Source organism: Streptomyces albospinus (genome assembly GCF_014648695.1).
GTDB classification, from domain to species: domain Bacteria; phylum Actinomycetota; class Actinomycetes; order Streptomycetales; family Streptomycetaceae; genus Streptomyces; species Streptomyces albospinus.
The window spans coordinates 1-56,389 of record NZ_BMRP01000031.1; the positions used below are offsets into that span (position 1 = coordinate 1).

The 56,389-nt window shown below is 73.2% G+C and carries 47 protein-coding genes and 4 pseudogenes (1 of these 51 cut by a window edge); 32 read left to right on the forward strand and 19 right to left on the reverse strand.

Going from position 1 to position 56,389, the window contains the following annotated elements; all coding sequences use genetic code 11:
• Positions 1–180, forward strand: a pseudogene (locus IEZ17_RS43115) (hypothetical protein); the annotation flags it as partial.
• Between the two features lie 200 nt (positions 181–380).
• Positions 381–641 (forward strand): hypothetical protein, encoded by a 261-nt coding sequence (locus IEZ17_RS30360; RefSeq protein WP_189305737.1) that lies wholly within the window; start codon positions 381–383, stop codon positions 639–641.
• A 47-nt stretch (positions 642–688) separates the two neighbouring features.
• On the opposite strand, the gene IEZ17_RS30365 is transcribed toward IEZ17_RS30360, so the two are convergent.
• A complete protein-coding gene (locus tag IEZ17_RS30365; protein ID WP_189305739.1) occupies positions 689–1,261 on the reverse strand; it encodes a hypothetical protein in 573 nt (190 codons plus the stop codon).
• Between the two features lie 164 nt (positions 1,262–1,425).
• Here IEZ17_RS30365 and tsaB point away from each other — a divergent pair, with 164 nt between their 5' ends.
• The 4 genes from tsaB to IEZ17_RS30385 all read left to right on the forward strand — a co-directional run bounded on the left by tsaB (position 1,426) and on the right by IEZ17_RS30385 (position 4,263).
• A complete protein-coding gene (gene tsaB / locus IEZ17_RS30370) occupies positions 1,426–2,085 on the forward strand; it encodes a tRNA (adenosine(37)-N6)-threonylcarbamoyltransferase complex dimerization subunit type 1 TsaB (RefSeq protein WP_189305741.1) in 660 nt (219 codons plus the stop codon).
• Complete coding sequence (locus IEZ17_RS30375; protein WP_373299999.1) at positions 2,082–2,690, forward strand: GNAT family N-acetyltransferase; 609 nt, start codon at positions 2,082–2,084, stop codon at positions 2,688–2,690. Before tsaB ends, IEZ17_RS30375 begins: the two co-directional genes overlap by 4 nt.
• A 5-nt stretch (positions 2,691–2,695) precedes the next feature.
• The gene (gene tsaD / locus IEZ17_RS30380; RefSeq protein ID WP_189305743.1) at positions 2,696–3,826 is read left to right on the forward strand and encodes a tRNA (adenosine(37)-N6)-threonylcarbamoyltransferase complex transferase subunit TsaD; all 1,131 of its coding nucleotides are present in this window, start codon (positions 2,696–2,698) and stop codon (positions 3,824–3,826) included.
• Between the two features lie 71 nt (positions 3,827–3,897).
• Positions 3,898–4,263: a hypothetical protein gene (locus IEZ17_RS30385; protein WP_189305745.1), complete on the forward strand. Its 366-nt coding sequence runs from the start codon at positions 3,898–3,900 to the stop codon at positions 4,261–4,263.
• 10 nt (positions 4,264–4,273) lie between these two features.
• Here the strand turns inward: IEZ17_RS30385 and IEZ17_RS30390 are convergent, their stop codons facing one another.
• On the reverse strand, positions 4,274–5,461 hold the full coding sequence (locus IEZ17_RS30390) for a class I SAM-dependent methyltransferase (protein WP_189305747.1): 1,188 nt from the start codon (positions 5,459–5,461) through the stop codon (positions 4,274–4,276).
• 45 nt (positions 5,462–5,506) lie between these two features.
• Positions 5,507–6,940 (reverse strand): FtsW/RodA/SpoVE family cell cycle protein, encoded by a 1,434-nt coding sequence (locus IEZ17_RS30395; protein WP_189305846.1) that lies wholly within the window; start codon positions 6,938–6,940, stop codon positions 5,507–5,509.
• A 409-nt stretch (positions 6,941–7,349) separates the two neighbouring features.
• Here IEZ17_RS30395 and groES point away from each other — a divergent pair, with 409 nt between their 5' ends.
• Positions 7,350–7,658, forward strand: coding sequence for a co-chaperone GroES (gene groES, locus IEZ17_RS30400; protein ID WP_189305749.1), 309 nt, complete (start codon positions 7,350–7,352; stop codon positions 7,656–7,658).
• Between the two features lie 136 nt (positions 7,659–7,794).
• Positions 7,795–9,420 carry a chaperonin GroEL gene (gene groL / locus IEZ17_RS30405; RefSeq protein WP_189305751.1) on the forward strand — a complete coding sequence of 542 codons (1,626 nt, stop codon included), beginning with the start codon at positions 7,795–7,797 and terminating at the stop codon, positions 9,418–9,420.
• Between the two features lie 120 nt (positions 9,421–9,540).
• On the opposite strand, the gene IEZ17_RS30410 is transcribed toward groL, so the two are convergent.
• Positions 9,541–10,587, reverse strand: coding sequence for a hydroxyacid dehydrogenase (locus IEZ17_RS30410; protein WP_189305754.1), 1,047 nt, complete (start codon positions 10,585–10,587; stop codon positions 9,541–9,543).
• A gap of 210 nt (positions 10,588–10,797) precedes the next feature.
• Between IEZ17_RS30410 and IEZ17_RS30415 the strand changes: the two genes are divergently transcribed.
• Positions 10,798–11,571, forward strand: a complete 774-nt coding sequence (locus IEZ17_RS30415) for an SDR family NAD(P)-dependent oxidoreductase (RefSeq protein WP_189305756.1) — start codon at positions 10,798–10,800, stop codon at positions 11,569–11,571.
• Positions 11,572–11,674: 103 nt separating this feature from the next.
• Here IEZ17_RS30415 and IEZ17_RS30420 read toward each other — a convergent pair whose 3' ends face one another.
• Positions 11,675–12,346, reverse strand: a complete 672-nt coding sequence (locus IEZ17_RS30420; protein WP_189305758.1) for an MOSC domain-containing protein — start codon at positions 12,344–12,346, stop codon at positions 11,675–11,677.
• A gap of 78 nt (positions 12,347–12,424) precedes the next feature.
• Here IEZ17_RS30420 and IEZ17_RS30425 point away from each other — a divergent pair, with 78 nt between their 5' ends.
• The gene (locus tag IEZ17_RS30425) at positions 12,425–13,336 is read left to right on the forward strand and encodes a LysR family transcriptional regulator (RefSeq protein ID WP_189305760.1); all 912 of its coding nucleotides are present in this window, start codon (positions 12,425–12,427) and stop codon (positions 13,334–13,336) included.
• 136 nt (positions 13,337–13,472) lie between these two features.
• On the opposite strand, the gene IEZ17_RS30430 is transcribed toward IEZ17_RS30425, so the two are convergent.
• Positions 13,473–13,805: a WhiB family transcriptional regulator gene (locus IEZ17_RS30430; protein ID WP_043264858.1), complete on the reverse strand. Its 333-nt coding sequence runs from the start codon at positions 13,803–13,805 to the stop codon at positions 13,473–13,475.
• 389 nt (positions 13,806–14,194) lie between these two features.
• Here IEZ17_RS30430 and IEZ17_RS30435 point away from each other — a divergent pair, with 389 nt between their 5' ends.
• From IEZ17_RS30435 to IEZ17_RS30450, 4 genes are all read left to right on the forward strand, one after another.
• Positions 14,195–14,806 carry a response regulator transcription factor gene (locus IEZ17_RS30435; RefSeq protein WP_003948568.1) on the forward strand — a complete coding sequence of 204 codons (612 nt, stop codon included), beginning with the start codon at positions 14,195–14,197 and terminating at the stop codon, positions 14,804–14,806.
• A 280-nt stretch (positions 14,807–15,086) separates the two neighbouring features.
• Positions 15,087–15,662 (forward strand): sigma-70 family RNA polymerase sigma factor, encoded by a 576-nt coding sequence (locus IEZ17_RS30440; RefSeq protein ID WP_043264857.1) that lies wholly within the window; start codon positions 15,087–15,089, stop codon positions 15,660–15,662.
• A gap of 164 nt (positions 15,663–15,826) precedes the next feature.
• On the forward strand, positions 15,827–17,329 hold the full coding sequence (gene guaB / locus IEZ17_RS30445; protein ID WP_189305764.1) for an IMP dehydrogenase: 1,503 nt from the start codon (positions 15,827–15,829) through the stop codon (positions 17,327–17,329).
• A 133-nt stretch (positions 17,330–17,462) separates the two neighbouring features.
• A complete protein-coding gene (locus tag IEZ17_RS30450) occupies positions 17,463–18,578 on the forward strand; it encodes a GuaB3 family IMP dehydrogenase-related protein (RefSeq protein ID WP_189305766.1) in 1,116 nt (371 codons plus the stop codon).
• Positions 18,579–18,846: 268 nt separating this feature from the next.
• Here IEZ17_RS30450 and IEZ17_RS30455 read toward each other — a convergent pair whose 3' ends face one another.
• Positions 18,847–20,094 carry a nucleotide sugar dehydrogenase gene (locus IEZ17_RS30455; RefSeq protein ID WP_189305768.1) on the reverse strand — a complete coding sequence of 416 codons (1,248 nt, stop codon included), beginning with the start codon at positions 20,092–20,094 and terminating at the stop codon, positions 18,847–18,849.
• Positions 20,095–20,331: 237 nt separating this feature from the next.
• Between IEZ17_RS30455 and IEZ17_RS30460 the strand changes: the two genes are divergently transcribed.
• Complete coding sequence (locus IEZ17_RS30460; RefSeq protein WP_189305770.1) at positions 20,332–22,038, forward strand: glycerol-3-phosphate dehydrogenase/oxidase; 1,707 nt, start codon at positions 20,332–20,334, stop codon at positions 22,036–22,038.
• A 15-nt stretch (positions 22,039–22,053) separates the two neighbouring features.
• Here the strand turns inward: IEZ17_RS30460 and IEZ17_RS30465 are convergent, their stop codons facing one another.
• Positions 22,054–23,226, reverse strand: a complete 1,173-nt coding sequence (locus tag IEZ17_RS30465) for a serine hydrolase domain-containing protein (RefSeq protein WP_189305772.1) — start codon at positions 23,224–23,226, stop codon at positions 22,054–22,056.
• A 248-nt stretch (positions 23,227–23,474) separates the two neighbouring features.
• Between IEZ17_RS30465 and IEZ17_RS30470 the strand changes: the two genes are divergently transcribed.
• Positions 23,475–25,670, forward strand: coding sequence for a serine/threonine-protein kinase (locus IEZ17_RS30470; protein WP_189305774.1), 2,196 nt, complete (start codon positions 23,475–23,477; stop codon positions 25,668–25,670).
• 200 nt (positions 25,671–25,870) lie between these two features.
• The gene (locus tag IEZ17_RS30475) at positions 25,871–28,141 is read left to right on the forward strand and encodes a serine/threonine kinase C-terminal domain-containing protein (RefSeq protein WP_229852808.1); all 2,271 of its coding nucleotides are present in this window, start codon (positions 25,871–25,873) and stop codon (positions 28,139–28,141) included.
• A 45-nt stretch (positions 28,142–28,186) separates the two neighbouring features.
• Here the strand turns inward: IEZ17_RS30475 and IEZ17_RS44275 are convergent.
• Positions 28,187–28,777 (reverse strand): annotated as a pseudogene (locus IEZ17_RS44275) (AMP-binding protein); the annotation flags it as partial.
• A 476-nt stretch (positions 28,778–29,253) separates the two neighbouring features.
• Here IEZ17_RS44275 and IEZ17_RS30485 point away from each other — a divergent pair.
• From IEZ17_RS30485 to IEZ17_RS30495, 3 genes are all read left to right on the forward strand, one after another.
• Positions 29,254–30,408 (forward strand): acyl-CoA dehydrogenase family protein, encoded by a 1,155-nt coding sequence (locus IEZ17_RS30485; protein WP_189305776.1) that lies wholly within the window; start codon positions 29,254–29,256, stop codon positions 30,406–30,408.
• Positions 30,409–30,416: 8 nt separating this feature from the next.
• The gene (locus IEZ17_RS30490) at positions 30,417–31,547 is read left to right on the forward strand and encodes an acyl-CoA dehydrogenase family protein (protein ID WP_373300001.1); all 1,131 of its coding nucleotides are present in this window, start codon (positions 30,417–30,419) and stop codon (positions 31,545–31,547) included.
• A 434-nt stretch (positions 31,548–31,981) separates the two neighbouring features.
• Positions 31,982–32,455, forward strand: a complete 474-nt coding sequence (locus tag IEZ17_RS30495; protein WP_189305778.1) for an ATP-binding protein — start codon at positions 31,982–31,984, stop codon at positions 32,453–32,455.
• A 377-nt stretch (positions 32,456–32,832) separates the two neighbouring features.
• Here the strand turns inward: IEZ17_RS30495 and IEZ17_RS30500 are convergent, their stop codons facing one another.
• Complete coding sequence (locus tag IEZ17_RS30500; protein WP_189305780.1) at positions 32,833–33,759, reverse strand: cyclase family protein; 927 nt, start codon at positions 33,757–33,759, stop codon at positions 32,833–32,835.
• Positions 33,760–33,909: 150 nt separating this feature from the next.
• Here IEZ17_RS30500 and IEZ17_RS30505 point away from each other — a divergent pair, with 150 nt between their 5' ends.
• The 4 genes and pseudogenes from IEZ17_RS30505 to IEZ17_RS30520 all read left to right on the forward strand — a co-directional run.
• Positions 33,910–34,824 carry an SDR family NAD(P)-dependent oxidoreductase gene (locus tag IEZ17_RS30505; protein ID WP_189305783.1) on the forward strand — a complete coding sequence of 305 codons (915 nt, stop codon included), beginning with the start codon at positions 33,910–33,912 and terminating at the stop codon, positions 34,822–34,824.
• A 217-nt stretch (positions 34,825–35,041) separates the two neighbouring features.
• Positions 35,042–36,244: an acyl-CoA dehydrogenase family protein gene (locus tag IEZ17_RS30510; protein ID WP_189305785.1), complete on the forward strand. Its 1,203-nt coding sequence runs from the start codon at positions 35,042–35,044 to the stop codon at positions 36,242–36,244.
• Positions 36,241–37,323 carry a Zn-dependent alcohol dehydrogenase gene (locus IEZ17_RS30515; RefSeq protein WP_189305787.1) on the forward strand — a complete coding sequence of 361 codons (1,083 nt, stop codon included), beginning with the start codon at positions 36,241–36,243 and terminating at the stop codon, positions 37,321–37,323. Before IEZ17_RS30510 ends, IEZ17_RS30515 begins: the two co-directional genes overlap by 4 nt.
• Before the next feature lie 252 nt (positions 37,324–37,575).
• Positions 37,576–37,833 (forward strand): annotated as a pseudogene (locus IEZ17_RS30520) (MFS transporter); the annotation flags it as partial.
• 11 nt (positions 37,834–37,844) lie between these two features.
• Here IEZ17_RS30520 and IEZ17_RS30525 read toward each other — a convergent pair.
• Entirely contained in the window at positions 37,845–38,564 is a 720-nt protein-coding gene (locus tag IEZ17_RS30525) for a YoaK family protein (protein ID WP_189305788.1), read from the reverse strand.
• 110 nt (positions 38,565–38,674) lie between these two features.
• The gene (locus tag IEZ17_RS30530) at positions 38,675–39,298 is read right to left on the reverse strand and encodes a flavin reductase family protein (RefSeq protein WP_189305790.1); all 624 of its coding nucleotides are present in this window, start codon (positions 39,296–39,298) and stop codon (positions 38,675–38,677) included.
• Between the two features lie 210 nt (positions 39,299–39,508).
• On the opposite strand from IEZ17_RS30530, the gene IEZ17_RS30535 reads away from it, so the two are divergent.
• Positions 39,509–40,090: an RNA polymerase sigma factor gene (locus tag IEZ17_RS30535; RefSeq protein WP_229852810.1), complete on the forward strand. Its 582-nt coding sequence runs from the start codon at positions 39,509–39,511 to the stop codon at positions 40,088–40,090.
• 8 nt (positions 40,091–40,098) lie between these two features.
• Positions 40,099–40,695: a hypothetical protein gene (locus IEZ17_RS30540; RefSeq protein ID WP_229852811.1), complete on the forward strand. Its 597-nt coding sequence runs from the start codon at positions 40,099–40,101 to the stop codon at positions 40,693–40,695.
• Between the two features lie 35 nt (positions 40,696–40,730).
• Here IEZ17_RS30540 and IEZ17_RS30545 read toward each other — a convergent pair whose 3' ends face one another.
• Entirely contained in the window at positions 40,731–41,612 is an 882-nt protein-coding gene (locus IEZ17_RS30545; protein ID WP_189305794.1) for an enoyl-CoA hydratase/isomerase family protein, read from the reverse strand.
• A 73-nt stretch (positions 41,613–41,685) separates the two neighbouring features.
• The gene (locus IEZ17_RS30550) at positions 41,686–43,953 is read right to left on the reverse strand and encodes an acetate--CoA ligase family protein (RefSeq protein WP_189305796.1); all 2,268 of its coding nucleotides are present in this window, start codon (positions 43,951–43,953) and stop codon (positions 41,686–41,688) included.
• Between the two features lie 415 nt (positions 43,954–44,368).
• Here IEZ17_RS30550 and IEZ17_RS30555 point away from each other — a divergent pair, with 415 nt between their 5' ends.
• Both IEZ17_RS30555 and IEZ17_RS30560 read left to right on the forward strand, forming a co-directional pair.
• A complete protein-coding gene (locus IEZ17_RS30555) occupies positions 44,369–44,875 on the forward strand; it encodes a Zn-ribbon domain-containing OB-fold protein (RefSeq protein WP_189305798.1) in 507 nt (168 codons plus the stop codon).
• A gap of 158 nt (positions 44,876–45,033) precedes the next feature.
• Positions 45,034–45,522, forward strand: a complete 489-nt coding sequence (locus tag IEZ17_RS30560) for a GNAT family N-acetyltransferase (RefSeq protein WP_189305854.1) — start codon at positions 45,034–45,036, stop codon at positions 45,520–45,522.
• Positions 45,523–45,559: 37 nt separating this feature from the next.
• Here IEZ17_RS30560 and IEZ17_RS30565 read toward each other — a convergent pair whose 3' ends face one another.
• Positions 45,560–46,297 carry a pyridoxine/pyridoxamine 5'-phosphate oxidase gene (locus IEZ17_RS30565; protein WP_189305800.1) on the reverse strand — a complete coding sequence of 246 codons (738 nt, stop codon included), beginning with the start codon at positions 46,295–46,297 and terminating at the stop codon, positions 45,560–45,562.
• A 1-nt stretch (position 46,298) separates the two neighbouring features.
• Positions 46,299–47,546: an FAD-dependent monooxygenase gene (locus IEZ17_RS30570; protein WP_229852812.1), complete on the reverse strand. Its 1,248-nt coding sequence runs from the start codon at positions 47,544–47,546 to the stop codon at positions 46,299–46,301.
• A 283-nt stretch (positions 47,547–47,829) separates the two neighbouring features.
• Between IEZ17_RS30570 and IEZ17_RS30575 the strand changes: the two are divergent.
• Positions 47,830–48,093 (forward strand): annotated as a pseudogene (locus IEZ17_RS30575) (helix-turn-helix domain-containing protein); the annotation flags it as partial.
• Positions 48,094–48,245: 152 nt separating this feature from the next.
• Here the strand turns inward: IEZ17_RS30575 and IEZ17_RS30580 are convergent.
• A complete protein-coding gene (locus IEZ17_RS30580) occupies positions 48,246–49,430 on the reverse strand; it encodes a thiolase C-terminal domain-containing protein (RefSeq protein WP_189305804.1) in 1,185 nt (394 codons plus the stop codon).
• A gap of 376 nt (positions 49,431–49,806) precedes the next feature.
• Between IEZ17_RS30580 and IEZ17_RS30585 the strand changes: the two genes are divergently transcribed.
• Both IEZ17_RS30585 and IEZ17_RS30590 read left to right on the forward strand, forming a co-directional pair.
• Complete coding sequence (locus tag IEZ17_RS30585) at positions 49,807–51,096, forward strand: acyl-CoA dehydrogenase family protein (RefSeq protein ID WP_189305806.1); 1,290 nt, start codon at positions 49,807–49,809, stop codon at positions 51,094–51,096.
• On the forward strand, positions 51,096–51,566 hold the full coding sequence (locus tag IEZ17_RS30590) for a nitroreductase family deazaflavin-dependent oxidoreductase (protein ID WP_189305808.1): 471 nt from the start codon (positions 51,096–51,098) through the stop codon (positions 51,564–51,566). Before IEZ17_RS30585 ends, IEZ17_RS30590 begins: the two co-directional genes overlap by 1 nt.
• A gap of 205 nt (positions 51,567–51,771) precedes the next feature.
• Here IEZ17_RS30590 and IEZ17_RS30595 read toward each other — a convergent pair whose 3' ends face one another.
• Positions 51,772–52,419 carry a TetR family transcriptional regulator gene (locus IEZ17_RS30595; RefSeq protein WP_189305810.1) on the reverse strand — a complete coding sequence of 216 codons (648 nt, stop codon included), beginning with the start codon at positions 52,417–52,419 and terminating at the stop codon, positions 51,772–51,774.
• 994 nt (positions 52,420–53,413) lie between these two features.
• On the opposite strand from IEZ17_RS30595, the gene afsK reads away from it, so the two are divergent.
• Positions 53,414–55,948: a protein serine/threonine kinase AfsK gene (gene afsK, locus IEZ17_RS30600; RefSeq protein ID WP_189305858.1), complete on the forward strand. Its 2,535-nt coding sequence runs from the start codon at positions 53,414–53,416 to the stop codon at positions 55,946–55,948.
• Between the two features lie 34 nt (positions 55,949–55,982).
• On the opposite strand, the gene IEZ17_RS30605 is transcribed toward afsK, so the two are convergent.
• Positions 55,983–56,389, reverse strand: the 3' portion of a protein-coding gene (locus tag IEZ17_RS30605) for a hypothetical protein (RefSeq protein WP_229852813.1). The gene runs 301 nt beyond the window's last position; the window shows 407 of its 708 coding nt (coding positions 302–708); the start codon falls outside the window, past its right edge; it ends in the stop codon at positions 55,983–55,985.

Below are 56,389 nucleotides of genomic sequence, written 5' to 3' on the forward strand. Positions count from 1 at the left end.
GGCGCGATGGGGGTCCCCCCGGACGGAGTCCGGGGGAGCCTCGATGAGGGGTGGCGGTCGGGCGACGGGCGGGCCGACGGCCATCCCGAGGACGACGTGGACGACGTGCGCGAGGTGACGGTCACCGGCCTGGGCGCGCGCTGGGCGGACGCCGGGCTGCCGGAGCTGGAGCTCTGCTGACCGGGGCCCGTTGACGGGAGCCGTCGCGAGGGCCGCCGGGCCCCGGACCGGGTCCCGCGACCGGTAGTTTCCGACAAGCCGTCGGCATGATGTTGCGCGCGCGGTGCCGGACATGGTCACATGGGTGGGAGAGCCCTGGTTAGGTGTGCCTAAGTACAGCCTAACCTCAGTCGCTTGCCCCAAAAGCCCGGGAGGCGTCCATGTCCCCCCACCAGCCCGTAGCCCAGGCGGCCGGGCGCGCCGAGCAGGACGCGCGGAAGACGCCGCCGACGATGACCGAACTGCTCGCGGCGTGCGCCGCGGCCAGCGCCGTCTCCACACCGCCCGGCGCCGCGGAGGAGACCCGCGCCGCCGAACGGGACGAGGCGGTCGAGGCGCGCGAAAAAGGCGAGACCGGCGGAACGGACAGCGGTACCGGACCCTCGGGCGGCGCGTCCACCCCGGGGCGCGATGCGGCGTAGCCCGTAGGGGCGAAGCTCCGGGAGCCGGGCTCCCGGGGACGGACGTCTCAGGACACCACGACGATCTTCGCGCCGCGCAGCGCGAAGTCCCACAGCGCCTTGCCGTCGTCCCGCGACTCCCGGATGCCGCCGGTCTTCTTCGCGCCGTCCGGCGCCGGCGTGGAGCCGTCGACCGCCGCACTGAAGCCGACGACCACCCCGTTGACGGTGGCGAACCGCACCACGTGCTCGATCGCCACCCCGTCCGAGCCGGTCACGCTCACCGACCGCGAGGTCACCGCGTACGCGCCCGGGGCCGGGCTCACCGTGCTCGGCGTCACCGGGAAGGTCCGCTGCGCCTTGCCGTCCGCACCGACCAGCCAGACCCGCTTGGCGCCGAGCCCGTAGACGACCCGCTTGCCGGTGCCGGACGCCGCCGGGACCGGGGCCGGGGCGGGGCCCGGCTCCTTCTTGCCGGCCTGGTCGTGGGCCGGCGGCTTGCGGTCGGTGGCGGGGCCGTCGCCGCGCACCGCGGTCAGCGGGGCGGACGCGGAGGCGGACGCCTGGTAGCCGAGCACGCCGATGGCGACCAGGGCGGCTGCGGTGAGCGCGGTGACGATCGTGCTGCTCTTAGCGGGCACCGCGGTGCCACCTTTCCGTACGCTCCCGGCCGCGGGCGGGGAGGCTGCTGGCTGTGCTTGCTGCGCTTGCTGCGCTGGCTGTGCTTGCTGCGCCGGCTGTGCTGGCTGGGGGTCGACGGTAGCACCGCACCGGGCACCGCCGGCCGCGCCGTAGTCTTGAGGACGTGCTGTTGCTAGCTCTTGACACCGCCACCCCCGCCGTCACGGTCGCGCTCCACGACGGCTCCCGCGTCCTCGCCGCCGCCGCCGAGGTGGATGCCCGCCGGCACGGCGAGCTGCTGCTGCCCGCCGTCGACCGGGTGCTGGCCGAGGCCGGCCTGAAGCTCGACGCGGTCAGCGACATCGTCGTCGGCGTGGGCCCCGGCCCGTACACCGGACTGCGGGTGGGGCTGGTGACCGCCGCGACCTTCGGGGCGGCGCTGGACGTGCCCGTCCACGGCCTGTGCTCGCTGGACGGCATCGCCTACGCCTCCGGCCTGACCGAGCCCTTCGTCGTGGCCACCGACGCCCGCCGCAAGGAGGTCTACTGGGCCAGATACGCGGATGCGCACACCCGGCTGACCGAGCCCGCCGTGGACCGCCCCGCCGAGATCGCCGACGAGGTGGCCGGCGTCCCGGCCGTGGGCGCCGGCGCGCTGCTCTACGACACCGTGTTCACCGGCGTACGCCGCGACGGGCCGGAGCACCAGTCCGCCGCCGCGCTCGCCGGGCTGGCCGCGCGGAAGCTGGCCGCGGGCGAGGAGCTGCTGCCGCCGCGACCGCTGTACCTGCGCCGCCCGGACGCCCAGGTGCCGGCCAACTACAAGGTGGTCACACCCCGTTGAGCGCCCGTCCGTCGCCCGACAACCGCCCCTCACCGGCACCGCTGCGCGGCGGCACCCCGTCACCCGTCGTGCTGCGCGAGATGCGCTGGTGGGACCTGGAGCCGGTGCTGGAGCTGGAGCGCGTCCTCTTCCCCGAGGACGCGTGGTCGCCCGGCATGTTCTGGTCCGAGCTGGCGCACGCGCGCGGGCCGCTGGCCACCCGCCGCTACCTGGTCGCCGAGCTGGCGGTGCCGCCGCGCAGCGGTGCCGGTGAGGGGTGGTCGGGCGACGGGCGGGGCGGCCGGATCGTCGGCTACGGCGGGCTGGCCGCCATCGACGGCACCGGCGACATCCAGACCATCGCCACCGCCCGCGACCAGTGGGGCACCGGCCTCGGCGCCCGGCTGCTGTCCGAACTCCTCGGCGCCGCCACCGACTTCGAGTGCCACGAGGTGCTGCTGGAGGTGCGGGTCGACAACGCTCGCGCGAGGCGCCTCTACGAGCGCTTCGGCTTCGAGCCGATCGGCTTCCGCCGTGGCTACTACCAGCCCGGCAACGTCGACGCCCTGGTGATGCGTCGCACCACCCAGACCTCCTCCGAAGCACCCTCCGTACAAGGAACTTGAGAACCATGGCTGACCCAGCTGACGCACGCGGCGGACCGCTCGTCCTCGGCATCGAGACCTCCTGCGACGAGACCGGTGTCGGCATCGTCCGCGGCCACACCCTCCTCGCGGACGCGGTCGCCTCCAGCGTCGACGAGCACGCCCGCTTCGGCGGTGTGGTGCCGGAGGTGGCCTCCCGGGCACACCTGGAGGCGATGGTCCCCACCATCCAGCGCGCACTGAAGGACGCCGGGATCGCGGCGAGCGACCTGGACGGCATCGCGGTCACCGCGGGCCCCGGCCTGGCGGGCGCGCTGCTGGTCGGCGTCTCGGCCGCCAAGGCGTACGCCTACGCCCTCGGCAAGCCGCTGTACGGCGTCAACCACCTCGCCTCGCACATCTGCGTCGACCAGCTGGAGCACGGCCCGCTGCCGGAGCCGACCATGGCGCTGCTGGTCTCCGGCGGCCACTCCTCCCTCCTGCTGGCCCCGGACATCACCTCCGACGTACGGCCGCTGGGCTCGACGATCGACGACGCGGCGGGCGAGGCGTTCGACAAGGTGGCGCGGGTGCTGAACCTCGGTTTCCCCGGCGGCCCGGTCATCGACCGCTGGGCCCGCGAGGGCGACCCGGAGGCGATCCGCTTCCCGCGCGGGCTGACCGGCCCCCGCGACCCGCGCTACGACTTCTCCTTCTCCGGCCTGAAGACCGCGGTGGCCCGCTGGATCGAGGCCAAGCGGGCGGCCGGCGAGGAGGTGCCGGTGGCGGACGTCTCGGCGTCCTTCCAGGAGGCGGTCGTCGATGTGCTGACCCGTAAGGCCGTCCGCGCCTGCAAGGACAACGGCGTGGACCACCTGATGATCGGTGGCGGGGTCGCGGCCAACTCCCGGCTGCGGGCGATGGCCCAGCGCCGCTGCGAGGACGCGGGCATCCGGCTGCGGGTTCCGCGGCCCAAGCTGTGCACCGACAACGGCGCGATGGTCGCGGCCCTCGGCGCGGAGATGGTGGCGCGCAACCGCCCGGCGTCCGCCTGGGACCTGTCCGCGGACTCCTCGCTTCCGGTCACCGAGACCCATGTCCCGGACCCGCACGCGCACGGCCGCGGACATGATCATGATCACTTTCACGAGCTGAGCAAGGGCAACCTCTACTCCTGACGGCGGCACCGCCCGGCGCAGGTCTTACCCTGGGCAGCAGCACAGGTGCGGGCGCGGGGAGGCGGCAGGCTGTGGACTGGTTCTGGTGGGTCTTCATCTTCTTCATGGCGGGCGGCTTCGCGAAGGTGGCCGACACCGCGCGCACGGCCCTGCGCACGCGCCACGAGCGCAAGATGGAGCGACTGGAGACCGCCCGCCAGGAGCGGCACGAGCTGGCCGCCGCGCAGAAGCCGCCGGAGCCGGTGTGCGGCTGCACTCACCACCTCGCCAAGCATGACAAGAAGGGCAAGTGCCACGAGCTGGTGCAGGTGCCCGTCGCCTGGGACGCGCACCACGAGCCGGTCCAGTACGAGGCCGGCCAGTGCACCTGCCAGCAGTACGTGGGCCCGCAGCCGCTCTCCCAGGTCTATGCCGAGGACCTGACCGACCTGGCCTGAACGGCCTGCGTCAGGCGGCGTCCGCCGCGGGGTGCCCCAGCAGCATCGTGGGCGCCCCCGCGACCCGGGTCAGGAAGACCGTGCAGGAGTGCGGCCCGCCCAGCTTCAGCTTCCTGCGCAGCTCCTCGGGCTCCACGGCGGACCCGCGCTTCTTGATCACCGCGACGCCGACCCCGCGCTCCCGCAGCAGCGCCTTCAGCTTCTTCACGTTGAACGGCAGCACATCGGTGATCGCGTACGCGGTCGCGTACCGCGTCGGCACCAGCTGATCCGCCGTCACATACGCGATCGTCGGGTCGATCAGCCGCCCGCCGACCTCCTGGGCGACGTCGGCGACCAGATGCGCCCGGATCACCGCGCCGTCCGGCTCGTAGAGCCAGCCGCCGACCGGGCCCGGCTCAGGGTCCGGCAGTCCGGCGCCCAGCAGCGACGCCCCCGAGGGCAGCAGTGTGGCCCGCCGGCCGCCGCCGGTGCCCGCCCCGAACCACAGGACGGCCTCCTTCACGTCGCCGGCGTCGGAGATCCACTCCGTCTCCGCGTCCTCGGGCAGCGCCTCGTGCGGCACACCGGGCGCGATCTTCAGCGCCGCGTACGGCGCCGTACGGGCCGCCTCGACGGCCCACGACAGCGGCGGGGAGTACGCCTCCGGGTCGAAGATCCGGCCACCGCGTGGCCTGCTCCGCCGGGCCGGGTCGACGAACACCGCGTCGTACCCGGCCGTGTCCACCTCCGTCACCTCCGCGCAGCGCACCTCGATCAGCTCCGCGAGCCCCAGTGCCTCGGCGTTCGCCCGGGCCGCCGCGCAGGCCAGCGGGTCGCGGTCGACGGCCAGTACCCGGATTCCGGCCCGGGCCAGCGCCAGCGCGTCGCCGCCGATGCCGCAGCACAGGTCGGCCAGCGTACGGACGCCGAGTCCGGCGAGCCGGGCGGCGCGGTGCGCGGCGACGGAGGTGCGGGTGGACTGCTCGACGCCGTTGGGCGTGAAGTACATCCGCTGGGCGTCCGCACCGAACTTCGCCGCCGCCCGGCGCCGCAGCTGCGCCTGCCCGATGGCGGCGGAGACCAGCGGCGCGGGATGGTCGCGGCGCAGCCGGGTCGCGGCGGTCAGCTCGTCCGCGGCGTCGAGGTGCCGCAGTTCGTCCAGCAGCGCCCGCCCCTCGGGGGTGAGCAGCGCGGCGAAGGTGTCGAGGTCGGTCATCTGCACCATTGTGGTCCAGCCCGTGGGCCGGGCCCGCTTCCGGCCCTAGGCCTCGGGCTCGCCGCCGGTGATCCGGCGCACCCGCTGGGTCGCGTCCGCGGCCGGGCGCTCGGGCGCCGGGCGGACCGGCTCGCGCCGCCGCTGGGCGCTGTCGCTGACCCGCAGCAGCACCGCCACCATCACCCAGTTCGCGACCAGCGACGAGCCGCCCTTGGCGAGGAACGGCAGCGCCTTGCCGGTGAGCGGGATCAGGCCGGTGACGCCGCCGGTGACGACGAAGACCTGGAGCAGCAGGGCCCCGGAGAGCCCGACCGCCAGCAGCTTGCCGAACGGGTCGCGGGCGGTCAGGCCCACCCGCAGCCCGCGCTGGGCGAGCAGTGCGTACAGCAGCAGGACGGCCATCACTCCGGCCAGCCCCAGCTCCTCGCCGACGGTGGTGAGGATGAAGTCGCTGTTGCCGGCGAAGCCGATCAGCTCGGGGTGGCCCTGGCCCAGGCCCGTGCCGCCGATGCCGCCGCTGCCGAAGCTGAACAGCGCCTGCGCGGCCTGGTCGGAGATCAGGCCCGGCGGGCGCTTGTCCGCCGGCAGGAAGATGTCCATCGGGTGCAGCCAGGCCATCACACGGCCCTTGACGTGCGGCTCGGTGGAGCCGACGACGCCGGCGCCGACCACGGCCATGAGCAGGCCGCAGAGCACCCAGCTGGTGCGCTCGGTGGCCATGTAGAGCATGATCACGAAGACGCCGAAGAAGATCAGCGAGGTGCCCAGGTCGCGCTCGAAGACCAGCACCAGCAGGCTGATCACCCAGATCGTGAAGATCGGCCCGAGCTGCCGGCCGGGCGGCAGCTGCATGCCCATGACCCGGCGCCCGGACAGCGCCAGCGCGTCGCGGTTGACCGTGAGATACCCCGCGAAGAACACCACGATCATGATCTTCACGAACTCGCCGGGCTGGAGCGACAGCGGCCCCAGCAGGATCCAGCGCTTGGCGCCGTACATGTCCGCGCCGAAGAAGGCCGGCGCCATCAGCAGCACCAGCGCGACCACCATCGTCAGATAGATGTAGCGCTGGAGGATCCGGTGGTCGCGCAGCACCATCAGGATCACGATGCAGACCGCGACCCCGATGACCGTCCACACCAGCTGCCCGGTGGCCGCCTGCCCGATCTTCAGCCGCGGCTTCTCCGCGTACGTGATGTCCAGCCGGTGCAGCAGCACCAGGCCGATGCCGGTGAGCAGCGTCGACAGCGGCAGGATCAGCGGATCGGCGCGCGGCGCGAAGCGCCGGACGACCAGGTGCGGGACCAGCGCGATGAAGAACATGCTCACCGCGAAGCCGGCCAGCCCGGCGGGCAGCGTGTCCTTCATCGACAGCTCGGTGTAGCCGTAGCCGAAGACGGTGATCAGGACGACGAAGCCGAGCAGCCAGGCCTCGGTTCTCCGGCGGTTCGGGGCCTGGGCGAGCGCGGCGAACGTCATGGTGCGCTCGGCGTCGCTTTCCGGGCCCCCGGAATCCTGGGGGGCGCTGGTCAGTCCACGCACACTTTCCTCCGCCATCGATGGTCAGGGCCGCGGTGCGGCCGGGTCTTGGCCCGGTTGTCAGCGGTCCGGGGAGCTAGACGGGGCATCGCCGGGCCTGGTTGCAGCGGAACAGCAAGGTGTGTCCGAGTCCACCCGGCGGCCGTCGACAGGGACACGGTACGCGTCCCCGGCGCGCTGGCACTCCGCTTGACCGAGTGCTAACGGCGTCATAGTCTCAGCGTTGGCACTCTCCACTGGGGAGTGCCAACACAGCGACGGGCAGGTCCGGCACCCGCGACGACGGATCCACCTGGTCGCCACCTCAGACAGTTAACCCCGTGAGATCTCCGAAGGGGGAGGTCGGATCGTGACGACCACCAGCTCCAAGGTTGCCATCAAGCCGCTTGAGGACCGCATCGTGGTCCAGCCGCTCGACGCCGAGCAGACCACGGCCTCGGGCCTGGTCATCCCGGACACCGCGAAGGAGAAGCCCCAGGAGGGCGCCGTCCTCGCCGTCGGTCCGGGCCGCTTCGAGAACGGCGAGCGCCTGCCGCTCGACGTCAAGGTCGGCGACGTCGTGCTCTACAGCAAGTACGGCGGCACCGAGGTGAAGTACGAAGGCGACGAGTACCTCGTTCTCTCGGCTCGCGACGTGCTCGCGATCATCGAGAAGTAAGTCACCCCAGTTTTGCCCTGATCTGCGCCCCTGGTGCCCGTGTTCTCACCGACCCGGGGCAGGGGCGCAGTTCATTTGAGCGAGAGCGGTCACGGCGGCGAGGCCGACGATCGCTACGAGAGGACTTGAAGCATCCATGGCGAAGATCCTGAAGTTCGACGAGGACGCCCGTCGCGCCCTTGAGCGCGGTGTCAACAAGCTGGCCGACACGGTCAAGGTGACCATCGGCCCCAAGGGCCGCAACGTCGTCATCGACAAGAAGTTCGGCGCCCCGACCATCACCAACGACGGTGTCACCATCGCCCGCGAGGTCGAGGTCGAGGACCCGTACGAGAACCTGGGCGCCCAGCTCGTCAAGGAGGTGGCGACCAAGACCAACGACATCGCGGGTGACGGCACCACCACCGCCACCGTGCTGGCCCAGGCGCTGGTCCGCGAGGGTCTGCGCAACGTCGCCGCCGGCGCCTCCCCGGCCGCCCTGAAGAAGGGCATCGACGCCGCGGTCAAGGCCGTCTCCGACGACCTGCTTGCCACCGCCCGCCCGATCGAGGACAAGACCGACATCGCCGCCGTCGCCGCGCTGTCCGCGCAGGACCAGCAGGTCGGCGAGCTGATCGCCGAGGCGATGGACAAGGTCGGCAAGGACGGTGTCATCACCGTCGAGGAGTCCAACACCTTCGGCCTGGAGCTCGACTTCACCGAGGGCATGGCCTTCGACAAGGGCTACCTCTCGCCGTACATGGTCACCGACCAGGAGCGTATGGAGGCCGTCCTCGACGACCCGTACATCCTGATCCACCAGGGCAAGATCTCCTCGATCCAGGACCTGCTGCCGCTGCTGGAGAAGGTCATCCAGGGCGGTGCCTCCAAGCCGCTGCTGATCATCGCCGAGGACGTCGAGGGCGAGGCCCTGTCGACCCTGGTCGTCAACAAGATCCGCGGCACCTTCAACGCGGTGGCCGTCAAGGCCCCCGGCTTCGGCGACCGCCGCAAGGCGATGCTCGGCGACATGGCCACCCTCACCGGTGCCACCGTCATCGCCGAGGAGGTCGGCCTCAAGCTCGACCAGGCCGGTCTGGACGTGCTGGGCACCGCCCGCCGCGTGACCGTCACCAAGGACGACACCACCATCGTCGATGGCGGCGGCAACTCCGGGGACGTCGCGGGCCGCGTCGCCCAGATCAAGGCGGAGATCGAGACCACCGACTCCGACTGGGACCGCGAGAAGCTCCAGGAGCGCCTCGCCAAGCTCGCCGGCGGCGTCTGCGTCATCCGCGTCGGTGCCGCGACCGAGGTCGAGCTCAAGGAGAAGAAGCACCGCCTGGAGGACGCCATCTCCGCGACCCGCGCCGCGGTCGAGGAGGGCATCGTCTCCGGTGGTGGCTCCGCGCTCGTCCACGCCGTCAAGGTGCTGGACGGCAACCTCGGCAAGGACGGCGACGAGGCCACCGGTGTCGCCGTGGTCCGCCGCGCCGCGGTCGAGCCGCTGCGCTGGATCGCCGAGAACGCCGGCCTTGAGGGCTACGTCATCACCTCGAAGGTCGCCGAGCTGGACAAGGGCAACGGCTTCAACGCCGCGACCGGCGAGTTCGGCGACCTGGTCAAGGCCGGCGTCATCGACCCGGTCAAGGTCACCCGCTCCGCCCTGGAGAACGCCGCCTCCATCGCCTCCCTGCTGCTGACGACCGAGACCCTGGTCGTCGAGAAGAAGGAAGAGGAGGAGGCCGGCGACCACGGTCACGGTCACGGCCACGCGCACTGACCCCTGACCGCTTACGCGTCAGCTCCCACCGAGGCCCGGTCCCGCCACCGCGGGGCCGGGCCTCGGCCGTGGGGCCGTGGGGTCGAGCCGCCGGCCGCGGCGCAGCGGGCCGCCGGGCCGTCAGGCCGAGTGCGCCAGCCCCTCCGGCCGTACGGGGTCGGCGAACGGGAGTCCCCTCGCGTACCGCTCCAGCTCGTCCAGCGCGTGATCGGCCATCCGGTGCAGCTCGCCGCCCAGCGAACCGGCGACGTGCGGGGTCAGCAGCACGTTCGGCAGCTCGTACAACGGCGAGTCCGGGGGCGGGAGTTCGGGCTCGGTGACGTCCAGTACGGCGGCGAGCCGCCCGCTGCGCAGCTCGGGGAGCAGGGCCGCCTCGTCGACCAGCGAGCCGCGCGCGGTGTTGATGAGCGTGGCGCCGTCGGGCATCAGGGCGAGTTCGCGGGCGCCGATCAGATGCCGGGTGGCGGGCAGCGCGGGGGCGTGCACGCTGACGACGTCGCTCCCGGCGCACACCTCGTCCAGCGGTGCCGCCACCACACCGAGCCGGTCCGCCTCCGCGCCGTCCACGAACGGGTCGTACAGCAGCACCCGCAGTGCGAAGGGGCGCAGCAGCTCGATCACCCGGCGGCCGATGTGGGAGGCGCCGATGATTCCCACGGTGCGGCGGTAGTTGCCGGCGCCGGCCAGCTCCCGCGGCCAGTCGTGCGCGGTGCGCAGGGCGCGGTAGCGGTGGGCCGCGTGCAGCACGCGCTTGTTGGCGAACAGCACGGCGGCGAGGGTGTATTCGGCGACCGGCAGCGCGTTGACCGCGGCGGCGGAGGCGACCGCGATGCCCCGGGCCCAGCAGGCGTCGGTGATGTGGTGCTTGACCGATCCGGCCGCGTGCACGACGGCCCGCAGCCGTGGGGCCGCGGCCAGTACGTCCTCGGTGAGCGGCGGCGCGCCCCAGCAGGTGAGCAGCACCTCCGCCTCGGCGAGGGCCGCGGCGACGCCGGGCGCGGGGTCGGCCAACCGGTGCGCCACGAGGCGGGAGTCCGTACGGGCGAGGGCGTCGAGCCGTGTGTGGTGCCGGTCGTCGAGCAGCCGCTCGGCGACACCCGGGCCCATGGACAGCAGCAGGGCCGGGCGGCGGGCGGCGGTGCGGGAGGTGTCCGTGGCGGGGCGCATGGGGTGACCGGTGCTCCTTGGTCGGGCGGTGGCCGGACCGGTGGGGCCGGCGCTGCCGCAGGGGTTCCGTCCGGTGGGTGGGGACTACCCCGGGGCGGCCCCGCCGACCCCCGCCGGCCGCCCGCCGGCGGTGAACTCCGGCCGCGACGGCGGGTGAACCCCCCACCGGGGAATGGCCACCGGCCGCCCCGACCCGGATACCGTTCCGGTATGACGACTGCACTGATCACAGGAGCGACGGCCGGCATCGGCGCCGCATTCGCCCGCCGGCTCGCGAGCGACGGCCACAGCGTGGTGCTGGTGGCCCGCGACGAGAAGCGGCTTCGGGAGCAGGCCACCGAACTGCACGACCTGCACGGCATCGAGGCGGAGGTGCTGAGCGCCGATCTGTCGACCGAGGACGGTATCGCCGCCGTCGAGGCGCGGCTCGGCGACACCAGGCACCCGGTGGATCTCCTGGTCAACAACGCCGGCTTCGGCAACAAGGGCGAATACCTCGAAGTCCCGATGGCCGACGAGCTGACGATGCTGAAGGTGCACTGCGAGGCGGTGCTGCGGCTGACCACGGCCGGGGTGCGCGGTATGCGCGACCGCCGGCGCGGCGCCGTCGTCAATGTGGCGTCCGTGGCGGCCTTCGTCCCGCGCGGCACGTACGGCGCGAGCAAGGCGTGGGTCGTGCAGTTCACCCAGGGCGCCGCCCGCGACCTGGCGGGCAGCGGGGTGCGGCTGATGGCGCTGTGCCCCGGCTTCGTGCGGACCGAGTTCCACCAGCGGGCCGGGATGGGGACGGACAACATCCCGGGCTGGATGTGGCTGGACGCGGACAAGCTGGTGGACGCGGCCATGAAGGACCTGGCGCGCGGCAAGTCCCTGTCCATCCCGGACCCGCGCTACAAGGCCCTGATGGGCGCGGTGAAGCTCGCCCCGCGCGGCGTCCTGGGCGGTCTGACCTCCCGCACCGGCCGGAAGTACGGTCCGCGCTAGGACCCGGCCCCGCCTCTGCCCCGACCCGTCGAACGGGCCCCGGGGCCGCGTCCGCCGCGTCCCGTCGTTCGCCCGGCCCCCGCGCCCCTCCGTCGGCGCTCCCTCAACTGCCCGTCCGCCCCCGGTACTTCACCGCCGCCTCCCGGACCTCCCCGGGCAGCGCCGCGCCCGCCTCCAGCAGGAGCGGCAGCAGCTCGCGCCGGGTGGTCAGGGCGCGGAACATCATCACGAGGGTCACCTCGTGGTCCGGGCGGTGCACCACCTCCACGGTGTCCCCGGCGCGGATCTCGCCCGCTTCCAGCACCCGCAGATACGCGCCGGGCACCGCGGCCTCCGTGAACCGCTTGATCCAGCCGCGCTCGCCGAGCCGCCCCTGGAACGTCCGGCAGGGGATCCGCGGCGAGGTCACCTCCAGCAGCAACTCCGGCCCCACCCGCCAGCGTTCGCCGATCCGGGCGCCGCTGACGTCGAGGCCGGAGGTGGTGAGGTTCTCGCCGAAGGCGCCGTTGGCCAGCTCGCGGCCCAGCGCGCGCTGCCAGTCGTCGAGGTCCTCGCGGGCGTAGGCGTAGACGGCCTGGTCGTCGCCGCCGTGATGGCGCAGGTCGACCACCGCGTCACCCGCCAGGCCGCTTCCGCCGCTGCCCTTGGGGCCGGGGGCGGCGACCGCCACCGGACCGTCCACGGGGCGTTTGTCGATGCCCGTACCGCCCTCGGCGGAGGTGTACGCGGACGGGGTGGCCCGCCCCAGGTTCACGGTCAGCAGCTTCGCCTCCATGCCCGCACGGTAAGCCACCAGGGCAAAGGATGCACCCAATTTTTCCCGGTCTATCCAAGATTCGCTTATGCTTGAGGCGTGATCGAAGCCCGCCATCTCCGAGTGCTGCGCGCCGTCGCCAGGACCGGCTCGTTCTCCGCCGCCGCGCGGGAGCTGGGCTGCACGCAGCCGGCCGTCAGCCAGCAGATGAAGGCCCTGGAGCAGTCCGCGGGCACGCCCCTGCTGGTGCGCGCGGGCCGCGAGATGCGGCTGACGCAGGCGGGCCAGGCGCTCGTACGGCACGCCGTCGGCATCCTGGCCGGGCTCACCGCCGCCGAGGAGGAGGTCGCGGCGATCGCGGGTCTGCGCGCGGGCCGGGTGCGGCTGGTGTCGTTCCCGTCGGGCAGCTCGACGCTGGTGCCGACCGCCCTCGCCAAGATGCGCGCCGCCCACCCGGGCATCCGGGTCTCGCTGGACGAGGCCGAGCCGCCGCGCTCGATCGAGCTGCTGCGCGGCGGCGACTGCGAGATCGCGCTGGCCTTCCGCTATCCCGAGGTGCGCGGTGCGGACCCGGCGGCCGGGGCGGAGTGGGAGGACCTGGTGGTCCGGCCGATCCTGTCGGACCGGCTGGTCGGGCTGGTGCCGGACGGCCACCGGCTGGCGAAGGCCGGCAGTGCGTGCTTCGCCGACCTGGCCGGCGAGCCCTGGATCGCGGGCTGCCCGCGCTGCCGCACGCATCTCGTCGAGGTCTGTGAGAGCGCCGGCTTCACCCCGCGCATCGATTTCGCGACCGACGACTATCCGGCGGTGATCGGGCTGGTCGGGGCGGGCCTGGGGGTGGCCGCGCTGCCCGAGCTGACACTGGCGTCGGTACGGCCCAAGGGGGCCACGGCGGTGCGGCTGGAGCCGGCCGTGCACCGCGAGATCGTCGCGCTCACGCTGCCGGATCTCGCGCAGGTGCCCGCGGTCGGCGCGATGCTCGACCAGCTGGCGGACGCCGCGGGGCGCTGACCGCGCGGGCCCGGGAAGGGCGGCGCGTCACAGGGGGCTGCGCAGCGGCAGCACGGACCGGAGCGGCGCGGGGCAGTGGCGGTGCGGTGCGGTGCGGATGCAGGATCGTTTCTTCGGTGACCGTCCGCTGTGGCGGTCAGGCGCCGGGCATGCTCGCGTGGCCGGGCAGCGAGGTCGCGGGAACCAGTCGGTGGCGTGCCCGGCCCATGAGCTCCTCGCGTTCGTCCTCGGTGAGGCCGCCCCAGACCCCGTAGGGCTCACGTACGGCCAGCGCATGCGCCGCGCACTGCGCCCGCACGGGGCAGCGCATGCAGACCTCCTTCGCCGATGTCTCACGCGCGCTGCGGGCCGCTCCGCGCTCGCCCTCGGGGTGGAAGAAGAGCGAGCTGTCGACACCGCGGCAGGCGGCCAGCAGCTGCCAGTCCCAGAGGTCTGCGTTCGGGCCCGGGAGGCGGGAGAAATCTGCCATTGCTTGTCCCCTCGAAAGCGATGCTGTTTCGGGCTCGGTGCTCACGACCGTACATCTACTGTCGAAGTAGATGTAAATATGACTCATTGCGAATCTAGTCATAGTCAACGCGAAAATGGAAGAAAGAGAGCCAAATAGGGCATAGGGTGCACGCGTGGATGCCGGTCGCCTACTGGGTCGCCTGCGTATCCGGCTCCTCACGGAGCGTGCTGAACTCGGTCGCCGAAGCCGTAACTCTTTCGAGTGACCGTCGTTGAGTGTGCGGAGGCGGTTGACAGAGGTAGCCCTCGGGCAGGTGTCCGAGGCCGTCAATCGCACAGGTGACGATACGTACCAGCCTGGAGGCTCAAGGTGACGCGCATCAGCTGCGAGAGCCGCGGAGGTCAGTCATGACATCCGTCCTCGTCTGCGACGACTCCCCGCTTGCCCGAGAGGCGCTTCGTCGGGCGGTGGCAACCGTGCCCGGCGTCGAGCGCGTGACGACCGCGGCCAACGGCGAGGAAGTCCTCCGCCGCTGGGGGGCGGATCGCTCGGACCTGATTCTGATGGACGTCCGGATGCCCGGTCTCGGCGGTGTCGAGACCGTGCGCCGGCTGCTGTCCGCCGACCCCGGTGCCCGGATCATCATGCTCACGGTCGCCGAGGACCTGGACGGCGTCGCGCTCGCCGTCGCCGCCGGCGCCCGCGGGTATCTGCACAAGGACGCCTCGCGCGCCGAGCTGCGGGCGACGGTGACCCAGGCGCTGGCCGATCCGACGTGGCGGCTCGCCCCACGCCGGCTGCGGTCCGCCGAGATGGGTGCCGCGCCGACGCTCACGGCCCGCGAGATCCAGGTGCTGGAGGGCATGAGCCACGGCCGCTCCAACGCGGAGATCGGACGTGAGCTGTTTCTCTCGGAGGACACCGTCAAGACGCACGCACGGCGGCTTTTCAAGAAACTCGGCGCCTCCGACCGAGCTCACGCGGTGGCGCTCGGTTTCCGCTGGGGACTGGTCCGCTGAGGTGTGGTGACGTGCAGCGATGCGGGGGATTGAAGATCCCCGCCCGCCCTGTGGCGGGCGGGGCGGCAAGGTGCCCCGCACGCCGCTCGGGTCCCGCGGCGGCCCGATTCCCCGCGCGGTGCCGCATCCTTGAGGCATGGAGTTCCTCGGGGACGGGTCGGTCGGGCACGAGGGGAGGGCGCAGGAGATGACTACCGGCGCACCTGCCGCGCATAACGCTTCAGTGCACAAGCATGGACCTGATGCCGATGATCGTTCGGCGCCAAGGCACCATGGACCGATGCGCGATGACGGGAAGCAGGAGATCGGCGCTCTCGTCGCACGCGCCGTCGAGGGCGACCAGCGGGCCACGCACGATCTGCTGGCCCATGTGCATCCGCTCGCCCTGCGCTACTGCCGCACCCGGCTGTCCCGGCTGCCGGGTGACGCCCGGCACTTCGTCGAGGATCTGGCGCAGGAAGTCTGTGTCGCGGTGCTCTGCGCACTGCCCCGCTACCGCGACACCGGAAAGCCCTTCGAGGCGTTCGTCTTCGCGATCGCCGGGCACAAGGTCGCCGACCTCCAGCGGGCCGCGATGCGGCACCCGGGCAGTACGGCCGTGCCGTCGGACGAGATGCCCGAGCAGCCGGACGATTCCCTGGGCCCCGAGGAGCGGGCGCTGCTGAGCAGCGACGCCGAGTGGGCCAAGAAGCTGCTGGCCAATCTGCCGGAGAACCAGCGGGAGCTGGTCCTGCTGCGGGTCGCCGTCGGGCTGACCGCCGAGGAGACCGGGCAGATGCTGGGGATGTCGCCCGGCGCGGTGCGGGTCGCCCAGCACCGGGCGCTGAGCAGGCTGCGGGCGCTCGCCGAGCAGTGACCGGGCCGCGGGCCGTCGTCTCCCGGCCAACGCCGTGCCATATGGCGGGATGTCGCCGTAGGAACGTACGAGTGATGAGCCCCTCATCCGTCGTGGATTGGGACACCCCACAAGGCCGTTAGCATGGGAGTCCGCGCTGAGGCAAGAGCATTGGGGAAGGTGTCATGAGTGACAACGTCGACGGTATGCCCGCCAAATTCGCCATGCTCGGACTGACATACGACGACGTGCTGCTGCTGCCCGGTGCGTCGGAGGTGCTGCCCAACGCGGTGAACACCGCCTCCCGGGTCTCGCGGAACGTCAGCGTGAACATCCCGCTGCTGTCCGCCGCGATGGACAAGGTCACCGAGGCGCGGATGGCGATCGCGATGGCGCGCCAGGGCGGCGCGGGCGTGCTGCACCGCAACCTCTCGATCGAGGACCAGGCCAACCAGGTCGACCTGGTCAAGCGCTCCGAGTCGGGCATGGTCACCGACCCGATCACGGTCCGGCCGGACGCCGCGCTCGCCGAGGCGGACGCGCTGTGCGCCAAGTTCCGGATCAGCGGGGTGCCGGTCACCGATGCCGCGGGCAAGCTGCTGGGCATCGTGACCAACCGCGACATGGCCTTCGAGATGGACCGCAGCCGTCAGGTCCGCGAGGTCATGACGCCGATGCCGCTGGTCACCGGCAAGGTCGGCATCTCCGGTGACGACGCCATCGAGCTGCTGCGCCGCCACAAGATCGAGAAGCTGCCGCTGGTCGACGACGCGGGTGTGCTCAAGGGCCTGATCACCGTCAAGGACTTCGTCAAGGCGGAGAAGTACCCGAACGCGGCCAAGGACGCCGAGGGCCGGCTGGTCGTCGGTGCCGCGGTGGGCGTCGGCGACGCGGCGTACGACCGGGCGCAGGCGCTGGTGGGGGCCGGGGCGGACTTCCTGGTCATCGACAGCGCGCACGGCCACAGCCGCGGCATCCTCGACATGATCGCCAAGGTCAAGTCCAACATCAACGTCGATGTCGTCGGCGGCAACGTCGCCACCCGGGACGGTGCCCAGGCGCTGATCGACGCGGGTGTCGACGGGGTGAAGGTCGGCGTCGGCCCCGGCTCGATCTGCACCACGCGGGTCGTCGCGGGCATCGGCGTGCCGCAGGTCACCGCGATCTACGAGGCCGCGCAGGCGTGCCACGCGGCGGATGTGCCGCTGATCGGCGACGGCGGCCTCCAGTTCTCCGGCGACATCGCCAAGGCGATCGCGGCCGGCGCGGACACCGTGATGCTGGGCTCGCTGCTCGCCGGGTGCGAGGAGTCGCCGGGCGAGATGGTCTTCATCAACGGCAAGCAGTTCAAGTCGTACCGGGGCATGGGCTCGCTGGGCGCGATGCAGTCGCGCGGCCAGGGCCGCTCGTACTCCAAGGACCGCTACTTCCAGGACAACGTCCTCTCCGAGGACAAGCTGGTCCCGGAGGGCATCGAGGGCCAGGTGCCCTACCGCGGCCCGCTGTCCTCGGTCGCCCACCAGCTCGTCGGCGGTCTGCGCGCCTCCATGGGCTACGTCGGCTCCGCCGACATCCCCGAGCTCAAGGAGAAGGGCCGCTTCGTGCGGATCACCGCCGCGGGCCTCAAGGAGAGCCACCCGCACGACGTCCACATGGTCACCGAGGCGCCCAACTACGCCCGGGGCTGAGCCGGTAGCGCCCGTCCGCGCCGTCCGCGTCGTGGACGTGATGCGGGCGCGGGCGGTGGAGTGAGACGCTGATGCGCCCCCTGTGTCCCCGGTCGGGGATACTGGGGGCGTATTCCGTAGGAAGGCAGAACACGTGACTGAGATCGAGATCGGACGCGGCAAGCGTGGCCGCCGGGCATACGCATTCGACGACATCGCCGTCGTACCCAGTCGTCGCACCCGCGACCCGAAGGAGGTCTCGATCGCCTGGCAGATCGATGCCTACCGCTTCGAGCTGCCGTTCCTGGCGGCTCCGATGGACTCTGTGGTCTCCCCGCAGACCGCTATCCGCATCGGCGAGCTGGGCGGCCTCGGCGTGCTCAACCTCGAAGGGCTCTGGACCCGGTACGAGGACCCCGAGCCGCTGCTCGCGGAGATCGCGGAGCTGGACGGCGCCACCGCCACCAGGCGGCTCCAGGAGATCTACGCCGCGCCGATCAAGGAAGAGCTGATCGGGCAGCGGATCAAGGAGGTGCGGGACGCCGGTGTCGTCACCGCCGCCGCACTCTCGCCGCAGCGCACCGCGCAGTTCTCCAAGGCGGTCGTGGACGCGGGCGTGGACATCTTCGTGATCCGCGGGACGACGGTCTCGGCCGAGCACGTGTCGAGCGCCGCCGAGCCGCTGAACCTGAAGCAGTTCATCTACGAGCTGGACGTGCCGGTCATCGTCGGCGGCTGCGCCACGTACACCGCGGCGCTGCACCTGATGCGTACCGGCGCGGCCGGTGTGCTGGTCGGTTTCGGCGGCGGGGCCGCGCACACCACCCGCAACGTCCTGGGCATCCAGGTGCCGATGGCGACCGCGGTGGCCGATGTCGCGGCGGCGCGCCGGGACTACATGGACGAGTCCGGCGGCCGGTATGTGCACGTCATCGCGGACGGCGGCGTGGGCTTCTCCGGCGACCTCCCGAAGGCGATCGCCTGCGGCGCGGACGCGGTGATGATGGGCTCGCCGCTGGCCCGTGCGACGGACGCGCCCGGCCGCGGCCACCACTGGGGCATGGAGGCCGTCCACCAGGACGTGCCGCGCGGCAAGCGGATGGACCTCGGCGCGGTCGGTACGACCGAGGAGATCCTGTGCGGTCCCTCGACGACGCCGGACGGGTCGATGAACTTCTTCGGCGCGCTGCGGCGCGCGATGGCGACCACCGGCTACTCCGAGCTGAAGGAGTTCCAGCGGGTGGAGGTCACGGTGGCGCCCCGGCGGTAGCCGCCCACGTTTTTGGCTTTCCCGCCGCGCGGGTTGCCGTTTCCCGCCTTCGGCGGGAGGGGGTGTCGGGGTTGGCCCCGGTGTGTGGTGGGTTGCGGGTGCAGCCCTCCGGGGGTGGGTGTTCGGACTGCTGCGCTTTACGTCCGAACACCCACCCCCTCCGGTCCGCCCCCTCCCGCCGGTGCGCGGACCCCGCCCCGGTGGGGGAAGTGAGAAGCCCGGTTGTGCCTTGGCGCGGCCGGGCTTTCGGCTTTCCGGAGAAGTGGGGCTACAGGCGGTGGGCGGCTCCGGTGGGGGTGGCGCCGCGGGTGTCGAGGAGGAGCTGGGCCTTGACCGCCAGGCCCTGGAGGTCGTACGTGCGGTGCGGCTGGAGCAGCACCGTCAGGTCGGCGGCACAGGCGGCCTCGTAGAGGGAGTCGGCGCGTGGGACCGGGCGGTCGAGGACGTTCCACTCGTAGACGTAGGGGTCGTGGTAGGTGAGGTGCGCGCCCAGTTCCATCAGGCGGGAGGCGACCTCGCGGGCCGGGGAGCCGGCCTGGTCGCCGATGTCGGGCTTGTAGGTGACGCCGAGCAGCAGGACCCGGGCACCGCGGGCGGACTTGCCGTGTTCGTTGAGGAGGGTGGCGCAGCGCTGGATGACATAGCGCGGCATCCGGCCGTTGACCTCCTGGGCGAGCTCCACCATGCGGAGCGGATGGCCCAGTGAACGGCCTTTGTAGGAGAGGTAGTTGGGGTCGATGGGGGCGGCGTGGCCGCCGACTCCGGGGCCGGGGCGGAAGGCCTGGAAGCCGAACGGCTTGGTCTCGGCGCAGCGGATGACGTCCCAGAGGTCGACGCCGATGTCGTGGCAGAAGACCGCCATCTCGTTCATCAGCGCGATGTTGACGTGGCGGTAGTTGGTCTCCAGCAGCTTGGCGGTCTCGGCCTCGCGGGGGCCGCGGGCGCGGACGACCTTGTCGGTGAGCCGGCCGTAGAAGGCGGCGGCGGCCTCGGTGCAGGCGGGGGTGAGGCCGCCGATGACCTTGGGGGTGTTGCCGTAGCGGTGGATGCGGTTGCCGGGGTCGTGGCGGGCGGGGGAGCAGGCGAGGTGGAAGTCGCGGCCCGCGGTGAGGCCGGAGCCCTCTTCGAGGAGGGGGCGGACGACGTCCTCCGTGGTGCCCGGGTAGCCGGTGGATTCGAGGATGACCGTGGTGTGCGGGCGCAGCCGCGCGGCCAGGGTGCGGGCCGCGTCGGTGACCGCGGACAGGTCCAGTGCGCGGTCCTCGCCGAGCGGGGTGGGGGCGCAGATGACGGCCGTACGGACCCGGCCGAGGGTGGTGGGGTCGGTGGTGGTGCGGAAGCCGGCGGACAGCAGCCGGCGGATCTCGGCGGGGGACAGCGGCCCGTCGGTGCCGGGGAGCGCGGCGGTGCGGGGGTCGGGGTCGTAGCCGATGGTGCCGATGCCGGCGGCGGTGGCGGCCTGGGCGAGCGGGAGGCCGAGGGCGCCGAGTCCGATGACGGCGAGGTCTGCGGGCATGCTGCTGCCGTCCTTCCCTGGCGACGGTGGGGTGCGTAGGCGCATGACGTATGCCGTTCCAGCGCATCTGCGACTAAAGCGGCATAAATAGACTAAGCGGATATTTGACCCAGAATGGGTATTGGCGGATCGAGGTGGCGGGGTGTTGCCGATGTGAGCGGAGGGTGGCTTGCGGCACCGGGCGCCGACAGAATCGACGGACGGGGGGTGTGGCTCCGATCACAGCGGGAGGCAGCGGTGAAGACAGCGACACTCGGACCGGCGCAGCGTGCCAAGGCACTCACCCAAATGGCAGAACGGGAACTGGACGTTCTGGTGGTCGGCGGCGGAGTCGTCGGCGCCGGTACGGCACTGGACGCGGCGACCCGGGGGCTGGACACCGGGCTGGTCGAGGCGCGCGACTGGGCCTCGGGCACGTCCAGCCGGTCGAGCAAGCTCATCCACGGCGGCCTGCGGTACCTGGAGATGCTGGACTTCGCGCTGGTGCGCGAGGCGCTGAAGGAGCGGGGGCTGCTGCTGGAGCGGTTGGCGCCGCATCTGGTCAAACCGGTCCCGTTCCTCTACCCGTTGCAGCACAAGGGCTGGGAGCGCTGGTACGCCGGCTCCGGGGTGGCGCTGTACGACGGGATGGCGGTCTCGTCGGGGCACGGGCGGGGGCTGCCCGTCCACCGCCATCTGTCGCACCGTAAGGCGCTGCGGGTGGCGCCCTGCCTGAAGAGGGGCGCGCTGGTCGGCGCGCTCCAGTACTACGACGCGCAGATGGACGACGCCCGGTACGTGGCGACCATCGTGCGGACCGCCGCCGCCTACGGGGCGAAGGTCGCCAACCGGGCGCGGGTGGTGGGTTTTCTGCGCGAGGGCGAGCGGGTGGTCGGCGCGCGGGTGCAGGACGTCGAGGGCGGCGGGACGCACGAGGTCCGGGCCCGGCAGGTCGTCAACGCGACCGGGGTGTGGACCGATGACACCCAGGCGCTGATCGGGGAGCGCGGGCAGTTCCACGTCCGGGCGTCGAAGGGGATCCACCTGGTCGTCCCCAAGGACCGGATCCATTCGACGACCGGGCTGATCCTGCGGACGGAGAAGAGCGTGCTGTTCGTCATCCCCTGGGGGCGGCACTGGATCGTGGGGACGACCGACACCGACTGGGATCTGGACAAGGCCCACCCGGCGGCCTCCAGCGCCGATATCGACTATCTGCTGGAGCATGTGAACGCGGTGCTCGCGACGCCGCTGACGAGGGATGACGTGGAGGGCGTCTACGCCGGGCTGCGGCCGTTGCTGGCCGGGGAGTCGGACGCCACCAGCAAGCTGTCGCGGGAGCACACCGTCGCGCATCCGGTGCCGGGCCTGGTGGTCGTCGCGGGCGGCAAGTACACCACGTACCGGGTGATGGCCAAGGACGCCGTGGACGAGGCGGTGCACGGGCTGGACGCCCGGGTCGCGGAGTGCGTCACGGAGGACGTGCCGCTGGTGGGGGCCGAGGGCTACAAGGCGCTGTGGAACGCGCGGGCCCGGATGGCGGCGCGGACCGGGCTGCATGTGGCCCGTATAGAGCACCTGTTGAACCGCTACGGGTCGCTCACGGAGGAGCTGCTGGAGCTGGTGGTGGCCGATCCTTCGCTGGGCGCGCCGCTGGCCGCCGCGGACGACTACCTGCGGGCCGAGGTCGTCTACGCCTGCACGCACGAGGGCGCCCGGCACCTCGACGACGTGCTGACCCGGCGGACCCGGATCTCCATCGAGACCTTCGACCGGGGCACCCGCAGCGGCCGCGAGGCCGCCGAACTGATGGCGCCGGCGCTCGGCTGGGACAGCGACCAGATCGAGAAGGAGATCGCGCACTACCGGAAGCGGGTCGAGGCGGAGCGCGAATCGCAGCGGCAGCCCGACGATCTGACGGCGGATGCGGCGCGGCTGGGCGCGCCGGACATCGTGCCGCTGTAGGGCCCGGACGCCCCGTCAGGCGCGGGGCGCGCAGAACTCCGCGGTGAGGACGGCCGTGCCGTCGGCGGGGCGGGCCGGTGTGTCGGTGTTGATCCGGTAGCTGACCACGTGCCGGCCGTCGGCGGTGCCCGCGCTCTGTGCGTACGAGCCGTTGATGTCGCCGTTGTGGCCCCAGACGGTGACGCCGCAGGGGAGTCGGGTGGCGTACAGGCCGAGGCCGTAGACGCCGTCGGTGGCCCGTTCGCTGCGCAACTCGGCCATCTGGCGCGGCGCCAGGAGCCGGCCTCCGAGGAGCGCGGCGAAGAACCGGTTGAGGTCGCCGAGGGTGGTGACCATCTCACCCGCCGCGCCGGCCCGGCTGGGGTTGAGCGAGGTGCTGTCGACGCGGTGGTCGCCGATCCGGGAGTAGCCGCGGCCGTGCGGTGCGGGCAGCGCCGCGCGCTCGCCGGGGAAGGAGGTGTCGTGCAGGCCCGCGGGCCTCAGGATGCGGCGGCTGACCTCGGCGGCGTACGGGTGGCCGGTGACCGCCCTGATGACCAGGCCGAGCACCAGGTAGTTGGTGTTGGAGTAGGAGTAGCGGGCGCCCGGGGCGGCCACCGGCGGATGGTCGAGGGCGATCCGCAGCAGTTCGGCCGGGGGGTAGCGGTCGTAGCGGTGGGCGCGGAAGTCCTTGCCGTACAGTTGTTCGGAGAGTCGGGGGTCCTCGGTGTAGTTGAACAAACCACTCGTGTGGTCCAGCAGCTGGTGGATCGTTACCCGCCGCAGATCGCTGTGGCCGCCGGCGCCGGTGACCGGCACTCCGGCCGGCAGCCGCGCGCCCGCGGCGTCGTCCAGGGCGAGTTTCCGCTCCGCGACGAGTTGCAGGACCACCGTGGCGACGAGAGTTTTGGTGAGACTGCCCGCGCGGAAGTGGTCCAGGCGGCCCATCTTCCGGCCGCTGCGCAGATCGGCGACGCCGGCCGTGGCGAACCGCGAGGCGGCGATCCGGCCGTTGCGGGTGGTCAGCGAAGCGGCGCCGGGCGCCCCGTCGGCGACCAGGCGGTGCAGTGCGGCCACCGTGGTGGCCGACGGCCGGGATGGCTCCGCGGACGGATCGGAGACGGTGCCTGACGTGGTACACGCCGTCAGGGCCAGTGCGGCCAGGGCGGCCTGGGCAGCCTGGGCGGCGCACAGGAGAGTGCGGAGCATCGTGCGGGGCGCCGCGTGGCGGGTTCCCGGTGGTCCCGGGCGCGGCGGGCGGTTTGCCAAAAAGAACTCCCGTCGTCGGGGCCATCATGACGGGTGCGCGGCGTTGCTCCGCACCGACCCGGGCCTTCCGCATGGCCGCGGATGAGGGAGAATGAAGGCTCTGCCAGGGTGGGTTGTCCGAGTTGGGCCAGTTTGGCGTCGATGGAGAATCGAAGCTGCCAACTCGGCTGGATTGCAGAGGGGATTCAGTGGGCGACGAGGTCGAGATGGACGGCAAGGAGGGCAGGCTGCTCGCCGGCCGGTACCGGCTCGCCGATGTTCTCGGCCGGGGCGGTATGGGCACTGTCTGGCGGGCCGAAGACGAGGTCCTGGGCCGTACGGTCGCGGTCAAGGAACTGCGCTTCCCCGGCGGGGTCGAGGAGGACGAGAAGCGCCGCCTGATCACCCGCACGCTGCGCGAGGCCAAGGCGATCGCCAGGATCCGCAACAACGGCGCGGTGACGGTCTACGACGTGGTCGACGAGGACGACCGGCCGTGGATCGTGATGGAGCTCGTCGAGGGCCGCTCGCTCGCCGAGGTGGTCCGCGACGACGGTCCGCTGACCCCGCGGCGCACCGCCGAGGTCGGCCTCGCCGTGCTCGACGTGCTGCGCGCCGCCCACGGCCAGGGCATCCTGCACCGCGATGTGAAGCCGTCCAACGTCCTGATGTCGGACGACGGCCGGGTCGTGCTCACCGACTTCGGGATCGCCCAGGTCGAGGGCGACCCCTCGGTGACCTCGACCGGCATGCTCGTCGGCGCGCCCTCGTACATCTCCCCGGAGCGGGCCCGCGGCCAGAAGCCGGGCCCGCCGGCCGACATGTGGTCCCTGGGCGGGCTGCTCTACGCCTGCGTGGAGGGCGTCCCGCCGTACGACAAGGGCTCGGCGATCGCCACGCTCACGGCCGTGATGACCGAGCCGATCCAGCCGCCCAAGAGCGCCGGGCCGCTGGAGGACGTCATCCACGGCCTGCTGGTCAAGGACCCGGCGGCCCGCCTGGACGACGCCGGCGCGCGGGCGCTGCTGCTGGACGTCATCCACGCCCCGGAGCCCAAGCCGGAGCCCCCGGCGGACGCCACCCGGGCGATGGCGCTGCCCACGGCGCCCAAGGAGCGGTCGGAGCGGTCCGACGCCGCGAAGCCCGCCAAGCCGGCGAAGAGCGCGGTCAAGCAGCGGATACCGCGGAAGCCCAAGGGGAAGCCCGCGGGCGCCGCGGCCGGGACGGCGGCGGCCGTGGAGTCCGGCGGCGCCGCGGGGACCGCCGCGGCGACCGGTTCCGGTGGCTCCGGCGGCGCGGCCGGCGCTGCCGCGTCCGCCGGGACGAAGGCGAAGACGCCGAACGCGGCGGAGAAGAAGGGCGATTCGGGGCAGCGGGGCAAGGGCGCTCCGGAGCGGCCCGGTTCCGGGCCGAAGGATCCGGAGCGCACGGCCCCGGCCGCGTCCGGCGCGGACCGGTCGCCGGCCCGCCTGGGATTCGCCTCGGAGGCCACCAAGGAGCGGATGCGCGCCGCCCTGAAGTCCGTACGGAACGCCGCCGCGGCTGCCGCGGCCCGCCCGGAGTCCAGACCCGACGACGACGGGAACCGCCCCGCCGCCCCGCGTGCTTCGGTCACCGACGTCGTCCCGCGCCGCACCCTGATCATCGCGGTCGTCGTGGTCGTCGCGGTGCTGGGCACGGTGCTCGCCCTGGTGTTCAGCAGCAGCGGCGACAACAGCAGCAGCGACAACGCGGCCGGGCCGCGCGGGAAGGGGGCGTCCGCGAGCGAGGCGGCCACGCGGTCGGCCGACGCGGGCACGGATCCGGGCACGGACGAGCCGGACGCCGCCGGGTCGCCCAAGTCGGGCGGGGCGCCGGGCGGCACCCCGGGCGACACCAAGAGCGGCAAGGGCGGCACGGGCGGCAAGGGAGGCAAGGACGACAAGAGCGGCAAGGGCGCCGACGCGGTCCCGGCCGGTTTCGCCGAGGTCGCCAACGGCGGGTTCCACTTCCGTATGGCCATGCCCGACGGCTTCCGGCAGACCGCCACGGCCGGCGAGAACTCCGGCGCCATATACAGCGCCTCGGGCGGCTTCCCGCGCGTCCAGATCGACTTCAACGACCAGCCCGGCCAGGACGCGGCGGCCTCCTGGCGCAGCCTGGAGCCGAGCGTGGCAGGCTCCAGCGAGGACTACCACCTCATCGGCATCAAGGCCATCGACTGGCGGGGCTACCCGACCGTCGCGGACTGGTCGTTCACCCGCCGGCAGAACGGCACGGAGGTGCGGGTGCTCAACCGCGGCTTCCGGGTCGACGACCAGCACGGCTACGCCATCATGATCACCTGCAAGGCGGACGCCTGGGACGAGAAGGAGTGCCGGCAGCTGCGCGACACGGCCTTCCGGACGTTCACGGTGAAGGACTGACCCGGACGGATCGCGCACGGCCGGCCGCCCGGACGGCGCGGCCGGTCCCGGCCCGGTGCGGACGGACACGGCGCGCGGTGCGGCCCGGCGGGCTCAACTGTCAGCGCTGCCACGTATCGTGAGAAGTCCAGAGCCGTACGTATCCGCGATCCGCGGGAATGCGGCGCGGACCCCGGGGAGGCGCTGTGGAGGAGTACGCGATGGGGGCACCTCCCATGCCGTTCAGGCAAGGGGGGAGAGTGCTCGCCGAGCGCTACCGCCTGCCCGTGCGCCCCTCCGGCGACGGCTCCGGCGGCGACGGCGGCGGTGCCGTGGACGGCTTCGAGGCGGGCCTCGACGCCCCTCCCGCCGACCGGTTCGCCGACACCCGGGCGTTCGACACCTACAGCGGCCAGGAGGTGCTGGTCCGTCAGGTGCCGCTGCCGGAGGTGGTGGACGCCGAGGTCGTCGGGGCCGACGGCGGGCGGCCGGGGTTCGCGGAGTCCGGGTTCGCCGACGGGGGCGGGGCGCGGTCCCGGAGAGCCGGGGGCGGTGCCGACCGCAGCCCCCGGGATCCCGTCGTACGGCGCGTCCTGGAGGCGGCGACGGCGGCTGCCCAGCTGCCCGACCACCCGCTGCTCGACCAGGTCTTCGACGTCTTCGCGCAGGACGGCAGCCTGTGGATCGTCGGTGAACGCCTCCCGGCCCGCCCGCTGTCCGCGCTGCTCGCCGAGCGGACGCTGTCCCCGCACCGCGCCGCGGAGATCGCCGCCGATGTGCTGACGGCGCTGCGCGCCCTGCATGCGCACGGCTGGATCCACCGCAACATCACCGCCCGTACGGTCATGGTCTGCGACGACGGCCGGGCCATCCTGACCGGTCTGGCGGCCGGGGCGGCCCAGGAGGCGCTGTGTGGGTACGACCCGGTGCCCGGGCCGGGGGACGGGCCCGCGGCGGGTGCCGCGTCCCCGGGCCGGACGTCGCTGGTCAAGCAGGCGCGGGGCGCCGCCGATGACGCGCCCGCCCCCGAGGAGAGGCCCACCGGGCTCACGGGGCTCGCCGCCGAGCGGGCCCGGCAGGCGCGGCTCCAGGTCGTCGGGGCGGTCACCGAGCGCTGGGCGCCGGAGCAGGCCGGGCCGGTCGGCGAGGGCGCGGCGCCGGCTCCGGAGGCGGGTCCGGCCGCGGATCTGTGGGCGGTCGGCGCGCTGCTGTTCCGCAGCGTGCAGGGGCATCCCCCGTTCCCCGAGGAGAGCGCCGCCGAGCTGGTGCGGCTGGTGGGGGCGCAGCCGCCCGCCGGTGCCGCGGAGTGCGGGGCGCTGCGCCCGGTCGTCGAGGCGCTGCTGTGCCAGGACCCGGCCGCCCGCCCGGAGTTCGAGGAGCTGCGCGCCCGGCTGCGGGCGCTGATCCGTACGGCGCCGGAGCCGGATCTGGGCAGCCGGCTGGTGACGCTGCCCGCGCTGGAGCAGGGCGCCGATCCGCGCCGGCTGCCGATCGTCCGGCGCCGCGGCGAACTGGTCCGCAGGGGGCGGCAGAAGAAGGTCCGGGCCCGCGGCGAGCAGCCGCGCCCGGGGGCCGACGGGCGGCCCGCGCCGGTCGGCCGGGCGCAGCCGTCGCGTCCGGCGCGGATCCCCGAGCAGCCCAAGCCGCTGCGGCGCCCCAAGGCCGCCCGGCCCGCCCGGCCGCCCCGGTCCGCGAGCCGCCCGTCCGGCGATCCGTACGAGGCGCAGGAGCTGCTGGGCCATGTCGGGCTCGGGCGCGCGCCGCAGCGGGCGCGGCCGGGGCGGGCGCCGCGAAGCCTGGGCCGGGTGCTGCTGACGGTGATCCTGCTCCTGATGGTCGGCGGGATCGCGTACGCCATGGTGTTCCTGCCGAAGTCCGGCGCGGCATCGGCGGGCGGCCCGTCCGGCGCGGACCTCAGCGGCTCCTCGGGCGCGGCGCCCGGCGGCAGCCCCACCCCTTCGGCCGGGCGGGACGGCGGCGGGACCGGCGGCAGCGCCTCCCCGGGGACCGGCGAGCCGCAGACCACCGCGCCCGGGAATCTCGCGCCGGGCTACGAGCTGCGGACGGACCCCATGGGGTTCCAGGTCGCGGTCCCCAAGGGCTGGCAGCGCCGTGCCGAGACCGATCGCAGCCAGGTGCGCTATACGGGCGGCGACTTCGAGCTGGTGGTCGTGCCCGGCCGGGACACGACGGCGCAGGCCGGCGCGGACCCGATGGCGTATCAGCAGGACAAGGAGGCCGAGCTGGCGCCCTACCGGTCTTCCGGCTGGTCCTCGTCGTCCGGGCTGCGGCGCATCGACGTGGGGCAGACGGCGATGGCCGAGGGCACCTTCACCTGGCGGGACAGCAGTGGCCGCCAGGTCTACGTCCGCAACCTCGCGATGATCCACAACGGCCGCTACCACATCGTCATGGTCATCGGCCCGGACGCCGGCCGCGGCGAGGTGGACAAGCTGTACGAGCAGGCGAGCAGCGCATACCGCCCCAACTAGCCGGGGCGTAGGGCTGGTTGGCGTTCGCCGGCCGTCATCGCGCACTCAGACCCCGCCGCCCCCGCCGCCCCCGCCGCCCCCGTCGCCGTCTTCGCCCCCGCCGCCCCCTTCGCCCCCGAACCGCTCCCGCAGCCCTGCTTGAGCACCTTGCGCAGCGTCGCGCCGCGCGGCAGGGCGGGCAGCACCTCCAGCTGCTCGGGCAGTTTGTGCGGCGCCAGGCCCTGCGAGAGCAGCCGGGAGGCACGGGGGAGGGGCCGGCTCGTCGAGATAGCCGCGGAAGACGGACGGCCCGCGCAGCAGGATCTCCCCGCTGTCGGGCGCGATACGGATCTCCATGCCGGCGGGCGGCCGGCCGTCGGTACCGGCGAGCAGTTCGGGGCTGTCGCAGGGGTCGCCCATGGTGACCATCGGCGCCTCGGTCAGCGCGTATCCGTGGGTCAGCTGACAGCCCAGCTCGGCGACGAACTCGTGGTACAGCTCGGGCGGCTTGGGGGCGCCGCCCCCGGCCAGCAGCCGCAGGGACGGCAACAGCCGCTGTCCCGGCGGGAGTTTGCGCTGTTCGGCGAGGAAGAGGGTGTAGCAGGCGGTGGAGCCGCCGGCGACGGTGACCCGGTGGCGCCGGTAGGCGGCGAGCGAGCCCGCTCGTACAGTCCGGCGGCGACCCGTTCCGCGCGCCGGTGCAGCCCGCCGAAGGTGATCCGGCGCTCGTGCCGGGCCGAGGGGGCGCCCTGGATGAGCGCGGCGGCGTCGGGCGTGCGGGCGGCCCGCCAGGCGACCAGGTCCCAGAGGGTGCTGCCGGTCATGCGGCTCTCCCGTCGGCTGCTGCCGTCCCTCCGGCGGCCGGCCAGAGGTCTTTCTGGCGCAACGTCAGATTCCTATCCGGGGTTAAGGGTCGGCACCTTGCCGGTCCAGAGGGCCCCGGCTAGGCTCTTTCTGACGGTACATCAGATATGGATGCCGCCGACCGGGACCGCGCCGGGACGACCGGACGCGGGGCGAGGGGAACAGGGGAGCCCGATGGAGCCACCGCGCACCGCCAGCGCCGACGACCGCCCGAGCGGGCTCGCGCACCGCCGCACGGCCCGGCCCCCGAAGAACCGCCGGGACCGCTAGTGGACCTCACGTACACCGAGGAGGAGGAAGCCTTCCGGGCGCGGCTGCGGGAGTGGCTCGCCGAGGTGCTGCCGAAGGTGCCGCCGAAGCCGGCCGCGGCCGACTGGCCCGGCCGGCGGGCGTATGACGCGGCGTGGCAGCGGATGCTGTACGACGCCGGGTACGCCGGACTGCACTGGCCCGTCGACGCCGGGGGCCAAGGTGCCACGCCCACCCAGCACTTGATCTATCTGGAGGAGTCCGAGAAGGCCGGCGCCCCGTACGTCGGCGCGAACTTCGTCGGCCTGCTGCACGCCGGCCCCACCATCGCCGCGGAGGGCTCCGCCGCGCAGCGCGCCCGCTGGCTGCCGCCCATCCTGCGCGGCGACGAGATCTGGTGCCAGGGCTTCAGCGAACCGGACGCCGGCTCCGACCTCGCCTCGCTCCGTACGAAGGCCGTACGGGACGGCGACGACTATGTGGTCTCCGGCAGCAAGATCTGGACCTCGCACGCCGAGGTCGCCGACTGGTGCGAACTGCTCGTCCGCACCGACCCCGAGGCCCCCCGGCACCGCGGCATCAGCTGGCTGGCGATGCCGATGGACGCCCCCGGGGTGACCGTACGGCCGCTGCGGACGCTCGCCGGGTCGGCCGAGTTCGCCGAGGTGTTCCTCGACGAGGTGCGGGTGCCGGCCGCGCACCGCGTCGGCGCGGAGCACGACGGCTGGCGGGTGACGATGGTGACGTTGTCCTTCGAGCGCGGCACCGCGTTCGTCGGCGAGGTGGTGGCCTGCCGCCGGGTGCTCGGTGCGCTTGCCCGTACGGCTCGTGCGAACGGCCGCTGGGACGATGCGGTGCTCCGCCGCCGGCTGGGCAGGCTGCACGCGGAGTTCGCGGCACTGTGGCGGCTGACCCAGTGGAACGTCAGCGAAGCACAGAGCATCGGCGGCGTCCCCGGCAGCGGCGGCTCGGTCTTCAAGCTGCGCTATTCGCACGCCCGCCAGGAGCTCTACGACGCGGCGGCGGAGGTGCTGGGCGCGGAATCGCTGGACGCCGACCGGGAGTGGGTCGCCGACCGCCTCTCCGCCCTCTCGTACACCATCGCCGCGGGCACCTCCCAGATCCAGCAGAACATCGTCGCCGAGCGGATCCTCGGCCTGCCGAAGGGGCGGTGACCGGGCCGGTGCACTTCCAACTCACCGACGACCAACGGGCGTTGCGGGACGGCACCCGCGAGCTGCTGGTCGGGCGCCACGACCGGGACCGGCTGCGGGGTAGGGGTCTCCCCTGCTCATGGGGGTCCCCCCGCTCATGGGGGTCCCCCCGCTCATGGGGGTCCCCCCGCTCGAACGAAGTTGAGAGTGGGGGAGAAGTTGAGAGTGGGGGAGAAGTTGAGAGTGGGGGAGAAGCTGAGAGTGGGGGAGGAGTTGAGAGCTCGGGGGAGGTCGACGACCCGGCACTCGACCGCGCGCTGTGGCGCGAGCTGGGCGACGCCGGGTTCTTCGCGCTGCGGCTCCCGGAGGCGGCGGGCGGCGTCGGCCTGGGGCTGCCGGAGGCCGTCCTGGTCTTCGAGGAGGCCGGCCGGGCGCTGCTGCCGGGACCGCTGGTGGCCGGGCAGCTGCTGGCCGGGGTGGTGGACGGCGTGGCGGCCGGCGAGCGGATCGCCGGGCTGTGCGACGCCGCGGCCGATCCGGTGCTGTGGGAGCACCCGGCCGGCTGCGACGAGGTGGTGTTCCTGGGGGAGGGCACACGGGGCGCACGGGGGCGCACCGGCGAGGCGTACCGGAGCGCAGCCGCCGATGTCACCTGCGCCCCCTTCGCCTCCGTGGACCCGCTGACGCCGCTCGCCCGCGTCACCGGCCGGTCGCGCTCCACCCCGCTCGCCCTGGACGTGCCCCGCCTGCGCCGGGAGGCGGCCCTGCTGACCGCCGCCCAGCAGCTGGGCAGCGCCGCCCGCACTGTCGAGATGGCGGTCGCCCATGCCCGGCGGCGCGAGCAGTTCGGCGCGCCCATCGGCTCCTTCCAGGCGGTCAAGCACCTGTGCGCGCAGATGCTGGTACGCGCCGAGCTCGCCCGGAGCGCGGTGTACGCGGCGGCGGTGACGGACGACGCCCTCGATGTCGCGGGCGCCAAGCTGCTCGCCGACGAGGCCGCGGTGCGCAACGCCCGGGACTGCGTCCAGGTCCACGGCGGGATGGGCTTCACCTGGGAGGCCGATGTCCATCTGCATCTCAAGCGGGCCTGGCTGCGGGCCGAATGCTGGGGCACCGCCCGGGAGGCGGAGGAAGCGCTGGCCGACGCGCTGCCGGGGTGACGGACGATGTCAGACTCTGGCAACTCGTGTGCGGAATGTCGGACTCGGCACGCATAAGCGGTCACGGAGGGTCGATATCGGGTTGTGTCCTAGGCGTGACTCGTCACACGCGGGAGTCGGGGCCCTGCTCGGGTACTCTCCGTTGGGTGCGAGTGGTCCTGAGGCGCAGGGGTCGCGGTGCCGCCGGAAGGGCGGCTCCGGGCTACGGACTGCGCGCCGCTCGCCTCGGGCAAGTCCCCGATGGCCCCCCATGTTCGACTCCCCGCAATGTGCGTCGCACAGTATGCCGCACGCATACTCCCTTGCGCTGGAATATGCCCGAAGCGGTTGTTGCGGTGACTGAACGTCAACCATGCTGTGCTTCGCCGGAGTCACGCATCGTGACTCCGTGGAGGCGCGAGGCGATGTTTCCGCCGGTTCGGATGGTGTGAGCGGTGCAGGTGCTTCAGGTGCAGTTGGAAGTGCGGCCCGACCCCGCGGAGGTGGGGCGGGCCCGGCGGTGGGCCCGGTCGAGGCTCGCGGGATCGGGCATAGGGGCGGACGAACCGCTCGCCGAGACGCTGATCCTGCTGATCTCCGAGCTGGTCACCAACGCCGTGGTGCATACCGGCACGGCGGCCCGGCTGCGGATGTGTTTCTCCGGCTCGGGAGCCGTGGTGGGCACCGTACGGGTCGAAGTGGTGGACGCCAGCGCCCGCCCGCCGCGCCAGCGGCACGCGGACGGCGAGGACACCAACGGCCGTGGCCTGGAGCTGGTCGACGGTCTGGCGGACCGCTGGGGCTGGCAGCACGAGGGCGCCGGCAAGCGGATCTGGTGCGAGGTGGACCGCGGGCAGCCGCTGCTGATGGCGGCGGGGGCGGACCTGGGGGCGTACGACCCTCATTGCGCCGCGACGCACCGCGCCTGACGCGAGAGCGACGCCCGCACGGCAGTGACGTTCCGCGCACCGCACGGCAGTCGCGAAGCAGCCGTAGAGAGTTGCGGCAAATCGCAACGAATCGGGCATATTGCCCGCAACTGCGGAATCTGCGGCGGAATTAGTCCAGACCAGGTGTTGACGTGGCGTGCGCTGGTGATCACTCTTGGGGGAGCGATTCGCGGCGAGGGGACGCCGAGGCCGTGGAAGGGGAGTCGGGGTGCCGCCATGGCGGAATCCCGGTCCGGGGCCTTGGCGAGTGCGGGTCGTGGCGTGGTGGGGGCCCCAGCGGTAGCCGGGGAAGGGTGGCGGTTCGCGGTGCCGTGCTCGGGGCGCGCATGAGCGCACCGCCACCCGGCCGGGCAGGCTCACAGCACCGCGACCGGCGCGACCGGGGCGCCGGAGCCGCCGACGAACGGTTCGGCCATCGCCGACAGCAGGAAGGCGTAGCGGCCCTCCGCGGCGCAGGTCTTCGACAGTTCCTCCAGATTCCAGTTCTGGCCCTGGAGCATGCCCATCTCGACCAGGTGGAGGGCGTGCACCGGCATCCACAGGTGCTCGATCTCCGGCGGGAAGATCTCGAAGGTGAGGGTGTCGTTGGCGACCGCCGCGACATCGCGGGCGTGGAACCACTCCGGGGTGCGGAGCGAGAGGCCCGGGGACGGGAACGCGTACGCCTCCCGGTCGCCGGCGAGGTAGTGCCGGAGCTGCCCGGTCCGGATCAGCACGATGTCGCCGGACCGGACCGCGGTCCCGGCCAGCTCCTCGGCGGCCTCCAGGTCCTCCGGAGTGACGGCGTGCCCGCCCGCCAGCCGGTCGCAGCCGTGCGCGCGGGCCACGTCCAGTAGTACCCCCCGCGAGACGATCGGCGTGGCCTTCTCGATGCCGAGGGCGGTGGCGCCGCGGTGCGCCGTGACGGAGCCGGCGGGGCGGTTGTTGTAGAGCCGCCCGGAGTGCGAGACGTGGGGGAGGCCGTCCCAGTGGGTGGCGGCCTGGAGGCCCATGGTGACGGTGTCGTCGGAGGTGGCGACCGTACCGGGGCCGAAGATCTCCTGGTTGATGGCGACCATGGTGTGCAGCGGATTGACCCGGCCGGGGATCACGCCGGTCTGCACACCGTCCTGCCGGAGCGGCAGTGCGAGGGGGATGCGCAGCCCGCTGCGTACGGTCGCGGCAGCGGCGCGCACCACGTCCGCGGTGATCAGGTTCAGCGTGCCGATCTCGTCGTCGGCGCCCCAACGCCCCCAGTTGTTCACGCGGTTGGCGATGTCGTGGAACTCCTGCGGCAGTGACACGGCGCCTCCTTGGCGGCTCGGGTGGCCGGGGTGGCCGGGTGGCTCGGACGGGACGGGTGGCGGGGGCGGCTTCGGTCCGGGGGCTTGTGTTCGTACCGCGACTGCTCAAAAATCTAACGGTCCGTCAGAAACCGTGGGAAGGGTCGCGGCATGGGGAACTTCTTGGCCGGCAGGGTGGTCGCCGTCACGGGGGCGGGCCGCGGCATCGGGCGGGCCGTCGCCCTGGCCGCCGCCGCCGAGGGTGCGAAGGTGATCGTCAACGACTACGGCGTCTCGATCGGGGGCGGCGAACCGAGCAGCGAGGTCGCGGCGGCGGTGGTCAAGGAGATCGAGGCGGCCGGCGGCAGCGCCACGGCCGTCGCCGACGACGTCTCCACCATGGCCGGCGGGCAGCGGATCGTGGACACCGCGCTGGCGCGGTACGGGCGGCTCGACGGTGTGGTGTGCGTGGCCGGGATCCTGCGCGAGCGGATGCTCTTCAACATGTCCGAGGAGGAGTGGGACCCGGTCGTCGCCACGCATCTGAAGGGCACGTTCACGGTGTTCCGGGCCGCCGCGGCGGTGATGCGCCGGCAGAAGTCCGGCACCCTGATCGGCTTCACCAGCGGCAACCACCAGGGCAGCGTCGCCCAGGCCAACTACGCCTCGGCGAAGGGCGGGATCATCTCGCTGGTCCGCAGCGCGGCGCTGGGCCTGCACAAGTACGGGGTGACGGCGAACGCGGTGGCGCCGGTCGCCCGGACGCGGATGTCGGCGAATGTGCCGATGGAGCTGAAGGAGATCGGCGAACCGGAGGACGTCGCGGCGTTCGTGGTCTATCTGCTCAGCGAGCGGGCGCGGGCCGACGGGGTCACCGGCCAGGTGTACACCGTGGCCGGGCCGAAGATCGCGGTGTGGGCGCAACCGAGGGAGCTGCGCTCCGTTTACGCCGACGAGGGTGGGTGGACGCCGGAGCGCGTCGCGGAGGCGGTACCGAGGTCGGTCGGGGTCGATCCGATGCCGATGCTGGCGCAGTTGGAGGAGATGGCCAGGGCTGCGGCTGCGAAGGAGCGTCCCAACGTGTAGCTCGGCGCTTGGCCTGCTTCCCACGATTTCGGCTTTCCCGCCGTGGTGGTTTTTATCCGCTGCGCGGGGCTGTCGGGGTGCGGTGACGGGCCTCCGGGGCGGGGTGTCCGGACTGCTGCGCTTTACGTCCGGACACCCCGCCCCTCCGGCCCGTCCCCTCCCGTGGGTGGTGGGGAGAAACGGTGGGTGGGGGGCTGGTGTGAGTGGGAGGGCTCGGGTGGAGTTCGGGATCGGTCGTGAGGATGAGGTGTTTCGGGGGGAGGCGCGGGAGTGGCTTGAGAGGCACCTCGTAGGGGAGTTCGCCGCCTTGCGGGGGCGGGGTGGGCCCGGGAGTGAGCATGTGGGGTGTGGTGTGCGGCGGGCCTGGGAGCGGGAGTTGGGGAGCGGCGGGTGGATCGGGCTCGGGTGGGACCGGCGGCAGGGCGCGTACGGGAACCGGGCGGGGTCGCTGACGCAGCAGGTGGTGTGGGCGGAGGAGTACGCGCGGGCCGGGGCGCCGGGGCGGGTGGGGCACATCGGGGAGAACCTGCTGGCGCCGACGCTGATCGCGTACGGGGACCAGGCGCAGCGGAAGCGGTTCCTGCCGGCGGTGGCGCGGGGCGAGGAGCTGTGGTGCCAGGGGTACAGCGAGCCGGAGGCGGGGTCGGATCTGGCGGGGCTGCGGACGGTGGCGGTGCGGGACGGGGGCGGGTACCGCGTCAGCGGGCAGAAGGTGTGGACCTCGCTCGCCATGGAGGCCGACTGGTGCTTCGTACTGGCGCGGACGGATCCAGGGGAGCGGCGGCACCGGGGGCTGTCGTTCCTGCTGGTGCCGATGGACCAGCCGGGGCGGATCGAGGTGCGGCCGATTCGGCAGATGTCGGGGACGGCGGAGTTCAACGAGGTGTTCTTCGACGGGGCGGTGGCGCGCGCCGAGCACGTGGTGGGCGGGGAGGGCGCGGGCTGGCGGGTGGCGATGGGGCTGCTGGCGCTGGAGCGGGGGGTGTCGACGCTGGTCCAGCAGATCGGTTTCGCCGCGGAGCTGGGCGTGGTGGTCGGGGCGGCGCTGCGGAGCGGGGCGGTGCGCGATCCCGTGTTGCGGGAACAACTCGTAAGGCAGTGGGGCGAGTTGAAGGTCATGCGGTGGAATGCGCTGCGGACCCTGGGGGCAGGTGATGACGCGGGGGCGCCGAGCGTGGCGAAGCTGCTGTGGGGCGGCTGGCATCAGCGGCTGGGGGAGCTGGCGATGCGGGTCCGCGGGGCGGCGGCCGTGGTGGGGCCGGCGGACTGGTCCGCGGCGGCGCCGTACGAACTCGACGCGCTGCAACGGCTGTTCCTGTTCACCCGGGCCGACACGATCTACGGCGGCTCGGACGAGATCCAGCGCAACATCATCGCCGAGCGGGTGCTCGGCCTGCCGAGAGCGGAGCGGTGCAGATGAAGGGCGTCATATTCGACGGTGAGCAGCCCCGGGTCGTGGACGATCTGGAGGTGCGGGATCCGGGGCCGGGCGAGGTGCTGGTGGGGATCCGGGCCGCGGGGCTGTGCCACAGCGATCTGTCGGTGATCGACGGGACCATTCCGTTCCCGGTGCCGGTGGTGCTGGGGCACGAGGGGGCCGGGGTGGTCGAGGCCGTGGGGGCGGGTGTGGACCATGTCGTGCCCGGTGACCATGTGGCGCTGTCGACGCTGGCGAACTGCGGGGCGTGCGCGGAGTGCGACCGGGGGCGGCCGACGATGTGCCGCAAGGCGATCGGGATGCCCGGGAAGCCGTTCCGGCGGGGAGAGGCGCGGCTGTTCAACTTCGCGTCGAACTCGGCGTTCGCGGAGCGCACCGTCGTCAAGGCGGTGCAGGCGGTGAAGATCGCCCGGGACATTCCGCTGACGTCCGCGGCGCTGATCGGGTGCGGGGTGCTGACCGGGGTCGGCGCGGTGCTCAACCGGGCGAAGGTGGACCGCGGGGACTCCGTGGTGGTCATCGGGACCGGCGGTATCGGCCTCAACGTGCTCCAGGGCGCGCGGATCGCGGGCGCGTCGGTGATCGTGGCGGTGGACGCCAATCCGGCGAAGGAGGCGGTGGCGCGGCAGTTCGGGGCGACGCACTTCGTCGACGCGTCGGCCGTCCCGGACACCGTGAAGGCGGTGAAGACGATCCTGCCGACCGGCGCCGACCACGCCTTCGAGTGCGTGGGCAGTACGCGGCTGATCCGGCAGGCGATCGACCTGCTGGACCGGCACGGGCAGGCGGTGCTGCTGGGCGTTCCGCCGGCCACCGCCGAGGCGTCCTTCCTCGTCTCGTCGATGTACCTGGACAAGTCGATCCTGGGCTGCCGCTACGGATCCTCCCGCCCGCAGCGGGACATCGCCCTGTACGCCCGGCTCTACCGCGAAGGGCGGCTGCTGCTGGACGAGTTGGTGACCCGCACGTACGCGGTGGAGGACTTCGCCAAGGCGGCGGACGACGCGCACCACGGGCGGGTGGCGCGGGGGGTGCTGGTGTTCGGGCGGGACCGGGAGTGAGCGGCCGGCCGGAGGGCCGGCCCGGGGGGTGAGCCGCCGGCCGGAGGGCCGGCCCGAACCTTGCGAACCCTGGCCCTCCGGCCACTCGTTCGGTGCGACCGCTTCCCCGAAGCTGTCGGGGTGCCCCAGACACCGCCTGATCTGCCGCTGCGCGGGCCCGCCGAGGAGGCTCCCGCAGCGCCCCGGCCGCCCGGCCAGCCTGTCGACGGCGGAGGGAAGGCAGGGGCAGGGCCTTCCTCGCCTGCCCGCCCCTACGGCCTCGACTGGGTCGCCACCGTTCCCCCGACCATCGCCCTCTGCCGCGAGCACTACGGAGCAGACAGCGCCATCGTCTTCGGCTGGGTCCTCGGCGCCCACCGGGTGGGCGCCGCCCTCGTCGCCTACTTGGGCGGCCTCGCCCGCGACGCCTTCGGCACCTACGACCCGGTCCGGTACGCCTCCGGTGCACTGTGCGCGGTGGCGGCGCTGACGGCGGTGGTGGTCCGGGGGAAGAGGCGGGCGACGGCGTAGCGCCGGGCGGCTCAGCGGCGCTGTGATGCGGGGTGGCAGCGGAGGGCGACGGTGAGGGCAGCGACGGTGAAGGAGGTCACCAGCAGGGCCCAGCTGCGTCCGAGTTGGGTGAGGGCGGTCGCCCCGATGACGGCGCCGAGCGCGGTGCTGCCGATGAGGCCGAGGCGGCGCGGGGTGTGCGAGCCGGTGCCGGTGCAGGCGCCGTGGACAAGGGAGATCAACGCGCCGGTCAGGGCGAAGGTGGTGAGCAGCTCCGGTATCGCGAGGCTGCGGACGGCGGCGCAGCGGATGCCCATCGTCAGGGACAGCAGGGCCACCAGCGCGTGGTGACCGTGGCCGCCGGGGTGCCGGAACGAGATGACCGCGGCGGCCAGGAGGAGCAGGGCCTCGACGGCCATGGCCGTGCAGAACCAGTGGCGGGAGGCGGGGGAGGCCGCCCTGCGCAGGGCGGTCGCGGTGGCGGCGACGCCGGACAGGAAACCGGTCAGGGCCAGCAGCGGGGTGAGCCGGGCGAGGTCCGGTGCGCCGCCGAGTGCGAAGCCGAACGCCACGACGTTGCCGGTCATCATGCCGACGAAGACCTCGCCCAGGCCGAGGAAGCTGATGGCGTCGGTCATGCCGATGGTCACCGTCAGGGACAGCACCGCGGCCGGGAACGGATCGCCGGAGGACGGGGCCGGGACGGCGGGCGGGGGGTCGTCTCCCCGGGGCGGGCCAGGATCAGCAACCATGCACATGATCCTTCGTGGATCCCCGCCGCCGTGCAACCAATCACCGTGAATGGGCCGAAAACCTCCGTATCGGGGCTTCTTTCGGGAAAGTGCCCCGGCCGGGGGCTCCGTCAGCCGTCGAACCGCCCGAACGCCCCCCGGTGGAAGAGGAGGGGGCCGCGTTCGGCGGCAGCCGGGTCGGTGCCGAGGGCGTCGACGCGGCCCACGACGATGAGGTGGTCGCCGCCGGTGTGGACGGCGTGGATGGTGCAGTCGATCCAGGCGGGGACGTCCGCGAGGCGGGGTGCGCCGGTGGCGGGGGCCGGGGTGTGGCCGACGCCGGCGAACTTGTCGGCGCCGCTGACCGCGAAGGCGCGGCAGAGGGCGCCCTGTCCGGCGCCGAGGATGTTGACGCAGAAGACGCCGGCGCGGGCGATCCGCGGCCAGGTCGTCGAGGTGCGGGCGACCATGAAGGCCACCAGGGGCGGGTCCAGGGAGAGGGAGGCGAAGGACTGGCAGGCGAAGCCGGCCGGGCCCGCCGCGTCCGGGGTCGCCGGGGCCGTGATGATCGTGACGCCGCTCGCGAAGTGGCCCAGGACGGCGCGGAATTCGGCCGGGTCCAGGGGGGCGCGTTCGTCCTCCCGCACGGCGCGGAGGGCGGGGCGGGGGAGTGCGGCGGGGTCCTGTGCGGCCGGGGGAGCGGCCTTGGTCGGTGCGCCCACGGAGCGGAGGTAGCGCACTGCGGTGGCCGCCATTCCGGCGTGTCCCATCATGCCTGCATTGAATCTGATGCTGCGTCAGATGGGAAGGGCGGGCGCCACCCTGAAGGGTGGTTTGGGGGGAACTCCGGGGGCGGATCAGGGGTATTCGGGGGAGCGCGAGGGGCGCTCCTGATTGCGCGCCGAGCGCACGGGTACGTCCACCTCGGTCGCGCCGTAGCCAAGCACGGGGGAGTGTTCCGGTACATGGCCGATGTGACACCGCCGGCATCCATGTCCGCCGCGTCATCCGTATCGCCCACCTTCGACGAGGTCTTCTGCGGCCTGCTGCCCCGGCTCTACCGGCGGGCGGTGATGCTGGCCGGATCGCGGCAGTCCGCCGAGGACGTGGTGCACGAGGCGTATCTGAAGCTGGCCGCCCGGCCGCAGCGCTTCCTCGCGCACCCGGAGCCGTACGCCTACGCCTTCACCGCCGTGCTCAGCGTCGCCCGGGACGCGTACCGCAAGGACCGCCGGCAGGTGCTGGTCGACGAGGTGGCGGGAGTGGAAGGGGCCGAGGACGCGGGAGTGGGCGGTGGCGGGTACGGCGGATGGGACGGCGGGGTGGCGCGGCGGCATGCGGAGCTGGAGGCGGTGCGGCTGCTGGGGCGGCTGTCGCACCGGCAGGCGGGGATCGTGATCCTGGTCGATCTGGACGGGTACACGATCGACCAGGCCGCGAAGATCATGAAGGTGCATCGCGGCACCGCGGCCCGGCACCGGGCGCGGGCCCTGGACAGGCTGCGCGCGTACCTCGTCGAATCGGAGCACGGGCAGGCCGGGAGGTGAGCGGCACGGTGGACGCGGGGCCACGGTACGGCGGCGCGGACGAGGAGGCCGCGGCGCTGCTGCGGGCGCGACTGCGGCTCGCCGACGAGCAGATCGGGACGCCGGCCGGATTGTGGGACCGGATCCGGGAGCAGCCGGGCGCGGGGCGGCAACCGGCGGGCGCGTGGGCGCTGCGGCGCCCCTTCGCCGTCGCGCTGGCCGTGGCCGCCGCGGTGGCGGCGGTGGCGCTGGGCGTGTGGTGGCTGGTGCGGCCGGGGCCGGTGGACATCCGGCCGGCCGGCCCGCCCGGGACGGTGCCGGTCACGGTCTACAACAGCGAGGAGGCGTGCCGTACGAGCCGGACCATGGAGTGTGCGCTGCGGCTGGCCAAGGACCCGCACACCGCCTATGCGGCGCGCGGGAACCTCGCCGGGCGGGTCTGGCACGGGGAGGTCCTGTGGGTGCGCTGCGTGGCCTCGGACGGGCAGCTGCTGCGGGACGAGGAGGGGGTCACCTCCACCCGCTGGTACCGGGTCACCGGCGGGGACGGGGTGTCGGGATGGCTGCCGGGGGTGCGGACCCGTAATACGCGGGAGGTGCCCGAGTGCCCGGCGGGGGCGCGGTGAGCGGCCTGCGCCCCCCCGCAGGCGGTGGGACGCGGTCAGCGCCCCCGGTAGGTGGGAGGGCGGCGCTCCACGAAAGAGGCGACGCCCTCCTGTGCGTCCGCCGTCGTCATGGTGATCTCCTGGGCGGTGGCCTCGGCGGCGAAGGCAGTGCCGCGGTCGGTGTCCAGGGAGGCGTTGACCAGCGCTTTGGTGAGGGCGAGGGCGCGGGTGGGGCCGGCGGCCAGGCGCTCGGCCCACTCCCGGGCGGTCTTCGCCAACTCGCCGTCGGGGACGACCCGGTTGACCAGGCCCAGGCGCGCGGCCTCGGCGGCCGGTACGGCGTCGCCGAAGAACATCAGCTCCTTGGCGCGCTGCGGGCCGATGAGCCGCGGCAGCAGATAGGCGCCGCCGCCGTCCGGGACCAGCCCGCGGCGCGCGAACACCTCGATGAACCGCGCCGATTCGGCGGCCAGCACCAGATCGCAGGCGAACGCGAGATGCGCGCCGATCCCGGCGGCGGTCCCGTTGACGGCGGCGATCACCGGCTTCTCGCAGTCCAGTACGGCCGCGATGAACCGCTGGGCGCCGTTCCGGATCATCCGCGCGACATCGCCGGGCACCCGGTCGCCGCCGTCCGCCCCGCCCGCCGGCGGCGAGCCGCGCAGATCGGCGCCCGCGCAGAACCCCTTGCCGGTCGCGGTGATCACCACGGCCCGTACGTCCGGGTCGGCGGAGGCGTCGGCGAGCCGGCCGATGAGGCGTTCGCGCTGGTCCCAGGTGAGGGCGTTCATGGCGTCCGGGCGGTTGAGGGTGAGCCACGAGACGCCGTTGTCAGTGGCGTGGAGTATCAAGGAATCGACGGGATCGGCAGGGCCGGCGGCAGGCGCCGGGCTCTCGCCGGCGGGGGATGCGGCGCGGGGGGACGGTGCGGAGGTCATGGGGGAGCGGCTCCAGAGGAAGGGACGGGGAAAGGGCGTCGGGGGCCGGGGACTTGGCGGGGACGCGCCACGGTCAATGGCACACGGCCAGTGCGTCCAGCGCCACCGCACCCTGGCCGCGGGGCAGCACGACCAGCGGATTGATGTCCAACTCCGCCAGCTCGCCGCCGAGTTCCAGGGCCATCCGCTCCACCCTGAGGACGACCTCGACCAGCGCGTCGACATCCGCGGGCGGCGCGCCGCGTACGCCCTCCAGGAGCGCATGGCCGCGGAGTTCGCCGAGCATCGCGCGGGCCCGGTCCTCGCCGAAGGGCGGTACGCCCACCGCGATGTCCCGCAGGACTTCGACCAGCACCCCGCCCAGGCCGACGGAAACGGTCGGCCCGAAGAGCGTGTCGTGGGTGACGCCGACGACCATCTCGACGCCCCGCTCGACCATCTGGCAGACCAGCACGCCGTCCAGCGGCACGCCTTCGTAGCGGGCGATCTCGGTCAGCTCGCGATAGGCGTCCCTGACCTGGCTGGCCGAGGTCAAACCGACCTTGACCAGGCCCAGTTCGGTCTTGTGGGCCAGTTGCGGGCCGGAGCCCTTCATGACCACCGGATAGCCGACCAGGCTCGCCGCCCGTACCGCCGCCGCCGCGCTGGTCACCAGCTGTTCGCGCGGCACGCGGATGCCGTAGGCGCGCAGCAGCTGCTTCGCCGCGTGCTCGCTCAGCTGCTCGCCCGGCCGCATCAGCGCCTGCGCCTTGCGGAAGGAGGGGGACAGCACCCGCGGCGCCTCGTCGAAGGGCGAGCGGTAGCCGGCGGCGAAGCGGTGGTGGTCGAGGTAGGCGCGGACGGCGGTGATGCAGTTGGCGAAGGTGCGGAAGGTCGCCACGCGCGAGGAGCCGAGGAGGGTGCGGCGATAGGCGTCCTCGGTGCCGACCGGCGAGCCCCAGACCACGCACACCGGCTTGTCCGTCTGCTCCGCCGCGTCCACCAGGTCCTGCGCCAGCCTGTCGCTCATCGGCGGGAAGGGGCCGGTGATCGGGCAGATGAGCACGCCCACGGACGGGTCGGCGAGGATCGCGTCGAGGATCTTGCGCCCGCGCCAGTCGCCGACCGGGTGGCCGCCGTTGTCGATCGGGTTGGCGACGTTGAGGTAGTCCGGTATCCACTGGTGGAGTTCGGCCTGCTTGGCGTCGGACAGGGTGGGCAGCCGCAGGCCCGCCGCGGTCGCCAGATCGGAGAAGTGGGCGCCGGTGCCGCCGGAGATCGAACAGACGGCGATGCCCTCGGCGGTGGGCTTCCTGGCGCGGGCCAGCAGCGCCGCGGTGTCCTGGAGTTCGTCGAGCCCGTCCACCCGGATCACACCGAACTGGCGCATCGCGGCGTCCACCACCTCGTCCGCGCCGGTGAGTTTGCCGGTGTGCGAGGCGGCCGTCCGGGCGCCGGTCTCGGTGCGGCCGACCTTGACGACGACCACCGGCACCTTGTTGCGGGCGGCGCGGTCGGCGGCGAGCAGAAAGCTGCGCCCGTCCTTGAGCCCTTCCACATACGCGGCGATCGCCCCGACCTCGGGACGGGTGGCGAAGTAGGAGAGGAAGTCGGCGGTCTCCAGATCGGCCTCGTTGCCGGTCGGGGCCCAGTGCGAGAGGCGGATGCCCAGTTCCTGGAGGGTGAAGACGGGCCGGCCCTGGTGGCCTGACTGCGTGATCAGCGCGATGGCCGGACCGTCCAGATCGTCGCGGAACTTCTCGAAGGCGTTGAGGTTGGTGTTGGGCCCGAGGAGCCGCAGGCCGGAGCGTTCGACGGCCTCGGCGAGCCGGGCCTGGGCGGCGGCCCCGTCCGCACCGGTCTCGGCGAATCCGGAGGCGAAGGCGACCGCGAACTTCACCTTGGCCTCGGCGAGTTGCTCGATGACCGGCAGCGGCTCCCCGACCAGCAGCACGGCGAGGTCGACGGCTTCGGGCAGCTCGCCGACGGTGGCGTGGCAGGCCCGGCCGAAGACCTGCGCGCGTCCCGGGTTGACGGGGTGGAGCCGGGCGCCGACCCGCTCCGCCCAGGCGATGAGCTGGCGGGTGATGCCGGTGTTGGGGCGGCCTTCGCTGTCCGAGGCGCCGATCACCGCCACGGACTCGGGCCGGAAGAAGCGGTCCAGGTCGGGGACGGGGGCGCTCAGCGGACGGCCGCTGACGTCGCGGTCGACGGCGCCGTCGCCGCTGCCGTCGCCGAGCCGCCCGGCGTCGCCACGCGGGTCGGTCATGCTGTGGACGGTGTGTGGGGGTTGCTCCCCGCAGGCCACGACGCGGGCCGGCCGGGAGTGCGTGGTGAGGGTGCCGTGAGTCGATCCAAGCATCGCAGACGCCCGCTCCTGTGTGACGGCTCTCGTTGACTGCACTGTGCGCCGCACCGCACACTGCACCGCGTGCGATGCGGCGCACCTGTCGGCTTGCGCTGCACCACGCATGCCGCACGCCGCGCGCCGCGCATTGCACTGCACCGCTCCCGCTCCGTACGTGGCGATACCTGACGCCTAGTCAGATTACTGAACTGACGGCATGTCAGGAATGGGGCTGCACGGTAAAGCTTCACGGGGTGGACCCGAGGGCGCTCCGGCCGGGCCGGTCCCGAGGGTGCTCCGGCCGGGCCGGCCTCGGCCTCTTGCGCACCGGCCGCCCATCCGCTGAACTGACGTACCGTCGGAAGACCCGTAGGGGATGCCGTCAGGGGATCGCCGGACGGGAACAGCGGTGCGCGCTGGGGGTGTGCGGATGAGTGCGGGACGTACGGGGAACCCGGCCGGAGCGGCAGGCGCCGCCGGGAGGGCGGTGGCGCGGTGCGATCTGCCGGAGCCGGACGCCTTCACCCGGCCGTACTGGGACGCCGCGGGCGAGGGGCGGCTGCTGCTGCGCCGGTGCCGGGCCGAGGGGTGCGGGGCGGTCCACCACTACCCGCGCGAGTTCTGCCCGCACTGCTGGAGCGAGGACGTCGTCTGGGAGCCGGCCGCCGGCCGCGCCACTCTCTACACCTGGTCCGTCGTGCACCGCAACGACCTTCCGCCCTTCGGCGACCGGGTCCCGTACGTGGCGGCCGTGGTCGAACTCGCCGAAGGCCCCCGGATGATGACCGAGGTGACGGACTGCGCGGCGGCGGACCTCCGGATCGGGATGCCGCTCACGGTGCACTTCCGCAGGGACCTCCCGGACTCACGCGAGGAAGGGGCGGCGGGCGGCGGCGGGTGCGCGGTCCCGGTCTTCCGGCCGGCGCGCGACGGGTGAGCGGGACGGCCCGTGCGGCGGGCCCGGCTGCCCGCGGGCACTCGGCGGCCCCCGGTAATCCGGTGGCGGCCCCGCCCCGTCCGCGGCACGCTGATCCGGTGCCGATCCCACCTGAGCCGAACTCGCCTGAGCCGAACTCGCCCGTACCGACCCCACTCGTGCTGATCCGCGACGCGACCGCCGCCGACTGGCCCGCCGTCTGGCCGTTCTTCCGGACCGTCGTGCGGGCCGGGGAGACCTACACCTACCCGCGCGACATCGACGAACCGGCGGCCCGCGCGAGCTGGATGCTGGAGCCGCCCGGCCGTACGGTCGTCGCCGTCGACGCCTCCGGGACGGTGCTGGGCTCGGCCAAGATGAACCCCAACCACCTCGGCGGCGCCTCGCACATCGCCAGCGCCAGCTTCATGGTCGACCCGCGGTACCGCCGGCGCGGCACGGGGCGGGCCCTGGGCGAGCACGTCCTGGCCTGGGCCCGTGCCGAGGGCTATCGGGCGATGCAGTTCAACGCGGTCGTGGAGACCAACACCGGCGCCGTCGCCCTCTGGCGGTCCCTCGGCTTCACGATCATGACGACGCTGCCCGAGGGCTTCCACCACCCCGCCAAGGGGTATGTGGGGCTGCACATCATGTACCAGCAGCTGTAGGTGTGGCGCTCCCGTATGCCGCCGGCCGGGTAAGCCCTCAGGGCCAGAGCAGTTCCCGCTCCCAACCGCTCTCCGTACGGCGGTAGTTGAGCCGGACGTGGCGCCGTAGCGCATCGCCCTGGAAGAACTCCACCTCGTCGGCGCGCAGTACGTACAGCGTCCAGCTGGGGACCGGCGCGTCCGGTTCGCGCCGGGCGTGCTCCCAGGCGGCCTCCGAGGCGCGGGCCAGCTCCTCGGCCGAGCCGAGCACCTCGCTCTGGTGACCGACCAGCGCCGCCGCCAGCGCGCCCGTGGAGCGGTGGTGCAGATCGGCCGCGCTCTCCTCCGGGCCGGCCGCGGTCACCGTGCCGTGGATCCGTACCTGGCGGCCGACCGCCGGCCAGTAGAAGCCGAGCGCGGCCCGCGGGCGGGCGGCCAGTTCGCGGCCCTTGCGGCTGCCGCGGTGCGTGCCGAAGTGCCAGCCCCGCTCATCGGCGTCGTGCAGCATCAGGGTCCGCAGGGAGGGGGCGCCGGCCTCGTCCGCCGTCGCCAGGGTCATCGTGTGCGGCTCGGGGACGCCGGCCTCGGCGGCCTCCCGCAGCCACCGCCGGAAGAGCGGCAGCGGGTCGGCGGGAGCCTGCGCCGGGTCGAACGACGGCAGTTCGCACTCCCAGACCCGCAGTCCGCGCAGCAGCTCGCGGAAGGCGTCCGCGGCGGCGGCCCCCTCGGGCGCGTCTTCGGGGGACCGGCCCGCGGGGCCGGGGGAGCGGTCGGAGTGCGCGTGGTGATCGGCCATGTCAGGCAGCGTACGTCGGCCGCGCGGGACGGGCCGCGGGCACCGGCGGCAGCGGGTAGTCCTTGAGCGTGATCGCACGGGCGCCGCGCTGAACGTCCTCGGCGACCTTCCGCGCGACCCAGTCCTTCCACGGCATGTGCGGCAGCATCCGCAGCATCAGATGCCGGAGCCGGATCTGCCACCAGGTCATCGGTGTCATCTCGCGGGCGAACTTCTCCGCGAGCGCGTGATTGACCGCGACATAGCCGCGCATCTCCGCTTCGTAGCGCGCGAACGCACCCGCCGGGTCGCCGTCGGCCGCCGCGAGCTCCCCGGCCAGTACATACGCGCCGACCAGCGCCATCCCCGTGCCCTGCCCGGAGGCGGGCGAGGCGCAGTGCGCGGCGTCGCCGAGCAGTACGACCGGACCGCGGGACCAGCGGTCCATCTGGACGAGATGCAGGCCGTCGAAGTAGAAGTCGTCGGCCTCGCGGGCCGCTTCGAGCAGCCGGGGGATCCGCCAGCCGTCGCCCGCGAACGCGCCGTCCAGCAGGTCGAGCTGGCGCCCGGTGTCCCGGTGGTCGTACTCCAGCAGCGGGGAGCGGAAGCCGAGCAGGCCCTTGGCGCCCGGCTCGCCGGCCGAGTGGTAGACGCAGGTCAGCTTGCCGGGCAGGGCGTGGTACAACTCCTCCCGATCCAGGCCGAGTTCGTTCTCCATGGAGAAGGCCGAGAGGTACCCGCCGAGGTGCCGCAGGAAGCGCGCCTCGGGGCCGAAGGCCAGCCGCCGGACGGTGGAGTGCAGCCCGTCCGCGCCCACGACCAGGTCGAAGCGGCGGGTGGCGCCCCGCTCGAAGGTGACCTCGACGCCGTGCTCCCCGGTGCCCGTGAGCGGCGTCAGGGACGTGATCGAGTCGCCGAAGAGGTAGTCGACGTCCGCCCGGGTGCGCTCGTAGAGGATCTGCGTCAGCTTGCCGCGCATGATCTCGTCGTCGCGGTCGACGCGGGCGCCGAAGATGTCGGCGGGGAGGGTGGCGATCCGCTTGCCGCTGCCGTTCACGTAGGCACCGGTCTGCATGTCCGTACTGGAGCGCTGGATGTCCTCCAGGATCCCCATCCGTTCGGCGACCTCGATGGCCGCGCCCCGGATGTCGACCTTGTAGCCGCCGGTCCGCAGTTCGGGGGCGCGCTCCACGACGGTGACCGCGAAGCCGTAGCGGTGCAGCCAGTAGGCGAGCGCGGGGCCGGCGATGCCGGCGCCGGAGATCAGCACGGTCCGAACGGGCCGAACGGCCGGAGTGGAGGGAACGGCCGGAGTGGAAGGAACGGGCTGAACGGAGTGAACGGGCAGAACAGTCTGAACGGGCTTTGGGGTGGGGGGCGTTGCGTCGGTGCCGGGCATGGCGGGGTTCCCTTCGGGGCGGTGGTGCTCCTGGCCGGGTGGCTTGCGCAGCACGACTGTACAAGCGTCTAAGACGATTGTCTATGACGGATGTATGGATCCGGTGGGACCGCGCAGCGCATCTGCCGACGCCCGATGCGCCGGCGAAGCTGGAATTTCGTGTAGGGCTGACCAGCAGCGACGCGAGCGCGAGCGGGTGCGGCGGCATCGGTTGATCGTCCGGGCGGCGCGCGAGCTCGCCGAGCCCCAGGGCTGGGGCGCGGTCAGCGCCCGCCGGCTGGCCGAGCGGGTCGAGTGCAGCCAGTCGGTGCTCTTCGGTCACTTCACGGGCAAGGGGGAGATCGTCAACGCCGTGGCGCTGGAGGGCTTCGCCGAGCTGGCACGGGCCACTCGCGCCGTGCGCGCGGAGGTCGCGGGTTCACCGGACCCGCGCCGAAGTGAGCAGCGGTGAGCAAGCAGTGAGCAGCAGTGAGCAGCCGAAGGAGGAAGGAGTAAGGGGGAGGAGGCAGGAGTAAGCAGGAGTAGGCAGGAGTGGGCAGGACGAAGCAGAAGCGGGCAACGGGGCCGCCGCTACCCTCGCCCCAGCACCACCGTCCCCGACGAGCAGAACCAGCCGCCTGTCCCGGAGGCCACCGCGAGCTGCGGCAGACAGCCGCCGGGTTTCCGTACCTGGCGGTCCGGGCCGGCCTCGCCGCGGAGCTGGCGTACCGCCTCGACCAGCAGGAACAGTCCGCGCATCCCCGGGTGGCAGGCGGCCAGCCCGCCGCCGTCGGTGTTCACCGGTAGTTCGCCGTCCCGCAGCAGCCTCCCCTTCTCGACGAACGCCCCGCCCTCCCCCTTGGCGCAGAACCCCAGGTCCTCCAGGGTCACCAGGGTCATATAGGTGAAGGCGTCGTAGATCTCGGCGAGGTCGATCTCCGAGGGGCGGACGCCGGCGCGCTCGAAGGCCAGCCGGCCGGAGACGGCAGCCGGGGAGACGGTGAAGTCGTCCCACTCCGACATGGTGGTGTGCGAGACGGAGGTGCCCGAACCGAGCACCCAGACCGGGGGCTTGGCCAGGTCGGGCACGTAGTCCTCGGCGACCAGCAGCACCGCGCAGCCGCCGTCCGAGCGGATGCAGCAGTGCAGCTTGGTGAACGGGTCGGCGATCATCGGGCCGGAGAGCACCTCGTCGACGGTGATCGGCGCGCGGTACATGGCGCCGGGGTTCGTCGCCGCGTTGGCCCGTGCCTGGACGGCTATCTGAGCCAGCTGTTCCAGGGTGGTCCCGTACTGGTGCATATGGCGGCGGGCGGCCATCGCGTACTTGGCGATCAGGGTGTGCCCGTAGGGGACCTCGAACTGGAGCGGGCCGCGGGCGCCGAAGGAGAGGTTGGCGGTGCGGCGCCGCGCCTTGATGTCGGCGCGGGCGGTGGAACCGTAGGCCAGCAGCACGGCGTCGGCCCGGCCGGCGGCGATCGCGTCGGCGGCATGCGCGGCCATCACTTCCCAGGTCGAGCCGCCGACCGCGGTGGAGTCCACCCAGGTGGGGTGCAGGCCCAGATATTCCGCGACCTCGATGGGCGCGAGCGTGCCGAGCCCCGCCGAGGCGAAGCCGTCGATCACCGACCGGTCGAGGCCGGAGTCGGCGAGCGCCCGGCGGGCGGCCTGGGCGTGCAGGGCGTACGGGGTGGCTTCGTCCACGCGCCCGCAGTCGGACAGGGCGACTCCGGCGACGGCGACCTTGCGGTTCCGGGAAAGGGTCCCTGAAGTCATAATCTGACGCTACATCAGATGTGGAGGAGTGGGCAGGGCGCGCTCCTGGGGAGCGGGCGTGGGCGGTCGGGAAAGTCCGCCCGGCACTGGGAAACTGCGGCACCCATCCCTACTATGACGCTCCGTCAGATATGCGGGATCGCGTCAGAGCACGTCGGGTCGCGTCAGAGCACGTCGGATCACGTCAGAGCACGTCACACCAAGCCGGATCACGTCACATCACGCCAGATCACATCAGTTCATGCCGGACCGCGCATGCCGCGCAGCCGCGCCCCGCACGCCCGCGCCCCGCATGCCCGCAATCCGTCATGACCGGAAGCCGGGCCCGTCCGCCCGACCGGGCGGGCGGTGCCGCACGGCCGGGAGGAGCCCGCCGATGGATGCCGCGTTCACCGAGGAGCAGGAAGAGATCCGCCGTACGCTGCGCGAACTGCTGCACAAACGCTGCGGTCCGGACGAGGTCAAGGCGGCGGTACGCACCCCGGAGGGCCATGACGCGGCGCTGTGGCGGCAGCTCGCCCAGCAGCTCGGGCTGCCCGGCCTGGCCCTGCCCGCCGCGTACGGCGGGGTCGGCTGCGGGCCCACCGAACTCGCCCTGGCCTGCGAGGAAACCGGCCGCGTGGTACTCCCCTCGCCGCTGATCGCCACCGCCGTGCTGGCCGCCCCGCTGATCCTGGCGCTCGGCAGCGCACGCCAGCGCGCCGAGCTGCTGCCGGCCCTCGCCTCCGGGGAGTTGACCGCCACCCTCGCCGTACCGGGCGGGCAGCTGGCGACCGCGCTGGCGCTGACCGGGTCCAACGACGGCGACTGGGCGGGCGGCGGCCGGGCCGGGGGGATCCAGGCGCGGTTGCCGCAGGAGCTGCCGCCGACGGGCGGTGGCGCGGGCTGGCGGCTCTACGGGGAGGCCGGTCAGGTCCTCGACGGGCACACCGCCGACGTGCTGGTGATCGCCGCGCACACGGGCGGGTTCGCGCGCAGCCGCACCCGGCTCTTCGTCGTACGGGCGCAGGGGCGGGACGGGGCCGGGACGCCCGGTCTGCTGCGGACCCGGCAGACCGCGATGGACGAGACCCGGCCGCAGGCGCGGGTCCAACTCCGCGATGTGCCCGCCGAGTTGCTGGGAGAGGGCGAGGCGGGGCGGGAGGGGTGCGGGGTGGCCGCGGCGCTGGCCGCCACCGGGGCCTCGGCGGCTGCGGCACTGGCCGCCGAGGCGGTCGGCGCGGCCGATGCGGCGCTGGCCCGCACGGTCGGCTACGTACAGGAGCGCACCCAGTTCGGCCGGCCCATCGGCTCCTTCCAGGCCGTGCAGCACCGGCTCGCGGACCTGTACGTGGCGGTGCAGGCGGCGCGTTCGGCGGCGTACTACGCGGCCTGGGCGGCGGGCGGCGGGCGGACCGGGGAGGCCGACGGGCCCGGGGTGGGCGCGCTGGCGCTCGCCCAGGCGCTGGAGGCGCTGCGCGCGGTGGCGGCCGAGGCGGTGCAGTTGCACGGCGGGATCGGCTTCACCTGGGAGCACGACGCGCACCTCTACTTCAAGCGGGCGGCCTGCGACGAGCTGCTGCTCGGGCCGGTGCACCGGCTGCGGGCCCGGGCCGCCGAACAGGTCGGCCTGTTCGCGGAGGCGGACGGGGCGCCTCGTGCGGGGCGAGCGGCGGTCGGCGCCTGATGCCCCACGGGGAGCGGCTGGTGCAGAAGGTCTCCGCGACCCGTACGTTCGCGCGGATCGCGCCACACGTCATTCCCGCGCTGGACCGCGCCGTGCACCGGCTGACCCGCGGGAAGGTGCTGCTCAGCGCCCGGATGCTGCCCGGTGTGATCCTGACCGCGACCGGGGCCAGGAGCGGGCAGCCACGGCGCACCCCGCTGGCCTGCCTGCCGCAGGACGACGGCGGCTGGCTGCTGATCGGCAGCAACTTCGGACGGCCGGGGCATCCGGCCTGGACCGGAAACCTCCTCAAGAACCCGGAGGCGGAGGTGAGTTGGCGGGGGCGGGACATTCCCGTACGGGCCAGGCTGCTCACGGGGGAGGAGCGGGCGCGGGCCTGGCGGGCGGCACGGGACTTCTGGCCGCCGTACGCCGCCTATCAGGCGCGGGTGGAGCGGGAGATCCGGCTGTTCCGGCTGGACCGGCGCTGACCTGTCCGGGGGCGCGGCGGGTCTCCGTACACGCGCAGCGGGTGCCGTACGGACCCCGGAGGGGTGGCCGGCACCCGCTGTGTGCGCGATACAGCTATGGCAGGACGGACTCAGGACGGAGGGCGAACTGTCCCGGGAACACCGGGACATCGAGGCAGGCGAGCTCTCGACGCGACCGGTTCGATCCGGTATCCGGTGATCCCGGTTATTTGGTCGGCTTCTTGCCGGTGACACCGAAGTGCACCAGCAGGGCCAGATTCGGCTTGAGTTCAGCCTGCTTGACGCCCCAGCTCTGGAAGCCCTTCTGGTGTCCGGCGACCGCCGCCAGCATCGCGACGATCGATCCGGCCATGGCCGCAGGGCTGACGTCCTTGTCGACCTTGCCCTTGTTCTGGAGCTCCTGGATGGAGTCCGTAAGGGAGTTGGTGACCGCGTTGAGGATCTTCATGCGGATCTTGTAGAAGCGCTTGTCGCCCTCGGCCGCGCCCAGATCGACGACGCGCAGAATCGCGTCGTGCTTGCGCCAGAAGGAGAGGAAGCCTTCGACCAGTTCCTCCGCCGCCTGCCAGCCGGACTTGCCCACCCAGGAGCGTTCGGCGACCAGATCGGTCAGACTTGCGCCTTCTTTGGCCATCTCCTCGGCGATTTCGAGGACGGCGCCTTCCACATCCGGGAAGTACTGATAGAACGTTGCGGGTGAAGTGCCCGCTTTGCGGGCCACATCGATGACTTTGACGTCCCGATAGGGGGACGAACTGAGCATTTCGCTGAGGCAGTCGAGAAGCTTTTGCCGCGTCGCCTGTCCGCGGCGGCCGGCAACTCTGCCGTCGACGGTTCGAACTTGTCCTGTCATGCCGTCAGCTTACCGAGGGGTGATCGGAGCGCGATTTGGCTGCCTGCAAATGGGGACGGGGGAGTTCAGGGCTTCCGATCCTCGTTGCCGCCTGGATAACGGGCCTGATCGCGGCCCGGACCGGCGGGGCACCCATTGGTCCGATCCAGTGAATGGTGTTATCAACAGGCTGTGGACAACTTTGGTGGACAAGGCTTGCGTCGAGGCGGCAAGTGCACACCGGAGGTTGCCCGTTGATGATCCGCGACCCTTGCGAGGGCGGCGTCCGTCGCGCGGCGGTCGCGCATGAATCGCCCCTGTGTTCGAATTCTGGCCGCGCGGGACGCCTACCGCACGGCTAGCTTGGACGGAGGCGGGACGGCGCTGCGGCAATCCGTGCGCCACGCGCGGTGTCCTGCCCCCGAAATCGCCCTGCGCGGCGCAGAATTGACCCGCCGGCATCGACCCGCCGGCGCGCAGGGGCGGAATGCGGGGGATGGGATGCGGAGCGGTACGGGCGGGATGCCTGGCGTCAGAGGGTGGCGAAGGGTGTGGTTTCGGCCACCGGTGGCCGGTCGCCGGGCCGGCCGTCCCGTGCGCGCCCGACGGGTGTGTGAGCGCTTTTTATCCGGTTCCCGGTGCGGAATCCATCCGTCCGGATGGGGTGACGGGCGGGAGGAATTCCGCCGACGCCCCCTCGGGGCGGCGCGCAACTCGCCGGTAACCCCTCGGTAACCGCCCGTCCAAGGACGTATCGGAGCACGTCAGGCGGGGGTGGAATACGCCGGGTAATGGCCTTGTTGCGTATTGCAGGGGGTGATTCGTGACACGGCCGACAGGCCCCGGGTTCGCAACCGTCGGCCCGGCCAGGAAGAATCAGGGTGCGTACGGCCGTTTCGACACTCCTTGCCGCAGGCGGGGAGACGCTGCACGGGGCAGTGGCTCTCGGCGGCTCGTGACTATTGAGAGTCTCTTTTACGCCCCACGGGGAGGTGGCAGGCAAGTGGTGGAGCAGCTGACGCAGCTGACGCAGCACGATCCCCGGCGGATCGGCCCGTTCGAGGTCCTCGGCCGTCTCGGGGCCGGCGGCATGGGGCTGGTCTATCTGGCGCGGTCGGCGTCCGGCCGGCGGGTGGCGATCAAGACGGTCCGCACCGAACTCGCCGAGGACCAGCTGTTCCGGGTCCGGTTCACCCGCGAGGTCGAGGCGGCCCGCGCCGTCAGCGGCTTCTACACCGCGGCGGTGGTCGACGCCGACCCCAGGGCGGCCGTGCCCTGGCTGGCGACGGCGTATGTCCCCGCGCCCTCCCTGGAGGAAATAGTCAATGAATGCGGGCCGCTGCCGGCCCAGGCGGTGCGCTGGCTGGCCGCCGGGATCGCGGAGGCGCTCCAGTCGATCCACGGCGCCGGGCTGGTGCACCGCGATCTGAAGCCGTCGAACGTCCTGGTGGTCGAGGACGGCCCGCGGGTGATCGACTTCGGTATCGCCTCCGGGGTGTCCAACACCCGGCTGACGATGACCAACGTGGCCGTGGGCACCCCGGCGTACATGTCGCCCGAGCAGGCCCGCGACTCCCGCAGCGTCACGGGCGCCAGCGATGTCTTCTCGCTCGGCTCCACGCTGGTCTTCGCCGCCACCGGGCACGCCCCGTTCCACGGCGCCAACCCCGTCGAGACGGTCTTCATGCTGCTCCGGGAGGGCCCCGACCTGGCCGGGCTGCCGGATGAGCTCCGGCCGCTGATGGAGTCCTGTATGCAGATGGAGGCGGCCCACCGGCCGTCCCCGGCCGACCTCCAGTCCCAGTTGGCGCCGCATCTCTTCGGCTCTGGCAGCGACGACAGCGGCACGGCGTCGGCCTGGCTGCCGCCCGGTGCCGTGGCGCTCATAGAGCAGCGGCGCGGCGGCGGTCGCGGCGCCGTCCCGCAGTCCACCCCCCGCGGCGCCGGCCGCCAGCAGTCCGCGCCGCCTCCGCCGCAGGCCCCCGCCCCGCAGCAGCCGGTGGCGCCCCAGCGGCCGGAGAACCCGCCGGCCGTGGCAGCCGAGTACGGCAGCCCCCGGATCGGCGCCGGCCCCGGTGCGCACCGCGGCGCCGACCCCCGTGGCGCGGCCCCGGTGCCGCAGCCCGTGGGCCCGGAGGCCGCGGCGGTGGACCTCGCCCCCGCCGGCGGTCCCGTGCGGCTCGGCGGTTCGCATGCCCCGATAGGGCCGGGGCCGCGCGCGGGGGAGGCCCCGCCGCAGCGCGCCCAGGCCGGTGCCGCGACGAACTGGGTCCGGCCGCCCGGCGGCGCTCCGGCGGCGGCCGGTGTGCCGCAGCAGGGCGCGGGCGTGCCCAACGGCGCGGCGGGTGACGGGATCCAGGCTGCCCAGGGTGCTGCGCCCGCCCCGGTCGCCGCGCCCGAGGCGCCGCAGGCCGAGCCGGGCCGCTGGCGCCCGTGGCGGTTCCGGATGTCGAACGACGTCTGGGGCACCCCCGTGGTCGCCGGCGACCTGCTCTACGTCACCTCCTTCGAGGTGCACGCACTCGATGTGGCCAGCGGGCGGCGGAAGTTCAAGACCCGCGATGTCGCGTGGGCGATGGCGGTCGCGGACGGCCGGATCCACGCCTCGGACGGCCCGACCCTCTACGCCCTCGACGCCGTCGACGGCACCGAGCGCTGGCGGCTGAGCACCGAGGGCTGGGTCTACGCCCTCACGGCCGGCCGCGGCACCGTCGTCACCGGCACCCGGGGCGGCGGCGTCCAGGCGTGGGAGGCCGCCAGCGGCGAGCTGCTGTGGGAGATCGGCGGCGTCCAGACGGACTTCGAGTCCGCCGAGGCCGGGCCGGTGCTGCACGACGGCACGGTCTTCGTATGGGCCGACGCGCGGCTGAAGGCGCTGGAGCTGCGTACGGGCGTCGAGCGCTGGTCGTATCCGGTGGGCGACGCGGCGTCCTGCGGCGGTGTGCCGGTGCGGCTGCTGCCCGCGCCGGACGGTGTGGTCTATGTGGTCGCCGGGACGCGGGTGCTGGCGATCGACATCGCCCGCGGCGATGTGCGCTGGCACTTCGAGGCGCCCGCGGTCTTCGTGAGCCCGCCCTCCTTCGCGCCCGGCCCGGCCGTCACCGGCGGCGGCATCTACCTCGCCGACTATCTCGGCACGGTCTACGCCCTCGACGCGGCGGACGGCCGGGACCGCTGGCGGATCGCCACCGAGGCCCGCCAGTCCACCGAACCGGTGCTGGTCGCGCACGGCGCCGTCCACCTGGGCAGCGGCAAGGCGCTCTACACCCTCGACGCGGTGACCGGCACCCCGCGCTGGCGTTTCCAGGCGGGCGCCGAGGTGGTGGGCTCACCCGTCGTCGCGGAGGGCCGGGTGCACTTCGGGTCGGCCGACCACTGCCTGTACACCCTCGATGCGATGGGCGGTCAGCTGCGCTGGAAACTGGCGACCGGTGGTGAGATCACCGGCTCGCCGGTGGCGGTCGGCGGGGTCGTCTATGCGTGCAGCAAGGACCGCTGCGTCTATGCGCTGGACGCCGCCAAGGGGACGGGCCTGGCGCGCCGGTCGTAGTCCGGGCGGGGGCCCGGTCCCGGGCCCCGGCGCTCTACGCCCCGTTGTCCGGGGGCTGTTGGGGACCCGGCCCCGGCGGGCCGGGCTGCCCGTGCGCTCCGGGATACCGCTGCTCCTTGCCCCATTCCACGGGACGGGTGGGCGGCTGCCGGTGGTTCGGCCGGGTCGGTGGCTGCGGGTGCTGCCGGGTCGGTGGCGGCGGCGCCGACCAGGGGGCCGGGGGAGTGTCGTCGTCCGCCCGGTAGATGCTGTGGGTGTCCCCGATGTACGGTTCCGGGTCCCAGCTCTCGGGGGGCGGATAGGGCTCGCGGTCGTCGTAGCGTTCGAGCACCCGGCGCGGGCGCCCGCGCATGACCAGGGCGCCCAGGATCAGCAGCGCGCCGCCCCCGAGGGCGTTGGCCGCGCCCACGCCCATTCCGTGGGTGCCGGCGGTCAGCTCGC

Bases quoted from the DNA above. Each gene is read 5' to 3' on its own strand.
- IEZ17_RS30420 (WP_189305758.1), bottom strand. From the start codon at position 12,346: ATGGAGGCGAAGCTGCTGACCGTGAACCTGGGGCGGGCCACCCCGTCC.
- groL (WP_189305751.1), top strand. From the start codon at position 7,795: ATGGCGAAGATCCTGAAGTTCGACGAGGACGCCCGTCGCGCCCTTGAG.
- IEZ17_RS30505 (WP_189305783.1), top strand. From the start codon at position 33,910: ATGGGGAACTTCTTGGCCGGCAGGGTGGTCGCCGTCACGGGGGCGGGC.
- IEZ17_RS30430 (WP_043264858.1), bottom strand. From the start codon at position 13,805: ATGGCAGATTTCTCCCGCCTCCCGGGCCCGAACGCAGACCTCTGGGAC.
- IEZ17_RS30535 (WP_229852810.1), top strand. From the start codon at position 39,509: ATGGCCGATGTGACACCGCCGGCATCCATGTCCGCCGCGTCATCCGTA.
- IEZ17_RS30550 (WP_189305796.1), bottom strand. From the start codon at position 43,953: ATGCTTGGATCGACTCACGGCACCCTCACCACGCACTCCCGGCCGGCC.
- IEZ17_RS30440 (WP_043264857.1), top strand. From the start codon at position 15,087: ATGCGCGATGACGGGAAGCAGGAGATCGGCGCTCTCGTCGCACGCGCC.
- IEZ17_RS30415 (WP_189305756.1), top strand. From the start codon at position 10,798: ATGACGACTGCACTGATCACAGGAGCGACGGCCGGCATCGGCGCCGCA.
- tsaD (WP_189305743.1), top strand. From the start codon at position 2,696: ATGGCTGACCCAGCTGACGCACGCGGCGGACCGCTCGTCCTCGGCATC.
- IEZ17_RS30530 (WP_189305790.1), bottom strand. From the start codon at position 39,298: ATGGCGGCCACCGCAGTGCGCTACCTCCGCTCCGTGGGCGCACCGACC.
- IEZ17_RS30390 (WP_189305747.1), bottom strand. From the start codon at position 5,461: ATGACCGACCTCGACACCTTCGCCGCGCTGCTCACCCCCGAGGGGCGG.
- IEZ17_RS30465 (WP_189305772.1), bottom strand. From the start codon at position 23,226: ATGCTCCGCACTCTCCTGTGCGCCGCCCAGGCTGCCCAGGCCGCCCTG.
- IEZ17_RS30410 (WP_189305754.1), bottom strand. From the start codon at position 10,587: ATGCGCCCCGCCACGGACACCTCCCGCACCGCCGCCCGCCGCCCGGCC.
- IEZ17_RS30545 (WP_189305794.1), bottom strand. From the start codon at position 41,612: ATGACCTCCGCACCGTCCCCCCGCGCCGCATCCCCCGCCGGCGAGAGC.
- IEZ17_RS30435 (WP_003948568.1), top strand. From the start codon at position 14,195: ATGACATCCGTCCTCGTCTGCGACGACTCCCCGCTTGCCCGAGAGGCG.
- IEZ17_RS30475 (WP_229852808.1), top strand. From the start codon at position 25,871: ATGGGGGCACCTCCCATGCCGTTCAGGCAAGGGGGGAGAGTGCTCGCC.
- IEZ17_RS30525 (WP_189305788.1), bottom strand. From the start codon at position 38,564: ATGGTTGCTGATCCTGGCCCGCCCCGGGGAGACGACCCCCCGCCCGCC.
- IEZ17_RS30565 (WP_189305800.1), bottom strand. From the start codon at position 46,297: ATGGCCGATCACCACGCGCACTCCGACCGCTCCCCCGGCCCCGCGGGC.
- IEZ17_RS30515 (WP_189305787.1), top strand. From the start codon at position 36,241: ATGAAGGGCGTCATATTCGACGGTGAGCAGCCCCGGGTCGTGGACGAT.
- guaB (WP_189305764.1), top strand. From the start codon at position 15,827: ATGAGTGACAACGTCGACGGTATGCCCGCCAAATTCGCCATGCTCGGA.
- IEZ17_RS30585 (WP_189305806.1), top strand. From the start codon at position 49,807: ATGGATGCCGCGTTCACCGAGGAGCAGGAAGAGATCCGCCGTACGCTG.
- IEZ17_RS30580 (WP_189305804.1), bottom strand. From the start codon at position 49,430: ATGACTTCAGGGACCCTTTCCCGGAACCGCAAGGTCGCCGTCGCCGGA.
- IEZ17_RS30455 (WP_189305768.1), bottom strand. From the start codon at position 20,094: ATGCCCGCAGACCTCGCCGTCATCGGACTCGGCGCCCTCGGCCTCCCG.
- IEZ17_RS30360 (WP_189305737.1), top strand. From the start codon at position 381: ATGTCCCCCCACCAGCCCGTAGCCCAGGCGGCCGGGCGCGCCGAGCAG.
- IEZ17_RS30595 (WP_189305810.1), bottom strand. From the start codon at position 52,419: ATGACAGGACAAGTTCGAACCGTCGACGGCAGAGTTGCCGGCCGCCGC.
- IEZ17_RS30555 (WP_189305798.1), top strand. From the start codon at position 44,369: ATGAGTGCGGGACGTACGGGGAACCCGGCCGGAGCGGCAGGCGCCGCC.
- IEZ17_RS30395 (WP_189305846.1), bottom strand. From the start codon at position 6,940: ATGACGTTCGCCGCGCTCGCCCAGGCCCCGAACCGCCGGAGAACCGAG.
- IEZ17_RS30590 (WP_189305808.1), top strand. From the start codon at position 51,096: ATGCCCCACGGGGAGCGGCTGGTGCAGAAGGTCTCCGCGACCCGTACG.